This window comes from Thauera sedimentorum (assembly GCF_014489115.1).
In the GTDB taxonomy this organism is placed as follows: Bacteria; Pseudomonadota; Gammaproteobacteria; order Burkholderiales; family Rhodocyclaceae; genus Pseudothauera; species Pseudothauera sedimentorum.
Genome location: NZ_JACTAH010000002.1, coordinates 221,389 through 275,828, shown reverse-complemented (window position 1 = coordinate 275,828; position 54,440 = coordinate 221,389). Strand labels below are relative to the sequence as shown.

Genomic DNA, 54,440 nt, shown 5'->3' with positions numbered 1-54,440 from the left:
TTGGCCTTGAGCCGCCCGCCCTGCACCCGCGAGATGCGCGCATGGGTGCCGAGCGCGTTGCGCAGCTCCTGCAGCTTGCCGTCGTAGGCCACGCGGGAGAGCGGGGCGGCGTTGCGCAGGTAGTCGCTCTTCATCGCCTGCACGTAGTCGTACAGCGCCTTGTCGGTGCGCACCGTGTGCGCCTGCGGGTACTTCTTGCGCAGCAGCGCGCCCATCTTGCCGGCGGCGATCAGCGCGTCGACCTGGGCGGTGAGTTCGGCGGGATAGCCGGCGAGATAGGCGGTGCGGGGTTTCGGTTGCATGGTCGAAGGGCGGGTGGCTCGGCGCGATTGTGGTCGAGGGGAAGGAGCCAGGGCAAGCGCGCGCGGCGGGAAGCGACGGCGTGCCCCTTGTAGGAGCGGCCTTGGCCGCGATTCGGCCGTCGTTCTCCCGCACGTGGCATCGCGGCCAAGGCCGCTCCTACAAGGGCCGGTCGAGCCGATGTCGAAGCGGGCCGGGTCGAAACGACTATGTTGGAGAGGCGGACCGGCCCGCCTCGCCCGCAACCGCCAGGAGACTCCGCATGAAGATCACCCAACGCATCACCCCCTGCCTGTGGTTCGACGACCAGGCCGAAGTGGCCGCGGCCTTCTACACCGGCATCTTCCCCAACTCGCGCATTGTCGAGCTGTCGCGCTACGGCGAGGCCGGCTTCGAGCACCACGGCAAGCCCAAGGGCTCGGTGCTGACCGTGGCCTTCGAGCTCGACGGCCAGCGCTTCACCGCGCTCAACGGCGGACCGGCGTTCACCTTCAACGAGGCGGTCTCGCTGCAGGTGAACTGCGACACCCAGGACGAGGTGGATCATTACTGGGACTGCCTGTCGGCCCGCGGCGAGCCGCGCGCGCAGCAATGCGGCTGGCTCAAGGACCAGTTCGGCCTGTCCTGGCAGATCGTGCCGGCGGTGCTGATCGAGCTGCTCACCGACCCGGACTACGAGGCTTCGCAGCGCGCCATGAAGGCCATGCTGCAGATGAAAAAGCTCGACATCGCCGCGCTCCAGCGCGCCCACGCCGGCGGCTGAGCCCCGGCCCTCAGTCGCGGTAGCCGGGCGATACACGGTCCAGGCGGCGCAGCAGCGCAGGCCAGGCGATCAGCCCGCCCTGGCCGTGGGTGACCTTGCTCCATTGGTCCTGCGCGCCGGCCACGATGCCCGTGCCGATGCGGGTCAGCTCGCCGCCGCCGGCCTGCGCGCGCACCTGGATCATGCAGCTGGTTTCCAGGAAGTACATCGCCACGAAGGCGTCGGCCACCGTGACGCCCACGGTCAGCAGGCCGTGGTTGCGCAGCATCAGGTAGCGCTTGTCGCCCAGGTCGCGCACCAGGCGCGGCTTCTCGTCGGCATTGAGCGCCACGCCCTCGTAGTCGTGATAGGCGAGCGAGGACAGCACGAAGATCGAATGCTGGGACAGCGGCAGCAGCCCCTCGCGCTGGGCGGACACGGCGATGCCGTTAACGCTGTGTACATGGAGCACGCAGACCGCGTCCTCGCGCGCGGCGTGGATGGCGCTATGGATGGTGAAGCCGGCCGGGTTCACCGGGTGCGGGCTGTCGAGCACCTTGCGCCCGTCCAGGCCCACCTTCACCAGGCTGGAGGCGCTGATCTCCTCGAACAGCATGCCGTAGGGGTTGATCAGGAAGTGGTGTTCCGGTCCCGGCACGCGCGCCGAGATGTGGGTGAACACCAGGTCGTCCCAGCCGTACAGGGCGACCAGGCGGTAGCAGGCGGCCAGCGCGACGCGCTGCGCCCATTCGTCTTCGCCGACCTGCGCGCGTAGCGCGGGGCCATCGGTCGATTGCGGTGCGTTCATGGCAGCCTCCGCGGCGTGCATGCCGGTTCACCCTTCATAGACCCGCGCGGAGTGCCGGACAAGCACTGTCGTGATCGCTTGCCGACGAGGTCATGTGGGCCGCTTGGCGATCGGATATCGAAAATGTTCGATTTACATATCGATAACAAACGATCTATAGTTCGATCGAACTCGATATTAAATTCGTGCGCTGTCGATGTGTCTATCGGCTGTGCGCGATATTTCTGTGGCAGACCGACATGGATCTCGACGAAGTCATCAAGGCGCTCGCCCACCCGGTGCGGCGCGAAATCCTGCAGTGGCTCAAGGAGCCGGAGAAACACTTCGCCGACCAGGAGCATCCGCTGGAAGTCGGCGTGTGCGCCGGCAAGTTCGAGCGCTGCGGGCTGTCGCAATCCACCGTCTCCACCCACCTGGCGGTGCTTGCGCGCGCCGGCCTGGTCAGTACCCGGCGCATCGGCCAGTGGGTGTTCTACAAGCGCAACGAAGAGACCATCGCCGAGTTCCTGCGCCAGATCGGCCACGAACTCTGAAGCCTGTCCTCCCAACCTCCGGAGACCAACCCCATGACCACCCTGTTCGACCCCCTCGTCGCCGGCGAACTGAAGCTCGCCAACCGCATCGCCATGGCCCCGCTCACCCGCAACCGCGCGCCCGGCGCGGTGCCGGCGGCGATGACTGCCACCTACTACGCGCAGCGCGCCAGCGCCGGCCTGCTGATCACCGAAGCGACCGCGATCAGCGCGCAGGGCCAGGGCTATTCCGACGTGCCCGGCCTCTACGCGCCCGAGCAGGTCGCCGGCTGGCGGCGGGTCACCGACGCGGTGCATGCCGCCGGCGGCACCATCGTCACCCAGCTCTGGCATGTGGGCCGGGTGTCGCACACCGCGCTGCAACCCGGTGGCGCGGCGCCGGTGGCGCCCTCGGCGATCACCGCCAAGGCCAAGACCTATCTGGTCAATGCGGACGGCAGCGGCAGCTTCGTGCCCACTTCCGAACCGCGGGCGCTGGACATCGACGAGATTCCCGGCATCGTCGAGGACTACCGCCGTGCCGCGCGCGCGGCCATCGAGGCCGGTTTCGACGGCATCGAGGTGCATGCGGCCAACGGTTACCTGATCGACCAGTTCCTGCGTTCGGGCAGCAACCAGCGCACCGACGCCTACGGCGGCAGCATCGCCAATCGCGCCCGCCTGCTGGTGGAAGTGATGGAGGCGGTCACCTCCGAGATCGGCGCCGGCCGCGTGGGCATCCGCATCTCGCCGGTCACCCCGGCCAACGACGCGTCCGACCCCGACCCGCAGCCGCTGTTCACCCATGTGGTCGAGCAGCTGGCGCGCTGGACGCTGGCCTATGTGCACATCATCGAAGGCGCCACCGGCGGGCCGCGCGACTTCCAGCAGGGCGACGCACCCTTCGACTACGCCGCGCTGCGCGCCGCCTATGCCAAGGTCGGCGGCCGTGGCGCGTGGATGGTGAACAACGGCTACGACCGCGACCTTGCGATGGCCGCGGTGGCCGAAGGGCGAGCGGACATCGTCGCCTTCGGCAAGGCCTTCATCGCCAACCCGGACCTGGTGCTGCGCCTGCGCGAGAACGCACCGCTCAACGCCTGGGACAGCAAGACCTTCTACGGCGGCGGCGAACGCGGCTACCTGGACTATCCGGTGCTGGAAACCGCCTGACCCGCCTCAGCCGCGCTGCAGGAAGTCCTCCAGCGCGGCGGCCACCGCGTCCGGGCGGTCGTGCTGCAGGTTGTGGCCGGTGTCCGCCATGCGGATCACGCGCACGTCCGCAAAGCAGCTCAGGCGGCGCCGGTATTCGTCCGCATCCTCATCGAAGCGCTGGCTGACGAAGCCGTCGCCGGCCTCCAGCATCAGCACCGGGGCGGCGATGCGCTGCCAGGCGGCCATTGCGTCATCCACCCGGTAGAGGAAGGGCGAGGGCACCTTGTGCCAGGGGTCGCAGGCCATCTCCACCTGGCCGTCGGCGCGCACACGGCCGACATGGCGGGCGAGGAAGTCGGCGCGCTCCTCGGTGAGCCGCGGGTTGGCCGCGCTCAGCCGGCGGGCCAGCGTGGCATGGTCGGGGTAGGCGCGCAGGCGCGGGCTGTCGCTCTGCGCGTCCAGCCAGGCGAGCAGATGGTCGGCAGGGTTCTCGTCGGCCGGCGGCTTGAGGCCGAGGAAGTCGAGCATCGCCAGGCGCGCCACGCGCTGCGGACGCAGGCCGGCATACACCGCGGCGATGCTCGCCCCCATGCTGTGGCCCACCAGCTGCGCGGGCGCGTCCGGCGAATAGTGGGCGAGCAGCGCGTCGAGGTCGGCGTAGTAGTCGGGGAACCAGTAGGCCCGCCCCAGCCAGTCGGTGCCGCCGTAGCCGCGCCAGTCCGGCGCGATCACCTGCCAGTCCTGCGCCAGCGCCTCGACCACGAACTGGAAGGTGGCCGAGGCGTCCATCCAGCCGTGCAGCATGAACACCCGCGGCGCCTCCGCCGGCCCCCAGCGGCGCACGTTGTAGCGCAGGCCGCGGATGGTGAGTTGTTCGGTGGTGGAGTGGGCGGGGTGCATGGGTGGCGCCAGGGGGGTGGGGGACAGGCATTCTATCCCCTGCCCGCGATGCGGTCGCCTTGCTGCCGGCGCTGCAGTCGCGGCCAAGGCCGCTCCTGCGGGAGCCGGTCAGGCGGGTCGCGGCTACGTCGCCGTTGCGCCTTGGCACGAACACCCGCAGCGCATCCGCCGGTCGGCGTGTCGCGGCCGGTAGGAGCGGGCTTGCCCGCGATGCGGTCGCCTTGTTGCCCACGTCGCAATCGCGGCCGAGGCCGCTCCTACGGAAACCGGCTCAGCCGGCCAGCGGGTAGGTGCCCGGCACCAGGATCTCGCGCCCCACCTTGCGGATGTCGGTGTGGCCGCAGAAGGCCATGGTGATGTCCATCTCGCGGTGGATCAGTTCCAGGCACTTGCTCACGCCGGCCTCGCCCATCGCACCCAGGCCGTAGAGGAAGGGCCGCCCGATCAGGGTGCCGCGCGCGCCCAGGGCGACCGCCTTGAGCACGTCCTGGCCGCTGCGGATGCCGCCGTCCATCCACACCTCGATGCGCTCGCCCACCGCGTCCACGATGGCCGGCAGGGCGTTGATCGACGAGGGCGCGCCGTCGAGCTGGCGGCCGCCGTGGTTGGAAACGATCAGCGCGTCCGCGCCGCTGTCGGCGGCCAGGCGGGCGTCCTCGGCGTCCATCACGCCCTTGAGGATCAGCTTGCCGCCCCACAGCTTCTTCACCCACTCCACGTCCGCCCAGGACAGCGCGGGGTCGAACTGCTCGGCGGTCCAGCTCGCCAGCGAGGACATGTCGGCCACCCCCTTGGCGTGCCCGACGATGTTGCGGAAGGTGCGTCGCTGGGTGCCCAGCATGCCGAGGCACCAGCGCGGCTTGGTGGCCAGGTTGATCATGTTGGCCAGCGTGGGCTTGGGGGGCGCGGAGAGCCCGTTCTTGATGTCCTTGTGGCGCTGGCCGAGGATCTGCAGGTCCAGGGTGAGCATCAGCGCGGAACACTTCGCGGCCTGCGCGCGCTCGATCAGGCGGCGGATGAAGTCGCGGTCGCGCAGCATGTAGACCTGGAACCAGAACGGTGCGCTGGTGTGCTCGGCGATGTCCTCGATCGAGCAGATGCTCATCGTCGACAGCGTGAACGGCACGCCGAATTTCTCCGCCGCGCGCGCGGCGAGGATCTCGCCGTCGGCGTGCTGCATGCCGGTGAGCCCGGTCGGGGCGATCGCCACCGGCATCTTCACCTGCTGGCCCGCCATGGTGGTGGCGAGGCTGCGCCCCTCCATGTTCACCGCCACGCGCTGGCGCAGCTTGATGGCCTGGAAGTCGCTCTCGTTGGCGCGGTAGGTGGTCTCGGTCCACGAGCCCGAGTCGGCGTAGTCGTAGAACATGCGCGGCACGCGCTTCACGGCCAGGCGGCGCAGGTCCTCGATGCAGGTGATGGCGGTCATGCTTTGTCTCCGTATCCGTTTGGTCGTTTGCCCGCACTCGGCGGGCAGCACGACGGATCGTGGCGGATTACGGAGATGCCGGCCCGGAAGAAAATTCAGCCGCGGCGCGAAAGAAGTTCCGCCGCCTCGCGCTCGGCGGCGCGGCACACCCCGCGCAGCCAGTCGGCGAACACTGCGGCCGCGCCCTGCGGTGCAGCGTTGGCGATGTAGTACTGGGTGCGGGCCGGCACCTGCAGGCCGAAAAGCGGCACCAGCGCGCCGCTGCGCAGCCACTGACGGGCCAGCGTCGGGCGCCCCGGCGCCACCCCCTGGCCGCTGGCGGCGGCCTCCAGCAGCAGGCCGAGGTCGACCAGGCGCGGGCCGTTCGCGGGCTCGTCGCGCGGCGTGAGCCCGGCTGCGGCGAACAGCGGCGCCCAGGGTTCCAGCGGCGTGCGCAGCAACGGCAGTTCCGCCAGCGCCGCCGCGCCGGCGGAAAGGTCGCGGTCCGCGAGCAGCGCGGGCGAGGCCAGCGGCACCACCAGGTCGTCCATCAGCACCTCGCCGCCGTGCGCCGCCACGTCGCCGTGGCGTACCTCCAGCTGCGCGTCGCCGGCGGCCTGGTCGAGATAGGGCACCGAAAGCACGATCTCCAGCTCGATCTGCGGCTGCGCGCGGGTGAAGGAGGCCAGCGCCGGCACCAGCACCTGGCGTGCGAAGGTCGGCGGTGCGCACACCCGCAGGCGCTCCACGCGCTGCGCCGCCCGCCGGTGCAGCGGCACCGCGGCCAGGAGACCCAGCGCGGCGCGCACCTGCTCCAGGTATTCCTTGCCCAGGGCGGTCAGCGCCAGCGCCTTGCCGCCGCGGGCGAGCAGGCTGGCGCCGAGCAGCTCCTCCACCGTCGCCACGCGCTTGCTCACCGCGCTGGCGGTGATATGCAGTTCGTCAGCGGCGCGTTCGAAGCTGCCCAGGCGCGCGGCGGCCTCGAAGGCGCGCAGGCCGTCGATGGAAGGGAAGCGGATGTCGGTAGAGCCAGCCATAATACGAAAGTGGAAGTGTGCGCTTGTCCGGGGACCATCGGGACCGGACCAGCCCGGCGCGACGATCGGGCGAGGCGTACCGGAGATGGGGAGGCGAAACATGAACGATGAGCCTATTGTCGGCGCGGAGCTGACATGCGGACAAGCGCCGGAGAATGAGGCGTCGTCCGCGATGGCGGCCGGCGATGTGCCCGCGCGCGAGCAATTGCTGGCGGTGATCGGCATCCAGGCCGAGATCGCCAAGCTCGGGCTGGACCTCGGCGGGGTGATGACGCTGGTGGTGGAGCGCTGCGTGCCGCTGCTGGACGCGGATGGTGCCGCCATCGAACTGGCCGAGGACGGGGAGATGGTCTACCGCGCCGCGGCCGGCATCGCCGCCCCGCAACTGGGTCTGCGGCTCAAGCGCGCATCCAGCCTGTCGGGCGCCTGCGTGAGCGCCGGCCAGCCGCTGATCTGTGCCGATGTCGAAACGGACGAGCGCGTCGACCGCGAGGCCTGCCGCAGGGTCGGTCTGCGTTCCATGATCGTCATGCCGCTGCGCCATCGCGGACAGACCGTGGGCGTGCTGAAGCTCATGTCACGCCAGCCGGGGCGCTTCACCGAGGCGGACGCAAAGCTGCTGGCGCTGCTCTCGGAAGTCGTCGCCGCGGCGATGTTCTTTGCCACCAAGTACGACAGCGACGCGCTCTTTCATCTGGCCACGCACGACGGCCTGACCGGGCTGGCCAATCGCGCGCTGTTCATGGACCGCCTGCGCAACGCCATCGCCCGCCGCGGCAGCGATGGCCGTGAACTGATGGTGCTGATGATCGACATGGACGGCCTGAAGCCGATCAACGACCACTACGGCCACCGCATCGGCGACGAGGTGTTGAAGGAATTCGCGCGCCGCCTCAAGGCCGGCGCCCGACCCTCCGACACCGTGGCGCGCCTCGGCGGCGACGAGTTCGCCGTGGTGCTCGCTCCGGTGGATGCCAGGGGCGACCTCGACGGGCCGCTGCAAAGCTTCCGCAAGCGCCTGGATGCGCCCTTCTCCTTCGAGGGCCGGGTATACGACCTGCAAGCCAGCATCGGCGGCGCCATCTGTCCGGTGGACGGAACCGACCCCGACCGCCTCCTGGACGTCGCCGACCAGCGCATGTATGCGGTCAAGCGGCGCGGCCGTGAGCTGAGCGCCCGGGCACATTAGTGGCGTGCCGCGAGGCACGTTGATCGCCCCGAAGCACTTGTAGTGCCCGGCGCGCATCGGACGATGTCCCGTACCCTCCGACGCACCGCACCCCCTGTAGGAGCGGCCTTGGCCGCGATTGCGGTGCTCGGAAAAAATGAGGGCAGCATCGCGGCCAAGGCCGTTCCTACAATCGTCCTGCGCTCCGAGCCCCTGAAACGCGCCGACGGTGCCAGCCCACAGGTTCCATGCAATAGCGAGTGGGCAGAACGCTAGCTTGCAAAGGGACAGGATGCAGACCTCTGCTCGTATCTGTGGGCGGCCGACGCGTGGAATCGACTCTCCGGATTCAATTCCCGCCGTCGACCTGGCATCTCCAGCCAATGCTCAAGCTGGACGCTTGCGGAAGGCGATGGCGAAGCGGTTCCAGGCGTTGATGGCGTTGACCAGCAAGGTCAGGTCGACAATCTCCTCCGCCGTGAACCGGGGCGCGACGCGGGCCCACACCTCGTCGGGCACCCGCGCATCCGCCACCGTGGTGAGCGCCTCGGCCCACTCCAGCGCGGCACGCTCGCGCTCGTTGAAGAAAGGCGTTTCGCGCCAGACGCCGAGGGTGGCAAGACGGCGTTCGTCCTCGCCGCCCTTGCGCGCATCGGCGGTGTGCACGTCCAGGCAGTAGGCGCAGCCGTTGATCTGCGAGGTGCGCAGGCGAACGAGTTCCATCAGCGGCTTTTCCAGGCCGGAACGGGCGATGCGCTGCTCGATTCCAGTCATCGCCTGCATGGCTTCGGGATTGGCTTTGAAGAAGTTGAGACGGGGTTCCATGGTTCTGTACTCCTTTGACGGGTGAAAGATCGGGAGGTGGATCACTCGGCGCGCAGTTGCTCTGCACGCCGAGTTGCGACGACGGAGCGCACGGCAAGCAGCAGCGCTGCCAGCACGAAGCAACCGGCGACGGTGAAGGCAGCCATGAGGCCGGCAGTGGCAGCCTGCGGCGCGAGCGAAGTAAAGTCGGACTCGCCCGCGCCCGCGGCGAAGACGGCGCCCATGAAGGACGCGCCGGTGATCAGACCGAGGTTGCGCGACAGATTGAGCAGGCCGGAGACAAGTCCGCGCTGGTCGGCGCTGCTGCGGGTCATCACCGCGGTGTTGTTCGCCGCCTGGAACAGCGCATAGCCGGAGGTGATGACGGCCAGCGAGCCGACATAGCCCGGCAGCCCCACGCTGGCGGACAGCGCGGGCAGCGCGAAAGCACCCAGTGCCATCGCCCCCAGGCCGGCGACGGTCATCCGTTGTGCGCCCAGGCGATCCACCAGTCGTCCGGCGGGCATGCCCGAGAGCGCGGCCACCAGCGGGCCGGCCGACATCACCAGGCCCACCCGCGCCGCATCCAGGGCGAAGGCGCTGGCGAGGTAGAAGGGCCCCACGACCAGCGTCGCCATGACCACGGCGGTGACCAGGGCGCTCATCGCGAACCCGGCGCCAAGCGCACCCTGGCGAAACAGGCCCGGCCGCACGAGCGGCGCCTGCGCCCGCGCTTCGACCCGCAGGAACAGGGCGCCGCCGACGATGGCCGCAAGCAGCAGCGCGGCATTGAGGATGCCGAAACGTCCCTTGCCGAGCGTCATCGCCAGCGCATAGGCCGCGAGCGTCATCGCCAGGACGACTACCCCGGCCTTGTCGAATGGTGGGCGTGCGTCCCCGCCCGGGCGAGCATCGGGCGGCAGGGCGCGCAACGCCAGGACCAGCGTCGCCACGCCGAGCGGGAGCTTGATCAGGAAGATGGCCTGCCAGCCGCCCAGCTCGATGAGCAGGCCGCCCAGCGTCGGCCCCAGCGCCGTGCCCACCGCGGACAGGGTGCCCAGCAGGCCCATGGCGCGGCCGGTGCGCTCCTTGGGTATGGCCTCGCCCACCAGCGCCATGGTGAGCGCCATCATGATGGCCGCCCCCACGCCCTGGAGCGCGCGCGCCGCGATCAGCCACCCCAGGCCGGGCGCTGCGCTGCACAGTACGGAGGCCGCGGTAAACACGGCGAGGCCGACGAGCAGCAGTCGGCGCCGGCCGATGACATCGCCCAGGCGGCCGACGCCGACGATCGTGCTGGTGATGGCGAGCAGATAGGCCAGCACCACCCACTGGACCGCCTGGAAGGACGCATCGAAGGACTGCGCCAGCGTCGGCAGAGCCACGTTGGCGATGCTGGTGCCCAGCGAGGACAGCAACATGGACAGCGACAGGCTGGCCATCGCCCAGCGCGAGGCGGCATTCTGCGGCGCGTTTGCGCCGAGCCGATGATCGCGCGTGTTCATGGCAACCTCCTGCCGCGCACGAGGCAATCGATGGCCACCCGCGGGCCATCGTCGGTGTCGACGAGGCGCTCTACGGTGTGCGCCTTCTCGATGACCAGCTCGTGCTCGACGGCGGTCACCACCTCCTCCGCCGTGTAGAGCACCGCGGGGTCCTGTGGGCCGCCGAAGCCGTCGGCCCGGTTCGATGTATCGTGGGCGACGAGCAGGAAGGTGCCGCCCGGCGCCACGGCCTGCGCGGCCTTCAGCAGGATCGGTTGCAGCTCCGCTTGAGGAATCTGCAGATAAGTCAGCGTGACCAGATCGAAGCCGCCGGGCTCGGGCCGATAGCTGCGCAGGTCCGCGACCTCGAAGCTCACGCGCCCCGTCACGCCGCGCGCGTCCGCCAGTCGCCGGGCTTTCTGCAAGCCCAGCTCGGCAAAATCGACGGCCCACACATCCCAGCCCTGCTCGGCCAGCCAGACGGCGTTGCGTCCTTCGCCGGTGGCCAGGTCCAGCGCCCGCCCCGGCGGCAAACCTGCCGCCTCCGCGACTAGGAAGCGGTTGGCGTCGACGGTCCACAGAAACTCGCTCACCGCGTAGCGCCGATTCCATTCCTCGCGCCCCATGGAGCGCGCAGTGCCGTCGGGCGCGGCGCCCCCGTCGACATCCTCTTGATCTGCCCAAGCGGGCACAGCTTTCGACTCCATCTCTTGACTCCTTGAACACGATGTCTGGATGGTAGAAAGGTGGCTGGCAAGGCGGAAGGCGCACCGTTTGCAGTTAATTAGTGCATGCAGCGCCATGTATTCGAATGCCGTGCTATGGTGCGCGCATGTCAAGGCCCGATTTCAACCTGCTCCTCACGCTGGACGTGCTGCTGGCCGAAGGCAACGTGGCGCGCGCGGCAGAGCGCCTGCGGCTGAGCCCATCGGCGATGAGCCGCGCGCTGGCCCGCCTGCGCGAGACGACGGGTGATGCGCTGCTGGTCCGTGCCGGACGCGGGCTTGTACCCACACCGCGCGCGCTGGAACTGCGTGAGAAGGTGAGCGAGTTGGTGCAGGACGTGGAAGCCGCGTTGCGACCGGCGGAAGAACCAGATCTGGCGACGCTGGAACGCAGCTTTACCCTGCGCACCGGCGAAGGCTTCGTCGAGAACTTCGGACCGTCGCTGCTGGCCCGCGTAGCCCAGGCGGCGCCGGGCATCCGCCTGGGCTTCGTGCCCAAGCTCGACCGCGACAGCAGCGCGCTGCGCGACGGCACGGTGGATCTGGAAACCGGCGTGCTCGGCAGCGGCATGGGCCCCGAAATTCGTGTGCAGGCGCTGTTTCGCGACCGTTTCATCGGCGTGGTACGCGCCGGACACCTGCTTTGCGGCGAGGAGATCACGCCTTCCTCATTCGCCAGGGGCCGGCATATCGGCCTCTCGCGGCGCGGCGTGCCGCACGGCCCGGTCGACGATGCACTGGCTGCCCTGGGGCTGCAGCGCAATGTCGTCACCACCGTCGGTGGCTTCTCGACCGCCGTAGCGCTGGCGCGGGCTTCGGACTTGATCGCGAGCGTGCCCGAGCGCCACACAGGAAACCTGCGCGACGGCATGTATTCGTTTGTCCTGCCCTTTGCCGTTCCCGAAATTACCGTATCACTGTTCTGGCACCCGAGGCTTCACGGGGACGCAGTACATCGCTGGCTTCGCGGGGTGATATTGGATGTCTGTAGGCCCCCGCGGTGACTTTGACAGTAGGCACAAGCCTCGACCGCGAACGCCGCCGAATCGACCCCGGATCGTCGAGCTGGAGGGCGGAGGTGTCGCCAACGGATTGTTGCTGAACATCTGACGGGTGTTTGCTGTTCCGACTCGATCCAGACATTGGGCCGTCGTCCGATTCAAGCCGAGAAGCGACCCGCCAGACCTCGGCGATCCTGGCTGCCGTGCCCGGCATGCTTCGGCTGTCGAGGAGTCCGCATCCCACAATCGGCAATCGCGGGTTCAGTGCGTGGGTGCGTCTTCGATCTGGCGCAGGTGGCGGTTCCGGTGTTTACTACCGGCTCACTATCCGACCCTCCGATCCCGCATGGAGCTCTATCACCTGCGCACCTTCCTCGCCGTGGCCGAAGCCGGCCACCTCACGCGTGCCGCGGAAGCCCTGTGCATCAGCCAGCCCGCGGTCAGCGCGCATGTGAAGGCGCTGGAAGCCGAGCTGGGCCTGGACCTGTTCGAACGCACCCCGCGCGGCATGGCGCTGACGCCGGCCGGCGCGGCCTTGCTGGATGAGGCACGGCAGGTGTTCGGCGCGGTCGATGCCTTCAGGCGCAAGGCCGGCGGGCTGCGCGACGAACTCATCGGCGCGGTGCGCATCGGGCTCAACACCGACGCGGCCTTCCTGCGCGTGGCGGCGCTGCAGCAGTGCCTGCGGGCCCGCCATCCGCGCCTGGAGGTGGAGTTCCTCTCCGGCACCACCGGCGCCAACCTGCCCAAGCTGCGCCAGGGGCGGCTGGATGCCTGCTTCATGAGCGGCCCGGTGGATGCGGCCGAGTTCGACAGTCGCCTGCTATGCGAGGAGGAGATGGCCATCGCCGCGCCGCTGGCCTGGCGCGAGCGGCTTGGCGACACCAGCGTGGCCGCGCTGGCGCAGCTCCCGTGGATCCACAACTCGCCCGACCGCATCCAGCACCAGGTCATGGCCCAGCTGTTCGAGGCGCTGCCGGCGCTGCCGCGGCGCGCGGCAATGGCCAACCAGAAGGACGCCGTGCTCGCCTTGGTGGCGGCCGAAACCGGTCTGGCCGTCACCCGCCGCAAGGACATCGAGGAGGCGGCGCAGCGCCGGCCGCTGTTCGCCATCCCCCTGCCGCTCGATGCGCCCGCGCCAACGGTGAGCCTGCGCTTCGCCTGGCTGGCGCGCCGCGGCGAGGAAGCGCCGGTGCGAGCGGTGGTTGCGGCGATCGAGGAGGTCTGGGCGCTGGATGGGCACGAATCCGGCGCGACGGCGGACGAACGCTAGCTGCGAAAGGCGCACAATGTGCCGGGTGCGGGCGCCTGTGCGGCTGGCGCACCCGGGTGCGCCGCAGGTGTGAAGGTGCGCATCACCCGCCGGCGTACGGTCGGAAGATCGCCCGACCCGGTGGTGCGCACATAGCAGCCGGGGTAACGCCCGGCCGCCCGCACCCAATCTACGCCGAATCGGTCGGCCGGCGCATGAACACGTAGTGCTTGGTCACCGGCTCCAGCACCTCGAACAGGCCGGTGAAGCCGGACGGAATCACGCAGGCCTCGCCGGGGCCGAATTCGCGCGCCGTGCCGGCCTCGTCGGTGATGCGGATGCGCCCGCTGATCACATGGAAGAACTCGTCGGTGCCCTCGGCGAAGGCGATGCGCCAGGCGCCGGGTTCGCACGACCAGGTGCCGGCGGACATGCCGTCGCGCTCGAAATGCTCCCGGGTGGTGCGCAGCGGGTTGCCGGCCACCAGGCGGTCGGGGCGCGGGCGGTCGAACTCGGGCGCGGTGGTGGCGCCGCTGAATACGGTCAGGGTCTTGTGCATGGGGCTCGGGCAGCGTGATCTGCAAGTGCGCCGATTGTAGCTGCGTGGTGTGCCGCGTCGCCGGCCGCGCTTTGTCGTATGCTGCGCGCCGGACATCAACGACCACCAGGGAATCCGCCGATGATCGCGCGCGCCGCCGTCGAACTCAACAAGGCCTATCTGCTGCTCAACCACGGCCCGGTCACGCTGGTGAGCAGCGCCGCCAACGGCCGGCGCAACGTCATGGCGGCCTCGTGGGCGATGCCGCTGGACTTCGATCCACCCAAGGTGGCGGTGGTGATCGACCGCAGCACGCTGACCCGTGAGTTGGTCGAGGCGAGCGGCGAGTTCGTGCTCAACATCCCCTCGCGGCGCATCGCGCAGACGGTGCTGGCGGCGGGCTCCAGCAGCGGGCGCGAGGGCGACAAGCTCGCCGCCCTCGGTGTGGCCACCGAACCGGCGGCCCAGGTGGGCGCGCCGTTGGTGGACGGCTGCCTGGCCTGGCTGGAATGCCGGGTGATCCCGGAGCCGGACAATCAGCGCAAGTACGACCTGTTCATCGCCGAAGTGGTGGCGGCCTGGGCCGATCCGGCGGTGTTCGCCAACGGCCGCTGGCGCTTTGCCGACGAGGCGCAGCGCACCATCCACTACCGTGCCGGCGGGCATTTCTTTGCCACCGGAGAGGGCTTTCAGGCCTGAGGCGCACAGACGCGGCCCTCAGCGGTAACCGATCAGCCGTCCGAGGACCAGCGCCGCCAGCCAGGCGAGCAGCGAGAGCGCGGCGGCGATGCGTACCCGGCGCGGCAGCGGACGGTCCGCATCGCCGGCACGCAGCAGCTCGTCGAAGCCGGTGAAGCGCAGCGCCAGCGCGTTGGCGGTGGCCAGCGCCACGATCGCCATCTTGGCGAGGAACAGCCCGGAGGCGGCGTATTCGCTGGCGCGGGTGATGAACAGCAGCGCGCCGCAGACCACCGCAAGCGCCAGGCCGACCGCCGCGCTGCGCGCCAGCACCTGGCAGAAGGGCGCCAGCGGCACCGCGCGCCAGGCGCCCAGCAGGCGCAGGTCCACCGGCACGATGGCGCCGACCAGCAGGGCCATGCCGAGCAGGTGGCCGGCGTTGACCAGCGGATAGACCCACAGCGACTCGCCCAGCGCGCGGGCGAGCGCGCTGGCTTCGAGGCCGAACATCAGTGCTTCCATCGACACGCCTCCCTGATTCGGTGGCGCCGCGGTCCGCTCAGGATTCCCGGTCCGGGTAGAGCACGTAGTCCTTGCCGTCGATGACGAGGCGCTCGGCCTTGATCAACCGGCGCGCCGGATCGGTGGCGCGGTGGCCGTGGACGGTGACGCGGGTGCCCACCCGCAGCAGTTCGTCGTCGAGCCCGGCGCGGCGGTTGCGCCACGGCTGGCCGACTTCGACCACCCAGCTCTGGCCGTCGACATCCACGGTCAGTTCGCCGTGAGGATTGCCCAGGCGCACCGCGGTGATCGTGCCGCTGAGTTCGAACTCCTGATCGCTGGCCCAGCCCCAGCCGTGGTGGGCGGGTGCGGCCTGCGCCAGCAGCAGGCCGGCGAGCAGCGCGAATGCCGCGAGCCAGGCCCGTGGTGTGGTGATCGTGTGCATGGCGATCCTCCGTGTCGATGCGATGGACGCAGGGGGCGTGCCCGCCCCCTGCGTTTCGGCTTCGACAACGCGATGCGCAAAAAGCGCCCGGCCGGATGGTAGGAGCGGGCTTGCCCGCGATGCAGCGCTTGTTTTCCCATAGGCCGCATCGCGGCCAAGGCCGCTCCTACGGTTGCGCGGCTCAGTCGCGCCGCGCGATCTGCGCCGGCCCGCTGGCCTCGCCCGGCGCCAGCGCCTCGTCCCAACCGCCACCCAGCGCGCGGATCAGCGCCACTGCGGTGCGTGCGCGTTCGCCGTCGAGCTGCACTGCGGTGCGGCGCTGCTGCAGCACGCTGCGGTCGGCGTCGATGACCTCGAAGTAGCTGGTGGCGCCTTCGCGGTACTGAAATTGCGACAGGCGGGCGGCGCGTTCGGCGGCGGACAGGGCTTCGTCCTGCGCGCGGCTCTGGGCGGCCAGGGTGCGCAATGCCGAGAGGCCGTCCTCGACCTCGCGGAAGGCTTCGAGCACGGTCTGGCGATAGCGCGCGACGTCTTCCTCGTACGCCGCGCGGCTGCGTGCGAGCTCCGCATCGCGCCGGCCACCGTCGAAGATCGGCAGCGACAGCACGGTGCCGGCGAGCGGACCGAGCAGGAAGCTGCGGCTGGACCAGCGGAACAGGTCGCCGAGCTCGGCCGATTCGTAGCCGAGCGCGCCGGTCAGGGTCAGGCGCGGGAAGAAGGCCGCGCGGGCGATGCCGATGCGCGCGTTGGCCGCGGCCATGGCGCGTTCGGCGGCGGCGATGTCGGGGCGGCGTTCGAGCAGTTCCGAGGGCAGGCCGGGCGGCACTTCCACCGCCACGCGGGCGAGCGGCTGCGGAGCGAAGTCGAAGGCCGCCGGCGGCTTGCCGAGCAGGATGGCGAGCGCATGCTCGGCGGCGGCGCGGCGGCGTGCGATGCCGTGCGCCTCGGCCTGCGCCGCGGCCAGCTCGGTGCGCGCGCGGGCGACGTCCAGCTCGCCGATGTCGCCGGCCTCGAAGCGGCGCTGCAAGAGATGCAGGGCTTCCTCGCGCAGGCGCACGGTGGCGCCGAACAGGGCCTGCTCGGCGTCGAGCTCGCGCAGCAGGAAGTAGGCTTGCGCGACGTCGGCCTGCAGCGCGAGCTGCACCGAGCGCAGCAGCGCTTCACGCTGTTCGCGGTCGGCGCCGGCGGCATCCACCGCCGAGGCCACGCGGCCAAACAGATCGACTTCGTAGCCGATCGTCGCCTGCGCGCGCCACAGCGTGGACGGCGAGGTGTCGGCGTCGGCCGCCAGCCCCTGCGAGGCCGGCGACGGGCGCTGGCGGCTGGGGCCGAATCCGGCGTCGATCTGCGGCAGGCGCTCGGCGCGTGCCGTGCCTTCCAGCGCGCGCGCCTGGGCGAGGCGCGCGGCGGCGGCGGCGAGGTCCTGGTTGGCGGCCAGGGCCTCGACCTCGAGCGCGTTCAGGGTGTCGTCGGCGAAGATCGTCCACCATTCGCCGCGATGCTGGTCCTCGGCCGGAGCCGCGGTCTTCCAGAGCGCCGCGGCTTCGGGGTCGGCCTCCTTGAAGGCTGCCGGGGTGGCCACCGCGGGGCGCTGGTAGGCCGGAGCCAGCGAGCAGCCAGCCAGCACCAGCAGGGATGCGAGCAACAGCGGGAGGCGGGTGAGGGTTCGTTTGGTCATGTCATCAGGCTCCGTGCGGCGCGTCGTGCGGCGCCACGATGGGCGCGGCGTGCGGGCTGGCGGTGTGCAGCTTGCGCGCACCGCCCAGGGTGCGCAGCAGCACGTAGAACACCGGGGTCAGGAAAAGGCCGAACAGGGTCACGCCGAGCATGCCGAAGAACACCGCGATGCCCATCGCCTGGCGCATCTCGGACCCGGCGCCGGTGGACAGCACCAGCGGCACCACGCCCATGATGAAGGCGATCGAGGTCATCAGGATGGGGCGCAGGCGCAGGCGGCTGGCCTCGATTGCGGCATCCAGCGCGCGCATGCCCTGCAGCTCCAGCTCGCGGGCGAACTCGACGATCAGGATGGCGTTCTTGGCCGACAGCCCGACCAGCACCATCAGGCCGATCTGGGTGAACAGGTTGTTGTCGCCGCCGGTCAGCCATACCCCGGTGAGCGCGGCGAAGATGCTGGTCGGCACGATCATGATCACCGCCAGCGGCAGGGTCAGGCTCTCGTACTGCGCGGCGAGCACCAGGAAGACCAGCAGCACCGAGAGCGGGAAGATCCACACGCCCGCGTTGCCGGCGAGGATCTTCTGGTAGGTCAGGTCGGTCCATTCGAACCTGATGCCCGGCGGCAGCACCTCGGCGGCGATGCGCTCGGCGGCGGCCTCGGCCTGGTCGGACGAGTAGCCGGGCGCCGGCCCGCCGTTGATGTCGGCGGCGGTGTAGCCGTTGTAGCGCACCACCATCTCCGGGCCGAAGCTGTTCCTCACCTGCACCAGCGAGGACAGCGGCACCATGTCGCCGGCGGCGTTGCGCGTCTTGAGCTGGCCGATGTCCTCGGGGCGCGCGCGGTACGGCGCGTCGGCCTGGGCGCGCACCTGGTAGACGCGGCCGAAGCGGTTGAAGTCGTTCACGTACAGCGAACCGAGGTAGATCTGCATGGTGTCGAACACCTCGGTGACCGGCACGCCGAGCTGCTTGGCCTTCACGCGGTCGAGATCGACGTTGAGCTGCGGCACGTTGATCTGGTAGCTGGTGAAGCTCGGCCCCAGCTCGGGCGCCTGCTGCGCGGCGGCGATGAAAGCCTTGGCGGCGGCGTCCAGCTCCGCGTAGCCGAGCGCGCCGCGGTCCTGGATCTGCAGCTTGAAGCCGCCCAGCGTGCCCAGGCCCATCACCGGCGGCGGCGGGAACACCGCGATGAAGGAATCCTTGATCGCGGCGTACTGGCCGTTGAGCGCGCCGGCGATTGCCCCGGCGGAGAGTTCGGCCGAACGGCGTTCGGCGAAGGGCTTCAGCGTCACGAAGACGATGCCCGCCGACGAGCTGTTGGTGAAGCCGTTGATCGACAGGCCGGGGAAGGCGATCGCGCTCTCCACGCCGGGCTGCTCCAGGGCGATCGCGCTCATGCGGCGGATCACGTCCTCGGTGCGGTCGAGCGAGGCGCCGTTGGGCAGTTGGGCGAAGCTGATCAGGTACTGCTTGTCCTGCGCCGGCACGAAGCCGCCGGGCAGCACCCAGGCCACGCCGGCGGCGAGCGCCAGCAGCAGCGCGTAGACGCCCATGACCTTGCTCTTGCGGTTGATCGCGCCGGTCACGCCGCGCCCGTAGCTTTCCGAGGCGCGCCCGAAGAAGCGGTTGAAGCGCGCGAAGAAGCCGCCGAAGGCGCGGTTCATCACGCGGGTCAGCCAGTCCGGGCGCTCGTTGCCGTGGTGGCCCTTGAGCAGCAGCGCGGCGAGCGCGGGCGACAGGGTCAGCGAGTTGAACGCCGAGATCACCGTGGAGATGGCGATGGTCATCGCGAACTGCTTGTAGAACTGCCCGGTCAGCCCGGTCATGAAGGCGAGCGGCACGAACACCGCGACCAGGGTCAGCGCGATGGCGATGATCGGCCCGCTGACTTCCTGCATCGCGCGGTAGGTGGCGTCGCGTGGACTAAGCCCGGCGGCGATGTTGCGCTCGACGTTCTCCACCACGACGATCGCGTCATCGACCACGATGCCGATCGCCAGCACCATGCCGAACAGCGACAGCGCGTTGACCGAGTAGCCGAAGGCCAGCATCAGCGCGAAGGTGCCGATGATGGACACCGGCACCGCCAGCAGCGGGATGATGGAGGCACGCCAGGTCTGCAGGAAGAGGATCACCACCAGCACCACCAGGGCGACCGCTTCCAGCAGGGTGAACACCACCGCCTTGATGCTGGCGCGCACGAACTGGGTGGGGTCGTACTCGATGCGGTAATCGACCGAATCCGGGAAGTCCTGCTTGAGCTCGGCCATCGCCGCGCGCACCGCAGAGGAAACCGCCAGCGCGTTGGCGCCGGGCGACTGCATGATGCCCATGCCGATCGCCGGCTTGTTGTCGAGCAGCGAGCGCAGGCCGTATTCCGCCGCATCCAGCTCGACGCGGGCGACGTCGGCCAGGCGGGTGACGCCGCCGTCGGGCGCGGTCTTGAGCACGATGTCGCGGAACTCCGCTTCGGTGGAGAGGCGCCCGCGCGCATTCACCGAGAACTGCAGCGGCACCTCGGGCAGCGTGGGCGAGGCGCCGATCACGCCGGCGGCGACCTGCACGTTCTGCTCGCGGATCGCACGCACCACGTCGCTCGCGGTCAGTCCGCGCTGGGCGACCTTGTGCGGGTCCAGCCACACCCGCATGGCGTAGTTGCCGGCGCCCCAGATCGCCACTTCGCCGACGCCGGCGATGCGCGACAGGCGGTCCTTGACGTTGAGCACCGCGTAGTTGCGCAGGTAGGTGGCGTCGTAGCGGTCGTCCGGGGAGACCAGGTGCACCACCAGGGTCAGCGTGGGCGAGCTTTTCACCGTGGTCACGCCGAGGCGCTGCACGTCCTCGGGCAGGCGCGGCAGGGCCTGCGAGACGCGGTTCTGCACCAGCTGCTGGGCCTTGTCCGGGTCCATGCCGAGGCGGAAATGCACGGTCAGCGCGAGGTTGCCGTCGCTGTTCGCCTGCGACTGCATGTAGAGCATGTCCTCGACGCCGTTGATCGCCTCTTCCAGGGGCGAAGCCACGGTCTCGGCGATCACCTTGGGGTTGGCGCCGGGGTACTGGGCGCGCACCACCACCGAGGGCGGCACCACCTCCGGGTACTCGGAGATCGGCAGCTGGAACATCGCCAGCAGGCCGCCGAGCAGGATCAGGACGGAGAGCACGCCGGCGAAGATCGGCCGGTCTATGAAGAACTTGGAGATGTTCATGGCGGCGCGCTCAGCTGTTGTCGGCGATCGACGCGCGCGCGGCCGGGGCGGCCGGGTCCGGGGCGCCGGACATCAGCACCGGGTTGGGCGCCACGGTCTGCCCCGGGCGGGTGCGCTGCAGGCCATTGACCACGATGCGCTCGCCCGCCTGCAGGCCGGCCTCGACCACGCGCAGCGGGCCGTGCGCCGCACCCAGCGCCACTTCGCGGTAGGCGGTGCGGTCGGCCTCGTCGACCACCAGCACGAAGCGCTTGTCCTGGTCGGTGCCGATCGCGCGTTCGTCGATCAAGAGCGCCTCGCGCGGCGCGCTGCTGCCCAGCCGCACGCGGGCGTAGAGCCCGGGCAGCAGGCGGCCGTCGGGGTTGTCGAACACCGCGCGCACGCGGATCGTGCCCGAGGAGGTGTCGAGGTGGTTGTCCACCGAGCTCACCGTGCCGCGGCGCGGGTAGCCGTCCTCGTTGGCGAGGCCGAGCAGCACCGGCACGTCGGCGCCGTTGTCGCGGCCGTTGATCAGCGCGAGGAAGCTCTGCTCGTCCACGTCGAAGGCGGCGTACAGGCGCGCCACCGACACCAGGGTGGTGAGTGGCGGCGAGGCCGGGCCGGCGGCGACCACGTTGCCCACGGTCACTTCGGCGCGCGACACCCGTCCGGCCACCGGCGCACCGATGCGGGTGTATTCCAGGTTGAGGCGCGCGGACTCCACCGCGGCGCGTGCGGCCAGGCGGTTGGCCTCGGCCTCGCGCGCGGCGTTGCGCTTTTCCTCGTAGTCGCGCTGGGCGATGGCGTGGTCGGCGATCAGGCGCTCGGCGCGCGCCAGGTCGGAAGCGGTGTAGGCCAGCCGCGCCTCGGCCGCGGCCAGCCCGGCGCGCGCGTGTTCCAGGGCGGCGGCATAGGGGCGCGGATCGATGGTGAACAGCGGGTCGCCCTTCCTCACCACGGCACCGTCGGCGAAATGCACCGCGACGATGGTGCCGGCGACCTGCGGGCGGATCTCCACCCGGTCCACCGCTTCCAGGCGGCCGGAGTAGGCGTGCCAGTCGGTGATCTGCTGGCGGGCGACGGTGGCGACATCCACCGGGCTGGCGGGCGGCGCGGCGGATGCGGCGGCGGGCTGGGCGCCGGCCTGCACCGCCAGGGTGGCGAGGCCGCCGCCCAGGGCGACGACGACGGCGACCGCGGTCGCCAGGGCATAGGGTTTGCGCAAGAGGGACATCGGGTGCTCCTGTCGGGGGCGACACGCCGGGTTGCGGGCGTCGCGATCTCGTTTTCGTTGTCACGCGCCCGCCGGGTTGACCGGCCTGCGCGCGCGGATGCGGGAAGAGTGCATTTGCCGCAGTGCGGCAATCTTGGGTGTTGTTGCCGTCTGGATAAATGCCCTGAATGTGGAAACACTATTCGAGCAAAGACAGCAATCTCTGGGCGAAACCGCGGATAATCCGCTCCAGCGCCGGTGCGCGGGGAGAAGACGGATGGATCGCTTTCAGGCCATGCAGGTGTTCACGCGCGTGGTGGACGCCAACAGTTTTTCGCGTGCGGCCGACAGCCTGGGCCTGCCGCGCGCCACGGTGACCAACATCATCCAGAACCTGGAACGCCTGCTGCAGGTGCGCCTGCTCAACCGCAGCACCCGCCGGCTGAGCCTGACCGACGACGGCGCGGCCTACTACGAGCGCTGCGTGGCCATCCTCGCCGAGGTCGAGGATGCCGAAGCCTCCTTCCGCGAGAACGCGCGCAGCCCGCGCGGGCGGCTGCGTATCGACGTGCCGGCCTCGCTTGCGCGGCTGGTGCTGATCCCGCGGCTGTGCGAGTTCCATGAGCGCTACCCGGAGGTGGAACTGGCGATCGGCATGACCGACCGCCCGGTGGACCTGGTGCGCGAGGCGGTCGACTGCGCGATCCGCGTCGGTGCGCTGCCCGACTCCTCCCTGGTGGCGCGGCGCATCGGCACCTTCTTCATGGTGACCTGCGGCGCGCCGTCCTACCTGGAGCGCCACGGAGTGCCGCAGCGCATCGAGGACCTCGCCGCGCATCGCGCGGTGAGCTACTTCTCCAGTCTCACCGGGCGTGCATTCGACTGGGATTTCGTGGTGGACGGCGAGGTGCGCGAAGTGAAGATGGACGGCGTGGTGTCGGTAAACGACGGCGACGCCTACCTGGCCTGTGCACTGCAGGGCTTCGGCCTGGTGCAGATGCCGCGCTTCATGGCGCTGCCCCACCTGGAGTCCGGGGCCTTGCGCGAGGTGCTGCCGCAATGGAGCCCGGCGCCGATGCCGATGTCGGCGGTGTATCCCGCCAACCGCCACCTGTCGCCCAAGGTGCGCGCCTTTGTCGATTGGGTGACCGAACTGTTCGCCGCATGCCCGTTGCTGGGCGGCTGCAGCGCGGTGGACGTGTGCTGCAGCTACGAAGGCAAGCCCGGCGGCCACACCCTGCGCGCGGTGGCCGAGCAGCACAACCTGGCAGAAAGCGCCTTCTAGTCCCCGAGCGGAGCGTGTAGGAGCGGCCTTGGCCGCGATGCGGCGGTTCGGGGTGGTAACCAGTGCCGCATCGCGGCCAAGGCCGCTCCTACAGGGGGCGGATCAGTTTGCCGGCAGGATGCGGAAGACCGCGGGGTCGTCCCAGTGCTCCAGCAGGATGCGTTCGACGCGCTGCTGCCAGAGCTGGCCGAACAGGCGCTGCTCGGCGGCAGCGGCTTCGCCGCGAATGCAGCGCCCCATCAGCGCGGGCATTTCGGCGGCTGGCGGCACCAGGGAGAGATCGGCCTGGGCGTCCACCGTGGCGCCGTTGTCCAGCCGGGTGAAGCGCAGCGCGAGGGGCTGTTCCTGCGCGAAATGCTGCAGGTCGCGGCGCACGAAGCGGCCGGCCAGGCCCTTGAAGCCGCCGGCCTGGGCGGCGCCGCTGAGCAGGCCGAGCACGGCGGCGGTGACGCCGGTGACGCCTTCTTCCAGCGGCTGGGCGAAGTCGATGCGTACGCCGCCGCGTTCGGGCAGTTCGCCCGGGTAGAGCGCGGTGAGGGCCTGGCAGCCCAGGGCGTAAGCCGAGGCCACGGTGGGGCAGGAGTGGCCGGCGAGCTTCACCGCGTCCTCATAGCCGTAGTCGAGGATGCCGTGCTCGGCGGCGCCGAGGAATTCGGCCAGGGGGTCGTACAGGCGCAGGCGGGGGACGCGCGCGAAGAAGGCGGGCAGGGTCATGGGGTTCCTCTCGGGGGAAAGTCAGGACGGCTCTTCGTCCGTCTTCGGCTTCTCGTCTTCCACTTCCAGCCCCCAGTCGCCGTAGGTGTACCAGTCCTCGCCCAGCAGTTCGGCCGGGTGTTGGGTGCGCCCGGAGCCGTTGCCGCAGCCGAGCGAGTCGGCCGGGCAATACTTGTCGCAGCCCCAGCAGATGCGCTCGGGGTGGCGGGGATGGAGGGGGAATTTCTTGGCCATGGGCGAGCCGGCGGGTGGCGGATCGATCCCGGCAGGGTATACCGCTCGTCCGGCGGGGCATTGATGGCGGTCAAGCGGGGCCGGCCGGCGGAGTGTCGGATTCGTTCAAGACGGCGCGCCGTGCGGGGGGGTAGGCTGTCGCTCGTCATTGCATCGATACGGAGTCCCGCCATGAAACTCGGCTACACCATCCTCTACGTCGCGGACGTCCCGCGCACGCTCGCCTTCTACGAAGCGGCCTTCGGCCTGGAACGCCGCTTCCTGCACGAGAGCGGCGACTTCGGCGAACTGGAGACCGGCGCCACCGCGCTGGCCTTTTCCTCGCGCCGGCTGATGAGCGAACTCGGCAAGAACCCATCGACGCCCGATCCGCACGCGCCGTGCTGCGAGATCGCCTTCGTCACCGAGGAGGTGGGCGTAGCGGTCGAGCGCGCGGTGGCCGCCGGGGCGGCGCTGGTGCAGGCACCCGCGCAGATGCCCTGGGGGCAGACGGTGGCCTATGTGTCCGACCCGGACGGCTTCCTGGTGGAGTTGTGCACCCCGGTGGCTCAGGCGTAGCCCGGTTCGGCGGCCATCGTCAGCAGCGCCGGGTCGGCCCGGAAGCGCGCTGGCGGGCAGCCGAACCAGCGGCGGAAGTCGCGGCTCAGGTGGGCCTGGTCGGCGTAGCCGTGCTCGGCGGCGATTTCGGCCAGCGGTAAGTTGCCGGCCAACGCGGCCGCGGCGCGGCGTGCGCGGGCGAGGTTCTTCCAGTAGCGCGGGGTGCGCGCGGTGGCCTGCAGCAGCAGGCGCTCCAGGCTGCGTTCGCTCACGCCCAGCGCGCGGCTGGCGGGGGCGACGCCGGCGCTCGACGCCAGGACCTGCAGCGCCTCGGCCAGGCGGTGGTCCACCTGCACGTGTTCCTCGATGCGCGCGCCGAGTTCCAGCGGATCGTCGGCGTCCAGCCGGCGGGCGGCATCGAGCAGCGCCGCCTCGTCGATGCTCACCGCGGGATGGAAGCGCAGGCCGGCAAAGCGTTGCCCGGCGCGCCCCGGCACCTGCAGCGTGCCGTCGGCCAGCGGCGAGACGAACCAGTGTGGCGGGCTGCCGGGCGCATGCACCACGATGAGGTCGCGGCAGCCGTCGGGCAGGACCGCGGAGCGGGTGTCGCAATCAAGGCTGAAGCGCCAGTGGCGCAGGGCGATGGCCGGCAGGGAAGCGAACGTGTCCATGCTGCATTGTATGCAGGGGGCGCCGACGCTGGATGGCCCGCATCGCGCGAACCTGCCGTAGGAGCGGCCTTGGCCGCGATTCGGCGGTGGTCCCATCCCAGGCCGCATCGCGGCCAAGGCCGCTCCTACAGGCTCTCCGGCGCCAGGGCTGCCCAGCGGCAGCGGTGCGTGGCGTCGCCTGGTTCCACCGTGCCGCACAGCACCAGCGCGTGCTGGCCGCGGCCTAGCTGCAGCGCGGCCAGTTGCAGCATGCGCGGCCAGCGCAGGGCTTCGTCGCCGGTCCACGGCAGGTAGAGCGCGGCGTCCAGCGTGGGCAGCAGTTGCTGCAGGGGAATGGCGGCGAGCGCCGCCTGGGTGGCGAGGAAGTCGAAGGGCAGCGGCGGTTCGTTTCGCAGGCAGAGCTCGTCCAGCACGGTGGCGGTGGCGGCGCGCACGCCGGCGCGCGAAGTCCACAGCACGCCGGTGCTGCCGCGGGCCGCGTCCGCCGGCAGGGCCGCGAGGCAGGCGTGCACGCCGGCGACGGTGAGCTCCACCTGTGCGCCGGCACGGCGCAGCGGTGCGCCCACGGCTTCGCGCACGCGTTGGCGCAGCGCCGGCGGATCGAGGTCCAGCGTGAGGTCGGCCAGCAGGACGGTGCCGGCGGGCGCCTGCAAGGCGGTGGTCATCGCGGCGCCTCTGCGTGGGTGAGGGCGAGGGCGGCGATGCTGCCGCCGAAGCCGATGAGGTTGAGCAGCAGCCGGCGGGCATCGCCCGTGCCGGCGGCGAGCAGCGCGGTGGTCTCCGCCAGTGCGCTGGCGCCCAGGGTGTGGCCGAGCTGGGGCTTGAGTGCCACCAGGGGCGGCAGATGCTCGCCGAAGACCGCGGCCAGCGCGCGCGCTTCCGGCTCGTCGGTGGCGGCCAGCCCGCCGCGGTGAGGCTTGAGCAGGTCGATGTCGCGGGGTTCGAGGCCGGCGGTCTGCAGCGTGCGGGCGAGCAGTTCGGCGATGCGCGCGCCGTCGGGCGCGGGGCCGGTGGGCGAATGGCCGTCCACTCCCAGCGCGCAGCCGGCGATGCGCCAGCCGCTGTCGGCGGCGATGGTGGCGTCGTCCGCGGCGCACAGCAGCACGCCGGCCACCGCTTCGCCCAGCACCAGCCCGCTGCCGGCCGGGGCGCCGGCTTCGGCAAGCAGGCCGAGGCCGGAGAAGCCGGCGATGCTGATGTCGTTGGTCAGTTCCACGCCGAGCACGACGGCGCGCTCGATCCCGCCGCTGGCGATCAGCCCTGCGGCCGCATCCAGCGCGGCGAAGCCGGAGGTGCAGGTGGTGGAGAACACCCAGGGCGTGCCGTGCAGGCCGAGCCAGCCGGCCACGTCCTGCGCGAAGGCGGCGGCATCCACCGGCAGCTCGATGCGTCCGCTGGCGCGTGCGGCCTCTTCCAGCGCGCCGGCCTGCAGCGAGGACGAGGCGAGGAAGAGCGGGGTGTCGGCCCACAGCGCGGCCGGCAGGGCGCGGCGCAGCTCGCGACCCACGCCGCGCAGCGCGGCCTCGGCACGTGCGCGCCATCCCGTTTCGGCCAGCGGCAGGGCGAACCACGGCCAGTCGTGGTCCAGCACCCGACGGCATGCGGGCGGTGGGGCCGGCGGCGCGTCGAGGCGCGAGGCCAGCGCGGCGCCGGCGGCGGTCGCGTCGAGCCCGAGCGCCGAGCAGTGGCCGAGCGCGGCGATCTTCACCGGCCTCATTGCATTGCCTTCACGCGCGCGCAGCCAGGAAGGCTTCCAGATGCTCGGCCAGCGCGCCGACGCTGGCGAGGATGCGGCGGGTGTCCTTGCTGTCGGTCAGGCGCAGGCCGTACTTCTTCTGGATGGCCATGGAGAGCTGCAGGGCGTCGAGCGAGTCGAGGGCGAGCGGCGCCTCGGGGCCGAAGAGGATTTCGTCGTCGGTGATCGTTGCGGGGTCGCAGTCGCGGTCGCAGGCGTCGACGATGAGCTGCTTGAGTTCGTCTTTGAGGGTCATCGGGAGCGGGAGCGCAGATTCATCAGGACGGCCACGCCGAGCGCGGCCAGCGCAAAGCCGAGCAGGGCGGCGGCGGGGCCGAGCACGTCGCCGAGGCCGCCGTGTTGCAGCAGCACGCGGTGGAAGCCCTCCAGCGCCCAGGCCATGGGCGAGAGCTGGGCCAGTTGCTGCATGAAGTCGGGCATGAAGAAGGCGGGCACCATGATGCCGCCAATCGCGCCCATCAGGATGTTGCCGACGCCGCCGATCACCGTGGCCTGCTCGGTGGTGCGCGCCAGGCTGGCGATCAGCAGCGCCCAGCCCACCGCGGCCAGGCTGGCGGCGGCGGAGATCAGCCACAGCGCCGCCCATGCCGCGGCGCCCGCGGGCAGGACGAGGGCCTCGCCGCCGGCCAGCGGCACCAGGTGGCGGCCGACCAGCACCATCAGCACCGCCTGGATCTGGTTCACCACGAAGAAGGGCAGCAGCTTGCCGGCGAGGATCAGGCCGAAGGGCACCTGCTGGCTCGCGAGGCGCTGCAGGGTGCCGTGCTGGCGTTCGGCGATGAATACCGCAGAGAGTGGGATGACGACGAAGAACATCGAGAAGATCAGCCAGGCCGGCACGCTCTGCTGCACCGAGCTGGGCATGGCCCTGTCCTCGCCACCGCGCCCCGCCGCGGCGATCACCGCGACCGGCAGCGCGTGGGCCGCCGGATCGAGGCTCTGCAGTTCGGGGATCATCAGCGCGCGGCCCAGGCGGTGCATCAGCAGCTCGGCCTGGAAGCGGCCGAGTTCGGCCTCGGCGTGCAGGCGGAAGGCGGTCTGCAGCGCCTGCGGCACCACCGGGTCGACCAGCAGGCGCAGCGCAGGGCGCTCGGTGCCGCGCGCCTGGGCGCCGTCAGGCTGGGCGGCGGCGAAGCCGGCGGGCAGCACCAGCGCGAAGCCGATCTCGCCGCTGCGCAGGGCTTGCCGGGCGGCGGCCTCGTCGGCCAGCGTGCCGCTGTCGCGGAAGGTGAGCAGGCGGCGCAGGCGTTCGGCGTACTGGCGCGATGTGGGGCTGTCGTCGAGGTCGACGATGGCGTAGCCCAGATCGGTGGCCGCGCCGGCGTCGAAGGCGTCGCGCAGGGCCAGCGACATCACCAGGATGAAGATCATCGGCATCAGGAACAGCGCCGCCAGACCGTGGCGGTCGCGCAGCAGGGCCAGGGTTTCCTTCTGCCACAGGGCGGCGAGGCGGACGAGCAGTCGATGTGCCATGGCCATCCTCAGTCGCGCAGCGAGCGGTGGGTGAGGCGCATGAACAGCGCTTCCAGGTCCTGCTGGCCGTAGCTCACCGCCTGGGCAGGGTGGCCGGCGGCGGCCAGCTCGGCGAGCAGTTGGGGCAGCGCCTCGGGCGCCAGGCCGGCGACCAGCAGGCTGCCGTCGCGGGCCCGCAGTCCGGGGTGGCGGGCGGCGAGCGTCGCGGCAAGCTCCGCAGGCAGCGGGGCCGCCAGGCGCAGGCTGAGCAGGGCATCGGCCTCGTGCAGCAGTTCGTCCAGGGTGCCGGCGGCCAGCACGCGGCCGCGGTCAACGATGGCGATGCGCTCGCACAGCGCCTCGACCTCGTCCATGTAGTGGCTGGTGTAGATCACCGTGCGGCCGTCGGCGGCCAGCGCGCGGATGGTGTCGAGCAGGAAGGCGCGCGACTGCGGGTCCACCCCCACGGTGGGCTCGTCGAGCAGCAGCAGGCGCGGGTCGCCGAGCAGGCCGATGGCCAGGTTCAGGCGCCGGCGCAGGCCGCCGGAGAGCTCTTCGGCCAGTTGTCCGGCCACCCCTTCCAGCTGCGCGGCGGCCAGCGCGTGCGCCACCCGTTCGCGCCCGGCGGCGCCGGACAGGCCCTGTACGCCGGCGAAGAAGCGCAGGTTCTCGGTCACCGTGAGCATCGGGTAGAAGGCGTAGTCCTGCGGTACCAGGGCGATGGCGTTGGGGTGGGTGCGGCGGTAGTCGGCCAGCGGCTGGCCGTCAATCTCCAGCGTGCCGGACTGCTGGGCGAGCAGGCCGGCGACGAGCGAGATCAGCGTGGTCTTGCCGGCGCCGTTGGGGCCGAGCAGGCCGAACAGGCAGCCGGCGGGGATGTCGAGGTCGAGGCCGGCGAGCGCGGCCTGGGCGTGCTGCGGGTAGTGGTGGACCAGGTCGCGGATGCGCAGCATCACGCGAGCGCTTTTTCCAGCGCGCCGAAGAAGGCGCGCTCGTCGGCGGCCTGGCGGCGCAGCAGGGCGGCGAGCGCGGCGGGCTCGAAGGCGTCGCGCCCGCGGATCATGCGCGCGGCGGCCAGCGCGAACTCGCGCCAGCCGTCGCCGATCTCCACCAGGCGGGCGGCCTGCTCGGCCAGCGCGGGGCGCGAGGCGAGGGTGGCGGCTTCTTCCAGGAAGGAGGCGTACATGAAGCGGAAACCGCCGCCGCCGGTGCCGATCTCTTCCTGCATGCGCACCAGGTGGCCGACGAAGAGCAGGCTCTGGCGGGTGTCGCCGGCCGCCGGCAGGCGCTCGACTGCGCGCGCCACGCGCTCGATGGCGCGGGTGCCGACGATGGGCACCGGGGTGCGCAGCATCACGCGCACCGTCTTGCGGATGGCCGCGGGGATTACCTTGTTCCAGTCGGGCTCGGCGGGCTGGCCGTCCGGGTAGTAGAGCAGGCCCTTGGGCGCCAGCACGCCGCGGGCGAAGCGGGCGCGGGCGAGGTCGGCCGGGGCGCAGCGCATCGGCTCCTCGAACACCGGGTCGGAGAGCAGGTAGTCGCCGCTGTCCGCATCCCGCCCGTAGGCCAGCACGTTGTGGGCGTTGAAGTGGAAGCGCATGTCCTGCGGGAAGTAGGGCAGCCAGAACACCGAGGTCTGCAGGCCGACCACGCGGCCGGCGTCCAGCAGCTCCTGCAGGCGCGCCTCGCCGCGTGCCGGGTCGCGGAAGGTCTCGGTGCGCATGCGCAGGCCGAGCGGCTTCTGCAGGCCGCGGATGATGGCGCGCGGCGGCATGCGGTAGGCCACCAGCGGCAGTCCGCCGAGCTTGACGAAAGGCAGCCAGGCGAAGGACAGCGCGGAGGCCAGCCCGAAGGCCATCGGCTCGGACAGCGGCAGGCCGTAGTGGCGCACGATGGCCGACATCACCCCGCTTTCGCAGTGGGAGGCGTGCTGATGCTGGAAGTCGCTCATGCTTGCGGCGGGACGGTGGTGAGCTGGTCGACGCCGAGCCCCAGCGCGGCGGCGTAGCGCGCCAGCAGGGTGGGCGAGAGGCGGCGGAAGACCTCGGGGCGCAGGTGGCGGCGTACCCGCCAGCGCCACAGGCCGGTGGTCTGCGCGAGCAGGGTGTCGTCCATGCGTGCGCGGTACATGTGGTATTCCAGCGGCGAGGCCGAGCCGGCGCGCACCCGGGTCAAGGCGTCGGCGGCCAGGCGGTCGAGTTCCTCCACCGCCTGACGGGTGACGATCTCCTCCACCTCCCAGCCGGCGTAGGCCACCGGCGCCAGACGGCCGTCCGCGCCGCGCGCGTACATCGCCTTGCGGTGGCCGCCGAGGGTGGCGTTGCCTTCCTGCGGGACGTTCTCAATATCCATGGCTAGGCTCGTGCTGCCCGGTTGATGAAACATGCCCCGGCGCCCCCTGTAGGAGCGGCCTTGGCCGCGATGCGGCGCTTCCGGGTACAAAGGACGCCGCATCGCGGGCAAGCCCGCTCCTACGGTTCTGTGCCGTGTGCCGCACGGTGCTAGACCACCGTCAGATGCATGAAGGCGCTGGAGAAGCGCCCGCTCTCGGGGACGAAGCACAGCAGGCGCTGGCCGGCGGCGAGCCGGCCGCTGCGGGCGAGTTCGTCGAGCATGATGAAGATGGACGCCGAGCCGGTGTTGCCCTTGTCGGCGAGGTTGGTGAACCAGCGCTCGAAGGGAATCGCCAGGCCGAGCCCCGCCAGCGCGTCGTGGATGGGCTGGCGGAAGTAGTGCGAGGACATGTGCGGCAGGAACCAGTCGATGTCCGCCGCGTGCAGGCCGCGTTTGGCGATCACCCGGGCGAGCGGGATCTCCAGGGTGTGGCGCACCACGTTCTCGTTGAGCAGGCGGACGTCCTGCTTGATGGCAAAGATCGACTGCGCCGCCCACTCGGACGGGGTGTGACGCGCCCAGCCGCTGAGCTGGCCGTCTTCATTGCGTTCGGCGCCCGCATACATGCAGGTGGGTAGCACATGGGCCTGCGAGGACAGCTCGATCCAGTCGATGCGCAGGCTGCGGCCCTGCCTGCGCGGCGCGTCCTGCAGCAGCACCGCGCCGGCGCCGTCGGACAGCATCCAGCGCAGGAAGTCCTTCTCGAAGGCGATCTCCGGGTGGCTTTCCAGCTCTGCCACGCGGGCTTCGTTCTCGGCGGCGAAATGCGCGCCGCGCAGCACCGGCGAGCACCCTTCGGAGCCGGTGGCCACCGCGTTGCGCGTGGCGCCGGCGGCCACCGACAGCCAGGCGTGCTTGAGCGCGGTCATGCCGGCCAGGCAGATGCCGGCGGTGCTCACCACCTCACAGGCGGGGTTGCCGAGTTCGCCATGCACCATGACGCCGTGGCCGGGCATCAGCTGGTCGGGCAGCGAGGTGCCGCACACCAGCGCTTCGATGTCGTCCAGCGCAAAGCCGTCGCCGGCCAGCGCGCGCACCGCTTCGGCGGTGAGCTGGGCGTTGCTGTGGGTGGGCGCACCGGTGGCCGGGTCGATGGCGTAGTGGCGGCGCTGGATGCCGTTGTTGCGCAGCACGATGCGGCGCGCGCGCGAGGGGCGGTTGCCGACGAGGCCGAGGACCGCTTCGATGTCCTCGTTGCCCACAGGGGCATTGGGCAGGGCGGCGGCGGTGGCGGTGATGTAGACGTTGCGGACGGTCATGAGGGCAGGCGTTCCGTCCCCGAGCCGGAGGGCTGTTCGTACTGCGCGCGCAGGGCGTCCAGCCGGGGGCGAAGCAGCGGCGCGAATGCGCGCTGGAGCAAAAGGCTCAAGGGTACCACCGTGACGATCAGCAGCAGCAGGTAGGTGACGAACAGCGCCAGCACCGGGCGGCGGCGCCACTGGCCGCGCTTGCCGAACAGGCGGATGAAGCCGGACCACACCCGGAAGGCGCGCTGCCCGGCGCGTTCGGAGACGATCAGGCGCGGGTTCACGCGCACCGCGCGCAAGCCGGTGAGCAGCGGACGGCCGCTGCGCTCCTCGTCGCGCGCCAGCGCCTCGGCCAGCGCACGGCCGAAGCGCTCGGCGCCGGCGATCTCCGCGGGCGCCACGCCCGCCGGCGGCAGGCCGAGGAAACGGTCGCGCCGGCCGGTGAGCACCCAGCGCGGCGTGGTGATGAAGGTGGCCAGCGGGTGGGCGTCGTCGGTGAAGGCGATGTGGTCGATCAGCCGCCCGCCGGCATCCGCCACCAGCTTTGCCATCTTTTCCTGCGCGCCCAGCCACATGTTGCGGCAGGCCACCACGGTGACCACCGGGCGGCCAGCGACCAGGCGGCGGCCTTCGGCGCTTTGCAGGAAGGCGGTCATCGGCATGGCCGGCGACAGGAACCACACCTGGTAGGCGAGGATGACCAGGTCGAAGGGCGTGTCCGGGTCGGCCGCCGGCGGATGGTTGGGCGGCGGGTCGAGGCGGAAGGTCTCGGGGAAGGCGTCGAGGAAGTCGAAGAACGGCCAGGGGAAGGGGTAGGGCTCGCGCGGGCGCAGGATCTCCTCCACCACCTCCACGCCGGCCGCGCGCAGCGGCGCGGCGATGTTGCCGGCGATCTGGCCGAGCTGGCCGGACTGCGAGTAATGAACGACGAGGACGCGCTTCATGGCCGGCGCTCAGTCGCCCTTGCGGCGCAGTTCGAGGCCCGAATAGAGCAGGCGGCGCTCGCCTTCGCCGCCGACGACGCGCAGCGTCTCGCCCTTGCCGGTGCCCAGCCCGGAGATGATCGCCTCCGTCTCGGAGATCGGCTGCAGCGCGGCGCGCAGCACGAAGCCGGGCATCTGCGAGAAGCTGCATTCGCCCACCAGCAGGCCGCCTTCCAGGCGCAGCGCCAGGCGGTCCGGCACCATGCCGCCGGGCGGGGTGCCGACGATCTCGTATTCACCCACGTAGTCGAGCAGCTTGCGCGGGATGGGCGAGGGTTCCAGGCGCTGGCCGACCAGCATGCGATGGCCGGCGATATGGCCGACCAGCACTTCGTGCTCGCCGATGTTGGTCATCGACACGCGCAGGTCGTCGAACAGCGCCACGCTCACCGGGATCAGGCCGAACAGCTTGTAGCGCAGGCCGAAGCGGCCGCCCGCGAGCGGGTCGAGCTGGAAGGTGTGGCCGAGGGCTTCGGCCTCCAGGCTGGTGTCGCCGGCATTGACCCGCACCAGGCCGACCATGGAGTCGTACCAGGCTTCGTAATCGCTCAGGTCGGCCGCGGCAGCGGCGTCGGTGGCGCGGCTGGCCACCGGGGCGGGCTCCGGCGGCGGGCGCAGGCCGGTCTTGGCTTCCAGCGCCAGGGTGAGCAGCTCGGTGACGATCTTCTTCACGCTGGCCTGCGCGCTGCCGCTGTTGGCCATCACCACCACGCCCAGGTCGTGCTCGGGTAGCAGGGCCATCAGGCTGTGCGAGTCGAGCAGGGTGCCGCCGTGGTTGGGCACCGGGCCGCCGTGATGCACGCCCAGTCCGTTGAACATCCAGCCCAGGCCGATGCGCATGTCGAGGTCCAGCGCCACGTGCTCGTTCTGCGGGCGCAGCATCTCGGCGAGCGTCTCGGGGCGGATGATCTGCCGGTCCCCGGCGCGGCCTTCGGCCAGCACCATGCGCATGAAGCGGCTGATGTCCTCCACCGAGGACACCAGCCCGCCGGAGGGCAGGTCGCGCAGCGCGATCGGCTCCACCGCCTGGCCCTTGCGGTATTCCTTGAGTGCCGGGCGCGACTCGAAGGACGAATCGCGCATGCCCAGCGGCTCGAACAGGCTGCGCTGCATGTGGCGCGCGAAGGGCATGCCGGCCATGTGCTCGATGCTGGCGCCGAGCAGGGTGTAGGCCAGGTTGGAGTAGGAGAAGATGAAGTCCGGCGGGTAGGCGAGGTAGTCCTCGCGCACCGCGCCGACCAGCGACGCGATCGGCGCCGGCTCGCCGCCCAGCATGCCGTTGAGGTGGTTGGAGGGCAGGCCGGAGTGGTGGTGCATGATGTTGCGCGGGGTCACCGGGCCGGCGCCGGGGAAGCGGCTGCGGATGGCGAAACCGGGCAGGTAGTCGGCCAGCGGACGGTCGATGTCCATGCGCCCCTGCTCGGCCAGCTGCATCGCCGCGGTGGCGGTGAGCACTTTGGCAATCGAACCCAGGCGGTAGCGAGTGTGCGCGCTGGCCGCGACGGCCTTCTCCACGTCCTCGAAGCCGAAGCCCTCGGCCCACACCAGCTGCTGGCCGTCCACCAGGCCGACCGACAGGCCGGTGATGTCGTTGGCGCGCATCTCGCGCTCGATCAGCCAGGAGATGTAGTCCCGCGCGTAGCGGTAGTCGCCGCGGGCGAGCTCCGCGGGCTTGGGCGGCGCGCTGGCACAGCCGGCGAGCACCGCGACGGCGAGGGCGAGCAGCAGGCGGCTGGCCTGCCGGTGAAGGACGGATTTGAGACTCATGCGCGCGACGGACAAAAGCCGTCACCGGGCGCCGCGTGTCCTGGCGCATCCGGGGACGACTTTGTAAAAATTGGAAACTGCGCGGATTATAAGCGTTCGCTGTCGCGCACGGCCGCCTTTGTGTCCTGCCGCGTGGCCGGGCGCACGGTTGCGGCTTTCACGCCGACGGCATATGCACCGCCAGCCATACCGTGGCCGGCCCGGTGGCGGCCACCCGGTGCCGGCAGCGCGCCGGAATCATCACCCAGTCGCCCGCCGCCAGCGCCACCGTGCGCCCGTCGTCGAAGGCCAGCGCCGCGCTGCCCTGCACCAGCATCACCCACTCGTCGCCCGGCTGCTCGTACCAGAAGTCCGGCGGGCTGGCGTGCCCGTGCGAGACGATGCGCTCGATGCGGCAGTGCGGGGTGTCGAGCAGGGTTTCGAAGGCTTCCTCGTCGCCGGGCGGGGGGAGCTTGGCGAGGAGATTGCCGAAGAGCGGCGGCGCCGGCATCTCAGTCCGCCTGGCGGACATCCACGACGCGGATGCCCGGGATGCGGTGCAGGTCGTCGGCTGCCAGGCGGAACACCGCGTTGGGCGTGCCGGCCGCGGCCCAGATCGGGTCCAGCGCCCACAGCGCGCGGTCGACCAGCAAGATCACCTCGCCGGCGTGACCCACCGGCGACACCCCGCCAATGGCAAAGCCGGTGCGCTGCCGCACGAAATCGGCGTCCGCGCGGCCGACCTTCTCGCCCAGTTCGGCGGCCAGCTTCTTTTCGTCGATGCGGTCGGCGCCGCTGGCGATGACCACGATGCAGGCATCGGACTCCCTGCCGCGGAACACCACCGATTTGGCAATCTGCGCTACCTCGCAGCCGATGGCCGCGGCCGCCTCCGCGCTGCTGCGGGTGGGTGTTGCGAACTCGACGATCTCGCTCGGCATGTCGAGCGCGCGCAGGGCGGCTTCGACGCGGGCGCGGGAGCCGAGGGCGGCGACGGCGGTATCGGTACTCATGCGGTCACGGTGGCGAATGAACGAAAGCCGGAAGTCTATAACGACCCGGCCTACCGTTCGACCGCGTCCGGCGGGTCACGCAGGGACTCGCGGGCGAGCGCCGGCTCCCCCGCTCAAAGCAAGCGTTCGATCGCCGCACGCACCTCCGCCGCATCCGGCTTCACCTTGCTCGGGAAGGTCGCCACCACCCGGCCGTCGCGGTCCACCAGATACTTGTGGAAGTTCCACGCCGGGGCCTCCGAACGGCGCGCCAGTTCGCGGAACAGCGGATGCGCCTGCGCGCCGCGCACGTGGATCGGCGCGAACATGTCGAAAGTCACCCCGTAGTTCAGGTAGCACACCTCCGCCGCCTTCTCCTCGTTGTCGGCCTCCTGGTCGAAGTCGTCCGACGCGAAACCGGCCACCCGCAGGCCCTTGTCCTTGTACTGCTGGTGGATCGCCTCCAGCTCGCGGAACTGGCTGGTAAAGCCGCAGTGGCTGGCGGTATTGACGATGAGCACCGGCTGCCCCGCCAGGCGGTCGGCCAGGCGTACCACCTCGCCCGAATGCAGGCGGCGCAACTCGTGCGCGAACAAACCGCTCGCGGCGGAGGTGTCGTCGGCGGAGGTAGTGGTCGGGAGCAGGGTGGCAGAAAGAGCGAACAGGGCGGGGAGCAGGGCGCGGCGCAACATGATCGGTGTCTCCGGTCGGGGGTGTCCGATAGACACTTGGGGCAGGCGCCGGGTTCGCCTGACGGGGAGAGTGTCGGTGGTGAAGGTCCACTCCGCAGCCCACAAGGAACATAAATGGTCCATCCCGTTAGCCCGTCGAACTTAGAGGGTAGAGTTGGAAGAGAGTTTTCGGGGAACGTGCATGCCACGGCAACTCACAATCAGTTCCCGCTGGGTAGTTGAACGGCAAGCTTGGGCTCAACCTCGGGCCCCGCAACTACCTAACGTCCCCACATACTTGACAAGTCGGCCTCGCTGCCGCGGCATCACCGGGTGAGCCACACCGCATCTGCCCTGTGTACTATGCAGGCTGCGGCAGACCTTCTTTAAGGCGCTGTCATGGCATAATTCATCAAAAAGGCAGCATAAGGCGCAAGTCCGCCCGGCCCGCCGGATGGGCTGCGCCATTATTTCTATGGCAGCGTTCAGATTCATAGACTTGTTCGCGGGACTAGGGGGCTTCCATGTCGCACTCGAGAAGCTCGGGGGCGAGTGCGTCTTCGCCGCCGAGATACAGTCGCACCTGCAGAAAGTCTACGAGGACAATTTCGGCCTCAAGCCGGAAGGCGACATCCGCAAGGTCATCCCCTCCGAGGTGCCGGACCATGACCTCCTGTGCGCCGGTTTTCCGTGCCAAGCCTTCTCCAAGGCCGGCGACCAAGCGGGTTTTAAGTGCTCTCGCCAAGGGACGTTGTTCTTCGACGTAGTCGCCATCCTGCAGGAGAAGCGCCCGCGCCAATTCATCCTCGAGAACGTGCCCAACCTGCTCAAGCACGACGAGGGCAAGACCTACGCGCGTATCAAGCAGGACCTCGAGGCCCTAGGGTACTGCGTGACCGAGCGGAAGTTTTCCCCGCACCACTTCGGCATCCCGCAGGTGCGGGAGCGCGCATACATCGTCGGCCGCCTCGAATCATTGGACGGCTTCGTTTGGCCGGAGCGCGAAAGCCACGCCACAGACATCACCGACGTGCTGGAGGATTCGCCGGCCGATGCGAAGGTGCTGGCCGAGCAGACCCGAGTATGCCTGACAGCGTGGAACCGCTTCCTTGAACTGTCCCCGGCGGAGGTGGCCCTGCCGTCGTTCCCCATCTGGTCCATGGAGTTCGGCGCCACCTACCCGTTTGAGGACACCACCCCATTCGCCGAGAGGGCGCGCGGAGGTGCGGAGGCCTTGGGAGCGTATCGGGGAACCCACGGCAGACCACTGGCGGGCCTGCCGCTCGACGATCAGTGGAAGGCCCTGCCGAGCCACGCCCGTACGGCGCAGGAACAGTTCCCTAAGTGGAAGAAGGACTTTATCCGCGCCAACCGCAAGTTCTACGCGGATAACCGCCATTGGATTGACCCATGGCTGCCTTCGGTCAAGTCCTTCATCTCGTCCCATCAAAAGTTCGAGTGGAACGTCCAAGGCGGGGAGAGAGACCTGTGGAAGTACGTTATCCAGTTCCGCGCCTCAGGTGTCCGTGTCAAGCGCCGCACCACCTCGCCCAGCCTGGTGGCAATGACAGACACTCAGGTGCCCATCATTGGCTGGCAGAAGCGCTACATGACGCCACGCGAGTGCGCAAAACTCCAGAGTCTAGGCGACCTAAAGCACCTACCAGAGCCACAGGGGCGGGCCTTCTCCGCCCTTGGTAATGCGGTCAATGCAAAGGTTGTTGAGAAGGTCGCACGCGCCCTGCTGGCCTGCGCGCGAACATTTGCAGAGCCCTCCCCCGAACCCCAAACACTCCTTGAACAAACTCTGTCATGAGAGTAGCCGAGCATGTGATTCCCGCCATCAATATCCGACCGGAAGTCACCATGCTCTCGGTCCTAAAGCATCTCAACTATAAGGCGTGGTTCGCGCTAGCCGAGTTCGTCGACAACAGCGTCCAGAGCTACCTCGCGAGCGCGGATGCCCTTCGGGCAGTGGAGGGGCCGGACTTCAAGTTAAGGGTGCGCATCGGACTGGACCCAGAGCACTCCCGACTGGAAATCAGTGACAACGCGGCGGGCATAGCGCTTGCCGACTTCGCCCGCGCCTTCCGGCCGGCCGAGATTCCGCCCGACCGCACGGGCCTGTCCGAATTCGGAATGGGCATGAAGGCGGCGGCATGCTGGTTTTCTGACCTGTGGAGCGTGCGCACCAAGGCGCTGGGCGACCCCGTGGAGCGCACGGTCCGCTTCGACATTGAAGCCATCGTCAGCAACCGAACCGAAATGCTGGAAGTCGAAGAGCGGCCAGCACCTCCCAGTGAGCATTACACCATCATCACGCTGGAGCGGCTCGGCGCAAAGTTCCCTCAGGCGCGGACGCAGAAGAAGTTGCGGGACCACCTCGCCAGTATCTACCGCGTCTTCCAGCGCCGCGGCGACCTCGAAATTCTGTGGGGCGACGAGGCCGAGCCGCTCGCCCATCCAGAGCCGGCTGTGTTGAGCGCGCCGCCCGCATCCGCCCTCGACGCCGAATCAGTCGAATGGCGCAAGGACATCGACGTGAATTTCGGCGAGGGCCGGCGCATTCACGGTTTCGCCGCCCTTCGCGCTGAGGGTTCGACGACGCACGCCGGCTTCGCGCTGTTCCGCCGGAACCGCCTGATTGTCGGGAGCGACGACGAGACTTTCCGCCCGCTGGAGATCTTCGGCAAGCTAAACAGCTTCCGCATGCAGCGCCTGTTCGGCGAACTACATGTCGAGGGCTTCGAGGTCTCACACACTAAGGACGGCTTCAAGTGGCACGAGTTGGAGCACTCCATGCTCGAGCGTCTGCACGACGCGTTAGAGGAGGAGCCTCTTAACCTGCTGCGCCAAGCGGAGCAGCACCGGGCTCGGCTCACCCGGGCCGCCGTGCAGCCGGCGGCGAAGCAGGCGACCGCCACCGTGTCCGCTGCTTTGGAGAGCACTGCCGGGCCCGTGTTAAGCGCCGAGCCAGACTCGTCGGCACTGGAGCAGATAGTGCCCAGTACGCCAAATCGGCTCGCTGCCGACCCGGTCGCTCAGCGCGCGGTGAACATCCTCGTGGACGACCACCGTTGGACCATCAATCTGCGCATGACCATGGACTCGGACGTGGACGAGTGGCTTCGCTTCGCGGACGAGACTGTCCCCCAGTTGTTCAGCGAACATGACGAGCACCGTCTGACGGTGGACGTCTCCCTTGCTCACCCGTTTGTTGAACGTTTCATCGGCCCGCACAACGAGAACATTGAACTCATCTTGCGCTTCGCCGCCGCCATCGCGGTGGCGCTGGCGCGCCTGCAGCGCGGCGGAGTCTCCTCCGCCACGCCGCTGCACTACATCAACCAACTGCTGCGGGAGTCCCTCGCAGGCAATCTGCCATGACCATCACCATCGAAGAGTTGCGCAGTATCGAGCCGGGCCTGCGCTGGGAGCCGTGCCAGCGCGAAGTGACCGAGGAGTTCCTGCGGCGCAAGGCGCTGGCGGGGGAGGCTGACGAGGAGGCGTTGCACACAGTGGCCTACGAGGCCCACCGCATCCTCGGCCGCTGCGTGCCGCCGATGGAGCCGGCTGGCAGCGGTACCGGTCTCGTGGTCGGCTACGTGCAGAGCGGCAAGACCCTGTCCTTTACGACACTGACCGCCTTGGCGCGCGACAACGGCTACGGCCTGGTCATCCTCATCGCCGGTACAATCGACAACCTGAAGTCGCAATCGCAAGAGCGTCTGAAGCAGGACCTAGGCGTATCGCCGGACAACCCCGGACAGCCGTGGGTGCTCATTGATAACCCTGCCCGAGACAACAGCGAGTTCGAGGCGCTGCGCGGACTGCTCCAGCGCTGGCGCTCACCGGCGCTCAGCCCGCGCAAGAAGAAGACCATTCTCGTCACCGTACTTAAGCAGCACCAGCGGTTGGCCAATCTCGTGGAGTGCTTGTCTGCCCTGTCCGCCATCCTGCAGGGCATTCCATGCCTCGTTATCGACGACGAGGCCGACCAGGCCAGCCTCAACAACTTCGCCGCCAAAAACCAGAAGACGCGCCAGAACGCCCTCAGCGCGAACTACCGCGAGGTGCTGAACCTCAAGGCGGTGCTGCCACATCACACCTACCTGCAATACACCGCCACGCCGCAGGCGCCCTTGCTCATCGGCCTCACCGACATCTTGTCGCCCGACTTCGCTGAGACGCTAACGCCCGGACGGGGCTACACTGGCGGACAGACGCTATTCCAGCCAGGCGCACCCTACGCGAAAGTCATCCCTGATGCCGAGGCGGTGGCGACCGCCGCCTCCCACCCAGCCGCCCCACCCTCGCTCGTGTCCGCCCTGAAGGTATACCTGCTCGGCGCCTGCGCCCATGCGCTGGCTGAGCAAAACTCTAATCGCTCGATGATGGTGCATCCGTCGCAGCAGACCGCACCGCACACACAGTACATCGCTTGGCTGACTCAACTCATCGGCGAGTGGCGGTCTCGGCTGCCAGTGCGGGCGCTGCGCGACGCCCTCATGGCCGAGTTCACCGACGCCCACGTGGACCTGCAGAGGACCGTGGGTGAGGCGCTGCCGAGCCTATCCGACCTGTTCACAAAGATGGACGAGGTGCTCCACATTGTCAGGGTTCGGGAGGTCAACTCGACGGGCAAGGGGGCTGCTGCCATCCGCTGGGGCGATAACGAGTACTGGATTCTGGTGGGCGGGCAGAAGCTGGACCGAGGCTATACAGTAAAGGGCCTCACCGTGACCTACATGCCGCGACCACTTGGCGTCGGGAACGCCGACAACATTCAGCAGCGCGCCCGCTTCTACGGCTACAAGGCCAGCTACCTTGGCTACTGCCGCGTGTATGTGCGGCAGGACGTGAAGACCGCCTTCGAGGGCTATGTCGAACACGAGAGCTTCATCCGAAGCGAACTCGAGAGTTCGCGGGGCCAGCCGCTGAAGGAGTGGCGCCGCCGCTTCATCCTGGCTGACCGGCTCCAGCCGACGCGGCGCAGCGTGATGGGCATCAAGCTGGATGAGGTCACCACGGCAGAATGGCTGTTCCCTGGCGCCGCGCATGTCGGAAAACCTGCCGTAGCACACAACCGCATTGTGTTCGACCGCTTCCTGCAGCATCTGCGTACCCGCTACGTGGAGCTTGCCGCACACGAGGTGGACCCGGAGCGCTATCTCGACAAACGTGCCAATTCGTCCCGCAACAAACTCTTCGAGGCGGTATCCGTGGCTGATGTGTGCGCCCATCTCATTGACGAAATGCAATTCGGCACAGTGGAGGATGCGACGGAGCGCATGGCTATCAGCGTGGCCCTTGGGCGGCTGCTGGCTGGCGCCCCGGATGCCACGTGTGACGTTTTCCTCGTCGGCGACATGGTTGAGCAGGGTCGCTCCCTGACGAAGAGGGGCACCATCAACCAAGTGTTCTCAGGCAAGTCGCCGAACACATCCGACCGGGCAAACCTGAAGTATTGCGGCGACCGAGAACTCCGTAGCGACAACCGCGTGACGGTGCATCTGCGCAAGTTCCACTTCCTCATCTCAAAGGTGCCGCCGCAGTCAGGGGACGCCAGTTCCGACGTGCCATGGTTCGCCATCCACCTTCCGGATGAGTTGAAGCGGCGCATCCTCCTGCAGGCGGCGGCGTGAGATGAACATCTGGGAGCGCTTCGGGACGCTAGCTCCAGCGGAGGATGCGGCTTGGCCGGCACTGCGGCTGTACAGCGCGGAGTCACACTATTTGGCGAAGGGAACCGCAGGCGAGCCAGTGTTCCTACTGAAGGTGCAACGCCGACGGGTGCCACGTGTCCCCCTCAGTCTGCGCCATGTACAGGTCGAGTTCGAGGTCGACTGCGCCGTGCGCGACCCGGACGACGCGGACGGCGGCACGGTCTCCGCCACCTTCTGCAGGGTCGTCTGTGACCTAGCCGCCCCCGGTCTTCATCCGCTTTTCGTGAATGCGCTGGCCGGCGCCGTGGAGGGGCTGCCGCCGGCGCTGTCTCCCGCGGAGACCGACCGCTTCTTCGACGACGCCGTTGAGTTGTTCCGCCTCTTTGCTGCTCCCGCGAGGAACTCGGTGCTCGGCCTCTGGGGTGAGTTGTTCGTCATCGCCGCATCGCCCTTTCCGGATGCGCTCGTGACTGGCTGGCACGTTTCGCCTGAGCAGACCTTCGATTTCGTATTCCCCACCGTGCGCCTTGAGGTCAAGACGACGGCCCGCGGTAGCCGGCAGCACGAATTCGCGCTCGCGCAGTTGCGCGCGCCCCAACTGCCCGTGTACGTCGCCAGCTTGATGGTGGAACAAGGCGACGCCGGTGACAGCGTATTCGACCTCGCAAACGCTATCCAGGATGGACTCTCATCGCCCAACCGCGCAAAGCTGTGGCGGCTGCTGGCCCAGTCCTTGGGCGGTGAGGCGGACGGTGCAGCCCAGGTGCGCTTTATCCAAACCTCGGCTCGGAATTCACTGCGTTTCTACGATGCGGCCGAACTGCCAGCGCCTGAGATTCCCGCTGTCGCTGGGGGCTGTATTTCGGCCGTACGCTTCTCTCTCGACATCGACCGTGCGCTGCCGCTCCAGGATGTGCCCCCGGCAACAGTCTGGCTCGCCACTGCTTCAAGCATCGTGCGCTAACCCGTGCGACCAGGGTACAAAGTGCGGGCTCGACGGGGGGCAGAGTAGCCGGCCCCCGCCATCCTGAACTCCCCTAAATTCTTGTTTTCCAGTAGGACGAGGGCATGGGCGAATGCTAGCTAACGACCGCAGGCCACCAAATTGCCGACCTTCACCCCGTTGAAGGTCAAATGTCTCCTTTGGTTCGATAGCTGTCGGAGTGCCACTTCTGGTTGGCCCTGCGCTGTGCTCGGAGTTTTAGCCAGCCCGCCTTCCAGAGGGCCAGAGGCCAAGCTCAGGGGCTGAAACCGTGTAGTCCTGTCTTTATCTTGCATGGCGTAGTCGATAAAGCTACAGTCGTAGCAAATGGAGCTACGAGCATGCTGATGGAGCTACTCTTCGGAACCTATCGCCAGCGGGTATTGAGCCTGCTGCTGCTGCATCCCGATTCAAGCTATTACGTGCGGGAGCTGGCGCGCCTGACCGGTACCAACGCCGGAACCCTGCACAAGGAGTTGACGCGCCTGGCGCAGGCCGGCCTGCTGCTGCGCCAGGAGCAGGGCAATCAGGTGCGCTACCAGGCCAACCGTGCCTGCCCTGTGTTCCCGGAGTTGGCAGGTCTGTTCCGCAAGACCTGCGGCCTGGTGGATGTGCTGGCCGATGCCTTGCGGCCGCTGGCTGATGAGATCTTGCTGGCCTTTGTTTTTGGCTCGATGGCGCGCGGTGAGGAGCAGGCGGGCAGTGATGTCGATATCATGGTGATCGGCACGCCGGCCTTTGCTGAGGTGGTGAAGGCGCTGTACCCGACTCAGGACATCCTGCAGCGCGAGATCAACCCGGTGATCTACACCGCGGATGAGGTCCGCCGGCGTATCGAGGCGGGTGATGCCTTCACTCGCGAACTGCTGGCCAAGCCCAAACTCTGGGTGATCGGAACCGAGCATGACCTTGGAAAACTTGCTGGCGATTCACAAGCTGCAGAACTTTGAGCCGAGTGCTGCCGGTGTGCAACGCCTGCTGGCAGCCGCCGAACGCAATCTGGTCGATGCCGGGATTGCCGCTCTGAGCGCAGAAAACCGCTTTGATGCGGCCTACAAGGCCATCATGCAGTGCGCGATGATCGGCCTGTGGGCCAATGGCTACCGCACCTCCACAAGTCAGCCGGGCCATCACCAGACGGCCTTGCAGGTTCTACCGAAGACGCTCGATCTGTCGCAGGACCGGGTGATCGTTCTGGATGCCTTGCGCAAGCAACGCAATCTCAGTGATTACGAAGGTGACCCGGTCAGCGATGGCGCGGTAGATGAGTGCTGCAAACAGGCGGCCCTGCTGCTGGCCGATACCCGGGCATGGTTGGAGAAACATCGCCCCGACTTGCTGACAGGCCGGGCCTGACTTGACCGCAGGCCTGCCCGGACGCAGGCGTCTGCCGAGGCGGAGCGATGCGGCCCCGCCTGGTCACCCCTTCTTCACATCGACCAACGGCACTACCCCCGGAAACTCGAAGCGCTTGCGCCCCGGCTCCATCTCGGTGAGCGGGGCGCAGGCGGTCAGCGTGGACAGGCTGCGCACGGTGAGGTCCTGGTAGCAGCGCGTGCCGTCCACCTTCCAGGCCATTTCCTCTTCCGAGAGCGCGCGCATCACCTTGGCCGGCATGCCCGCGGCGAGCATGCGAGGGGGGATTTCCATGCCGGCCTTGACGAAGGCGCAGGCGCCGACGATGGCCGATTCGCCGACGATGGCGTTGTCCATGATCACCGCGTTCATGCCGATCAGCGCGTTCTTGCCGACGCGGCAGCCGTGCAGCACGGCGCCGTGGCCGACGTGGCCGTCCTGTTCGATGACGGTGTCGGTGCCGGGGAAGCCGTGCATCACGCAGGTGTCCTGGATGTTGCTGCCTTCTTCCAGCACGATGCGGCCGAAGTCGCCGCGCAGGGAGGCGAGCGGGGCGACGTAGCAGCGCGGGCCGACGATGACGTCGCCGATCAGTACGGCGTCGGGGTGGACGAAGGCGTCCGGGTGGATGACCGGGCGCAGGCCGTCGATTTCGTAGCAGGGCATGGGGTGGATTCCTTCGTAGCCCGGATGTAGGCCGCAGGCCGGAATCCGGGGGCATGGGTGACAGAGGCGGTTGAGTCCCGGATTGCGCTGCGCTTCATCCGGGCTACGGCTGTCAGGGTGGGGATGGGTTTTGACGAGGCGTCGGGGAATGTCCGTTTCGCCGGCTGGAAACCCATCCCCCTCCTGTCCTCCCCCTTGAAGGGGGAGGAACGCAAGTAATGGGCTGCGGGAGCAAACCTACCTGCGCCCTCCCTTGAAGGGAAGGGACCTGCTAACGAGCTTACTCGACGTGATAGCGGCGTTGCACCACGCGGAAGCGGTTGGCGACGAAGGCGGCGTCCGAGTAGGCGGCGTTGGCGGCCGGGTTCATGCCTACGCCGTGGTAGTCGGAGAAGGCCGCGGACTGGTTCACGAACACCCCGCCGGTGAGGTTGATCGACAGCGCGACGCCGGCGTTGAGGGTGGCTTCGGTCATGGCGTCGAGGATCTCGGGGCGGGTCGAGTACACGCCTACGGTGAGCGCGCCGTGTTCGCGCACCATGCGCTCGGAGAGCGCCACCGCGGCGGCGCCGTCGGCGACCTTGACCACGAAGGCGATGGGGCCGAAGCGTTCTTCCATGTAGTTCGCCTCGTCGGCGGCGTCGCAGGCGAGCAGCACCGGGGTGCGTACCTGGGCGCCGGGGAACTCGGGGTGCTCGATCCTGGAGGAGGCGAGCACCACCTTGCCGTACTGGCCGGACTGGCATTCCTCGATGCGCGCCAGCGTGGCTTCGGACTGGATGGCGCCGAGCACCGCGGTGGCCACGGCCGGGTCGGACAGGAACTTGCTGATCGCCGCGCCCAGGTCGGCCGCGACTTCGTCATAGCTCTTGTGGCCCTGGTCGGTATCGATGCCGCCGGCCGGTACCAGGATGGCCTGGGTGGTGGTGCACATCTGGCCGGAGTACAGGCTGAGCGTGAAGGCCAGGTTGCGCAGCATGGCCTTGTAGCTGTCGGTGGATTCGATGACCACGTTGTTCACGCCGGCCAGTTCGGCATACACCTGGGCCTGGCGGGCGTTGTCCAGCAGCCACTGGCCGAAGACGTTGCCGCCGGTGAAGTCGATGGATTTCACCGCCGGGTGGGTGGCCAGCGCCTGGGTGGCGGCGCGCTTCTCCACCACCGCCAGGGTGACCAGGTTGGGGTCCAGGCCCTGCTCGGCGAGCACTTCGCGGATGATGCGCACGGTGATGGCGGCGGGCAGGATGGCGTTGCTGTGCGGCTTGACGATGACCGGGTTGCCGGTGGCCAGCGCGGCGAACAGGCCGGGGTAGGTGTTCCAGGTGGGGAAGGTGCCGCAGCCCACCACCAGCGCCACGCCGCGGCCGACGATTTCGTAGTGCTTCTGCATCTTCAGCGCGGGGTTCTTGCCCTGCGGCTTCTCCCAGATGGTGGTGGCCGGGATGCGGCTCATCTCGTCCCAGGCGTAGGCCACGGCTTCCAGCCCGCGGTCCTGCGCGTGCGGGCCGCCGGCCTGGAAGGCCATCATCCAGCCCTGGCCGGTGGTGTACATCACCGCGTGGGCGATTTCAAAGCTCTTCTTGTTCAGGCGGTCGAGGATCTCCAGGCACACCCCGACGCGGCCTTCGGCGCCGATCTTGCGCCAGCCCGGCATGGCGGCCTGGGCGGCGGCGATCAGTGCGTCCACGTCGCACACCGGGTAGCGCACGTCCAGCTTCACGCCGTAGGGGCTTTTCTCCGGCGCGGCCCAGCCGCTGGCGCCGGGCTGGTCGAGCACGAAGTCCTGGCCGGCCAGCGCTTCCACTGCGGACTTGCCGTCGGCCATGGCGGTTTCGCCATAAACCTTGGGGCTGGGCATCTCGGGGTAGGGCGTCCAGTAGCCGCGGGTGTGGATGGCGTTGATGGCCGCATCCAGGGTGGCGCGGTGCTTGTCGAACAAGGGGTGAACCATGGTGTCTCCTCCAGTGGCGGCGTCTGCTGCGCCGCGTGCATTCAGGCGATGGGTCGAAGCTGCAATGCAGCAAAAAATTGTGCTTGTTTTTTGATCTGGATCAAGATTACTATTGATTGACCGGTCGGTCAAACAACGAAAACAGATGGCCGGCGAGAGGGCGAAAAGCCCCGCGAACAAGTGAGACAGCGTGCGCCAGCGCACGCAAAAGCACAAGGATGGAGGAGACACCATGAGCACTGCCGGCGCCGCCCCGACCCGGTCGTTCGAAACCATAGCCTTCAGCGTGGACGCGGGTGTAGCCACCCTCACGCTGAACCGCCCGGACCGCCTCAACAGCTTCAACGACCAGATGCACGCCGAAGTGCGCGAGGCGCTCGCCGCGGTGCGCGCCGGGCGTGCCGACGGCAGCGTGCGCGTGCTGGTGCTGACCGGCGCCGGGCGCGGCTTCTGCGCCGGGCAGGATCTCTCCGACCGCGCGGTGGCCGCCGGCGACGAGGCCCCGGACTTGGGCGCTTCGGTCGAACGCAACTACAAGCCGCTGGTGCTCGCGCTGCGTGCGCTCGACCTGCCGGTGATCGCCGCGGTCAATGGCGTGGCCGCCGGCGCCGGCGCCAACATCGCGCTGGCCTGCGATCTGGTGTTCGCCGCGCGTTCGGCGAGCTTCATCCAGTCCTTCGCCAAGCTCGGGCTGATCCCCGACACCGGCGGCACCTGGATACTGCCGCGCCTGCTCGGGCCGGCGCGTGCCATGGGCCTCGCGCTGCTGGGCGACAAGCTGCCGGCCGAACAGGCCGAACAATGGGGGCTGATCTGGAAGTGCGTGGACGACGAGGCGCTGATGCCCACCGTGCAGCAGGTCGCTGCCGCACTCGCGCAGGGGCCGACCTTCGGCTATGCGCAGACCAAGCGCCTGATCTGGGGCAGTTCCACCGAGGATTTCGAGGCGCAGCTCAACCAGGAGCGCGCGGCGATGACCGTGTGCGGCCAATCCGACGACTACCGTGAAGGCGTGGCCGCCTTCATGGAAAAGCGCGCGCCGCGTTTCACCGGAAAGTAGGAGCGGCCTTGGCCGCGATCCTGCGGCGATTGGCCTCCGAACCCGTTGCATCGCGGCCAAGGCCGCTCCTACGGGGGGCTCGAACGATGACACAAGGGAATTCTGCATGACCGCGCTGGGTTCGAACGTGAAGGTGCTGGTGGTCGGCGCCGGTGCCATGGGTAGCGGCATCGCCCAGGTGGCGGCCGTGGCCGGCCATACCGTTTACCTGTATGACACCCGTGCCGAGGCGGCCGACAAGGGGCGCGCCGGCATCGTGGCGGCGCTCGACAAGCTGGCCGCCAAGGGCCGCATCAGCGCCGAAGCCGCGCAGGCCGCCGCCGGGCGCGTCCTGCCGGTGAGCGAACTGGCCGCCGCGCGCGACGCCGGGCTGGCGGTGGAAGCCATCGTCGAGGATCTGGCGGTCAAGCGCGCGCTGTTCGCCGAACTGGAAGGCCTGCTGGCCGACGATGCCATCCTCGCCAGCAACACCTCCTCGCTGTCGATCACCGCGCTCGCCGCCCCGCTGGCCCGCCCGGAGCGCGTGGCCGGCCTGCACTTCTTCAACCCGGCGCCGGTGATGAAGCTGGTCGAGGTGGTGTCGGGGCTCGCCACCGATCAGAAGGTGGCCGCCACCCTGCATGCAACCGCGCGCGCCTGGGGCAAGGTCGCGGTACATGCCAGATCCACCCCCGGCTTCATCGTCAATCGCGTCGCCCGCCCCTATTACGCCGAGGCGCTGCGGGTGCTGGGCGAAGGCGCGGCCGATGTGGCTACGCTGGACGCGGTGCTGCGCGAAGGCTGCGGCTTCCCGATGGGCCCCTTCGAGCTGATGGACCTGATCGGCCACGACGTGAACTTCGCCGTGACCTCCTCGGTGTTCGATGCCTACTTCCAGGACAAGCGCTTCACCCCCAGCCTGATCCAGCAGGAGCTGGTGCTCGCCGGTCGCCTCGGGCGCAAGAGCGGGCGTGGTTTCTACGATTACGCGGAAGGCGCCGAGCGCGCCCAGCCGGCGGCGGAGCCCGCACAGCAGGGCGAAGCCGCGGTGGCCGTGGTCGGCGACCTGGGCGTGGCCGCCGGCCTGATCGCCCGCCTGGAAAGCGCCGGCATCAAGGTGCAGCGCAAGCCGGGCAGGTCCGAGCACGGCGCCGGCTGGCTGGAGATCGGCGGCGCGCGGCTGATGCTGTCCGACGGCCGTACTGCCACCCGCCGCGCGGCGGAAGAGGGCGTGCCCAACCTGGTGCTGTTCGACCTCTGCCTGGACTACGCCGCCACGCCGCGCCTGGCGCTGGCGGTGGCCGACCAGTGCGGCACCGGCGCTTGGCGTGCGGTGGTCGGCACCCTGCAGGCCGCCGGCCTGGCGGTGAGCCGGCTGGACGACGTCGCCGGCCTGCTCGGCCTGCGCACCGTCGCCATGCTGGCCAACGAGGCCGCCGACGCGGTGCTGGCCGGCATCGGCTCCGCCGCCGACATCGACACCGCGATGCGCTACGGCACCAACTACCCCAAGGGGCCGCTGGCCTGGGCGGACGAGCTGGGCGCGGCCCATCTGGTGCGCGTGCTCGCCAACCTTGCCACGCACTACTTCGACACCCGTTACCGCACGTCGCCCTTGCTGCAGCGCAAGGCCATTACCGGAGCCGCCTTCCATGAGTGAAGCGAATTACAGAGACATCACCGAAGGGCTGGACCCGCAGACCGTGGCCGAGCGCGTGCGCGACGGCATGTTTGCCAACGACCGCGCCTCGCAGGGCCTGGGCATGGAGATCACCGGCATCGGCCCCGGCTACGCGAAGATCACCATGCCGGTGCGCGAGGACATGCTCAACGGCTTCCGCATCTGCCACGGCGGCTTCATCACCACGCTGGCCGATTCCGCCTTTGCCTTCTCGTGCAACAGCTACAACGAACAGACGGTTGCCTCGGGCATCAGCGTGGACTTCATGGCCCCGGGACGTCCGGGCGATCTGCTGACCGCGGAGGCCAGGGAAGTTTTCGTTGCCGGGCGCACCGGCGTGTATGACATTACCGTCACCAACCAGAAGGGCGAGCTGATCGCGGTGATGCGCGGCAAGTCCTACCGGCTCAAGGGCCGGGCGGTGGTCGACCTGTAGGGACAATCAACCGGCCGAGCGGCGGACGCCAGAATCCGCCTCGGTTGCTGACAAGGTAGAGGAGACGAGAACGATGCCGATCAACAGCTTTGCCCCGCCGCAACTCGACCCGATCGAGAAGGCCAGCCAGGACGAACTGCGTGCCCTGCAGCTCGAACGCCTGAAGTGGAGCGTGCGCCACGCCTACGAGAACGTGCCGCATTACCGGAAAAGTTTCGACGAGAAGGGTGTTCACCCGGACGACCTGAAAACGCTCGCCGACCTGGCCAAGTTCCCCTTCACCACCAAGCACGACCTGCGCGACAACTACCCCTTCGGCATGTTCGCGGTGCCGATGGAGAAGATCGCCCGGGTGCATGCCTCGTCCGGCACCACCGGCAAGCCCACCGTGGTCGGCTACACGCTCAAGGACATCGACACCTGGGCCAGCGTGGTGGCGCGCTCGATCCGCGCTTCCGGCGGCCGGCCGGGCGACATGGTGCATGTGTCCTACGGTTATGGTCTGTTCACCGGCGGTCTGGGCGCGCACTACGGCGCCGAGAAGCTGGGCTGTACCGTGGTGCCGATGTCCGGCGGGCAGACCGAGAAGCAGATCCAGGTGATCCAGGACTTCAAGCCCAAGATCATCATGGTCACCCCGTCCTACATGCTGACCATCCTCGACGAGATGGAGCGCATGGGCATCGACCCCAAGAGCACTTCGCTGAAGATCGGCATCTTCGGCGCCGAACCCTGGACCCCGGCGATGCGCCTGGCGATGGAAGAACGCTCCGGCATGGACGCGGTGGACATCTACGGGCTGTCGGAAGTGATCGGCCCGGGGGTGGCCAACGAATGCGTCGAGACCAAGGACGGCCCGACCATCTGGGAAGACCACTTCTACCCCGAGATCATCAACCCCGAGACCGGCGAAGTGGTGGCCGACGGCGAGGAGGGCGAGCTGGTGTTCACCTCGCTCACCAAGGAAGCCATGCCGGTGATCCGCTACCGCACCCGCGACCTCACCCGCCTGCTGCCGCCCACCGCGCGCAGCATGCGGCGCATGGCCAAGATCACCGGGCGTTCGGACGACATGCTGATCATCCGCGGGGTGAACGTGTTTCCGACGCAGATCGAGGAACTGATCTGCAAGATCCCCAAGCTGGCCCCGCACTATCTGCTGGAGGTCGACAAGCAGGGCCACATGGACACCCTCACCGTGAAGGTGGAGATCAACCCGGAGGCCGGCGTAGGCCGCCACCCCGAGCAGAAGGAAGCGCTCGCCAAGGAGCTCACCCACCACATCAAGAGCCTGATCGGCGTGTCCGCCAAGGTCCAGGTCGGCGAGCCCTTCAGCATCGAGCGGGTCACCATCGGCAAGGCCAAGCGGGTCATCGACCGCCGGCCGAAGGCTTGAACCTGTGTAGGAGCGGCCTTGGCCGCGATGCGGCGGCGGTTCTGCAAAGGCCGCATCGCGGGCAAGCCCGCTCCTACAGAGAAGGCCGGCACCACACAGAGAGATAAGGAGCACACATATGTATACACAAGCTCTGGACATTCCCCAGCCCAAGGGCGAGCCGAAAGGCCCGCGCGTGGTCGAGAACGCCGAGTACCAGGCAGAGTTCGACGCCAGGATCGACGCCGGCGGCTTCATCGAGGCCAAGGACTGGATGCCCGAGGCCTACCGCAAGACCCTGGTGCGCCAGATCAGCCAGCACGCGCATTCGGAGATCGTCGGCATGCTGCCCGAGGGCAACTGGATCACCCGCGCGCCCAGCCTCAAGCGCAAGGCCATCCTGCTCGCCAAGGTGCAGGACGAAGGCGGTCACGGCCTCTACCTGTATGCCGCGGCCGAGACCCTGGGCGTGTCGCGCGACGAGCTCTACGAAGCCCTGCTCGACGGCCGCGCCAAGTACAGCTCGATCTTCAACTACCCCACGCTCACCTGGGCGGACATCGGCGTGATCGGCTGGCTGGTCGACGGCGCGGCGATCATGAACCAGATCCCGCTGTGCAAGTGCAGCTACGGCCCCTACTCGCGCGCCATGGTGCGCATCTGCAAGGAAGAGTCCTTCCACCAGCGCCAGGGCTACGACCTGCTGCTGCAGATGATGCAGGGCACGCCCGAGCAGCGCGAGATGGTGCAGGACGCGGTCAATCGCTGGTGGTGGCCGTCGATCATGATGTTCGGCCCGCACGACAAGGACAGCCAGCACTCCGAGACCTCGATGCGCTGGGGCATCAAGCGCATCTCCAACGACGACCTGCGGCAGAAGTTCGTCGATGCCACGGTCAAGCAGGCCGAGGTGCTGGGCATCACCCTGCCCGACCCGGACCTGAAGTGGAACGAGGCACGTGGTCACTACGACTTCGGTGCCATCGACTGGGACGAGTTCTGGTCCACGGTGAATGGCCACGGGCAGTGCAACGTGGACCGCATCGCCGCGCGGCGCAAGGCCTGGGAAGAAGGGGCATGGGTGCGCGAGGCGGCGCTGGAGCATGCGCGGAAGCAGGCGGTGAGGGAGAAGGCCGCCGCTTGAGGTAGCGGCAGAGCGAATGAAAACGGTCCCCTCCCCTTCAAGGGGAGGGACAGGGTGGGGATGGGTTTCTTGAGGTCCGGCACAGCCTGAACCGAAACCCATCCCCCCTCCCGACCTCCCCCCTTGAAGGGGGGAGGAGCTTACAGCGCCGCCTTCGGCGGCAAGGAGATTGGAATGGAACGCAAGGAATGGCCGCTGTGGGAAGTCTTCGTCCGCAGCAAGAACGGCCTGGATCACAAGCATTGCGGCAGCGTGCACGCGCCCGATGCCAAGCTCGCGCTGCAGGTGGCGCGCGATGTGTACACCCGCCGCCAGGAAGGCGTGTCGATCTGGGTGGTGAAGGCGAGCGACATCGTCGCTTCCGACCCGGACGCCAAGCCCGAGCTGTTCGACCCGGCGGAAGACAAGATTTACCGCCACCCGACCTTCTACACCCTGCCCGACGAAGTCAATCACATGTGAAGCGGGGGGATAAACCGATGACCCAACAGAACATCGCAACGCCGGAGCACATTGAATACGTGCTGCGCATGGGCGACAACGCGCTCATCCTCGGCCAGCGCCTCTCCGAGTGGTGCGGCCACGCGCCGGTGCTGGAAGAGGACATGGCGCTGGCCAATACCGCGCTCGACCTCATCGGCCAGGCCCGCCTGCTGCTCACCCACGCCGCCAAGCTGGAAGGCAAGGGGCGCGACGAGGATCAGCTCGCCTTCCTGCGTGTGGAGCGCGACTACCGCAACGTCACTCTGGCCGAACTGCCCAACGAGGACTTCGGTCGCACCGTGGTGCGCAACTTTCTCTTCGCCGCCTTCCAGGTGCTGCTCTACCAGCGTCTGGGGACCAGCAGCGACCAGGAACTGGCCGCCATCGCCGCCAAGAGCCTGAAGGAGGCGCGTTACCACCTGAGCCACGCAGGCGAATGGGTGATCCGCCTGGGCGACGGCACCGAGGTCTCGCACGCCAAGGCGCAGGCCGCGCTCGATTACCTGTGGCCCTACACCGCCGAGTTCTTCGCCGCCAACCCGGCGGACGATGCGGCCGCCGCCGCCGGCATCGGCCCGGCATGGGCCAGCCTGGAAGCCGAGTGGGAGGCGCTCGTGGTGCCGGTGCTCAATGAGGCCACGCTTACCGTGCCGGCGCGCACGCCGTTCAAGAGCTACGGCAAGTTCGGCCGCCACTCCGAGCACATGGGCCACTTGCTGGCGACCATGCAGTACATGCAGCGCACCTATCCGGGTGCTACCTGGTGACAACGATGCTCAGCGAACCCCAGGCCTGGCAGGTGCTCGAAGGCGTGCCCGATCCCGAGATCCCGGTGGTCTCGGTGGTCGAGCTCGGCATCGTGCGCGAGATCGCCTGTGGTGACGACGGCCTGCGGGTGGTGGTTACGCCCACCTACTCGGGCTGCCCGGCCACCGAGGTGATCGCCGAGAGCATCCGCGCCGCGCTCGCCGCGGCCGGCGCCGGGCAGGTCGACATCGAGACCCGTCTGGACCCCGCGTGGACCTCGGACTGGATCGGCGAGGCGGCGCGCGAGAAGCTGCGCGCCTACGGCATCGCCCCGCCCTCGGGCACGGCGGCGGTGGGCGGCGCGCAGCCGATCCGCTTCGTGGCCAAGTCACAGACCTGCCCGCATTGCGGCTCCACCGATACCGAACGCCTGTCCGAATTCGGCTCAACCGCCTGCAAGGCCTTGTACCGCTGTCGGGCCTGCCGCGAGCCCTTCGAGTACTTCAAACCGATTTGAGCGATGCCGCGCAAGACGGCACACGGAGACGACCATCCATGACCCCGAAATTCCATCCCCTGAAAGTGGCCGAAGTGCGGCGCGAGACCGCCGACTCGGTGAGCCTGCGTTTCGACGTGCCGGCCGAGCTGGCCGACGAGTACCGCTTCGTGCAGGGCCAGCACCTCAACATCAAGGCG

Annotated in this window: 56 protein-coding genes (2 of these 56 only partly in view); 24 read left to right on the top strand and 32 right to left on the bottom strand. The window is 69.2% G+C overall.

Annotation, left to right across the window (positions count from 1 at the left end; translation table 11 throughout):
- A protein-coding gene (locus IAI53_RS11085; protein ID WP_187718265.1) for a M48 family metallopeptidase crosses the window boundary here: on the bottom strand, positions 1-302 show its 5' portion. 223 nt of this gene lie to the left of the window's left edge; the window shows 302 of its 525 coding nt (coding positions 1-302); its start codon is at positions 300-302; the stop codon falls past the left edge of the window.
- Positions 303-562: 260 nt separating this feature from the next.
- Here IAI53_RS11085 and IAI53_RS11080 point away from each other — a divergent pair, with 260 nt between their 5' ends.
- On the top strand, positions 563-1,063 hold the full coding sequence (locus IAI53_RS11080; protein WP_187718264.1) for a VOC family protein: 501 nt from the start codon (positions 563-565) through the stop codon (positions 1,061-1,063).
- 10 nt (positions 1,064-1,073) lie between these two features.
- On the opposite strand, the gene IAI53_RS11075 is transcribed toward IAI53_RS11080, so the two are convergent.
- A complete protein-coding gene (locus IAI53_RS11075) occupies positions 1,074-1,850 on the bottom strand; it encodes a class II aldolase/adducin family protein (RefSeq protein ID WP_187718263.1) in 777 nt (258 codons plus the stop codon).
- 239 nt (positions 1,851-2,089) lie between these two features.
- On the opposite strand from IAI53_RS11075, the gene IAI53_RS11070 reads away from it, so the two are divergent.
- Both IAI53_RS11070 and IAI53_RS11065 read left to right on the top strand, forming a co-directional pair.
- On the top strand, positions 2,090-2,383 hold the full coding sequence (locus tag IAI53_RS11070) for an ArsR/SmtB family transcription factor (RefSeq protein WP_187718262.1): 294 nt from the start codon (positions 2,090-2,092) through the stop codon (positions 2,381-2,383).
- Between the two features lie 33 nt (positions 2,384-2,416).
- Positions 2,417-3,535: an alkene reductase gene (locus IAI53_RS11065; protein WP_187718261.1), complete on the top strand. Its 1,119-nt coding sequence runs from the start codon at positions 2,417-2,419 to the stop codon at positions 3,533-3,535.
- 6 nt (positions 3,536-3,541) lie between these two features.
- On the opposite strand, the gene IAI53_RS11060 is transcribed toward IAI53_RS11065, so the two are convergent.
- The 3 genes from IAI53_RS11060 to IAI53_RS11050 form a co-directional block, all read right to left on the bottom strand.
- The gene (locus IAI53_RS11060; protein WP_187718260.1) at positions 3,542-4,417 is read right to left on the bottom strand and encodes an alpha/beta fold hydrolase; all 876 of its coding nucleotides are present in this window, start codon (positions 4,415-4,417) and stop codon (positions 3,542-3,544) included.
- 271 nt (positions 4,418-4,688) lie between these two features.
- Positions 4,689-5,846: an alpha-hydroxy acid oxidase gene (locus IAI53_RS11055; protein ID WP_187718259.1), complete on the bottom strand. Its 1,158-nt coding sequence runs from the start codon at positions 5,844-5,846 to the stop codon at positions 4,689-4,691.
- A gap of 95 nt (positions 5,847-5,941) precedes the next feature.
- Positions 5,942-6,862, bottom strand: a complete 921-nt coding sequence (locus IAI53_RS11050; RefSeq protein ID WP_187718258.1) for a LysR substrate-binding domain-containing protein — start codon at positions 6,860-6,862, stop codon at positions 5,942-5,944.
- 172 nt (positions 6,863-7,034) lie between these two features.
- Here IAI53_RS11050 and IAI53_RS11045 point away from each other — a divergent pair, with 172 nt between their 5' ends.
- Positions 7,035-8,051 (top strand): sensor domain-containing diguanylate cyclase, encoded by a 1,017-nt coding sequence (locus IAI53_RS11045; RefSeq protein WP_222948281.1) that lies wholly within the window; start codon positions 7,035-7,037, stop codon positions 8,049-8,051.
- Between the two features lie 366 nt (positions 8,052-8,417).
- On the opposite strand, the gene IAI53_RS11040 is transcribed toward IAI53_RS11045, so the two are convergent.
- Genes IAI53_RS11040 through IAI53_RS11030 form a run of 3 tightly spaced genes read right to left on the bottom strand, consistent with a single transcriptional unit; the run spans position 8,418 to position 11,025 of the window.
- A complete protein-coding gene (locus IAI53_RS11040; protein WP_187718257.1) occupies positions 8,418-8,855 on the bottom strand; it encodes a carboxymuconolactone decarboxylase family protein in 438 nt (145 codons plus the stop codon).
- A gap of 41 nt (positions 8,856-8,896) precedes the next feature.
- On the bottom strand, positions 8,897-10,339 hold the full coding sequence (locus IAI53_RS11035) for an MFS transporter (protein WP_187718256.1): 1,443 nt from the start codon (positions 10,337-10,339) through the stop codon (positions 8,897-8,899).
- Positions 10,336-11,025, bottom strand: coding sequence for a class I SAM-dependent methyltransferase (locus IAI53_RS11030; protein WP_222948280.1), 690 nt, complete (start codon positions 11,023-11,025; stop codon positions 10,336-10,338). The genes IAI53_RS11035 and IAI53_RS11030 overlap by 4 nt, the downstream gene beginning before the upstream one ends.
- 125 nt (positions 11,026-11,150) lie before the next feature.
- Here IAI53_RS11030 and IAI53_RS11025 point away from each other — a divergent pair, with 125 nt between their 5' ends.
- Positions 11,151-12,047 carry a LysR family transcriptional regulator gene (locus IAI53_RS11025; RefSeq protein WP_187718255.1) on the top strand — a complete coding sequence of 299 codons (897 nt, stop codon included), beginning with the start codon at positions 11,151-11,153 and terminating at the stop codon, positions 12,045-12,047.
- A gap of 343 nt (positions 12,048-12,390) precedes the next feature.
- A complete protein-coding gene (locus IAI53_RS11020) occupies positions 12,391-13,317 on the top strand; it encodes a LysR family transcriptional regulator (RefSeq protein ID WP_187718254.1) in 927 nt (308 codons plus the stop codon).
- A gap of 169 nt (positions 13,318-13,486) precedes the next feature.
- Here the strand turns inward: IAI53_RS11020 and IAI53_RS11015 are convergent, their stop codons facing one another.
- Entirely contained in the window at positions 13,487-13,855 is a 369-nt protein-coding gene (locus IAI53_RS11015) for a cupin domain-containing protein (protein ID WP_187718253.1), read from the bottom strand.
- Positions 13,856-13,975: 120 nt separating this feature from the next.
- On the opposite strand from IAI53_RS11015, the gene IAI53_RS11010 reads away from it, so the two are divergent.
- Positions 13,976-14,533: a flavin reductase family protein gene (locus IAI53_RS11010; RefSeq protein ID WP_187718252.1), complete on the top strand. Its 558-nt coding sequence runs from the start codon at positions 13,976-13,978 to the stop codon at positions 14,531-14,533.
- Positions 14,534-14,551: 18 nt separating this feature from the next.
- On the opposite strand, the gene IAI53_RS11005 is transcribed toward IAI53_RS11010, so the two are convergent.
- From IAI53_RS11005 to IAI53_RS10985, 5 genes are all read right to left on the bottom strand, one after another.
- Positions 14,552-15,034, bottom strand: coding sequence for a hypothetical protein (locus tag IAI53_RS11005; protein WP_187718251.1), 483 nt, complete (start codon positions 15,032-15,034; stop codon positions 14,552-14,554).
- Between the two features lie 37 nt (positions 15,035-15,071).
- The gene (locus IAI53_RS11000) at positions 15,072-15,458 is read right to left on the bottom strand and encodes a DUF6152 family protein (RefSeq protein WP_187718250.1); all 387 of its coding nucleotides are present in this window, start codon (positions 15,456-15,458) and stop codon (positions 15,072-15,074) included.
- A gap of 181 nt (positions 15,459-15,639) precedes the next feature.
- Entirely contained in the window at positions 15,640-17,136 is a 1,497-nt protein-coding gene (locus tag IAI53_RS10995) for an efflux transporter outer membrane subunit (protein WP_187718249.1), read from the bottom strand.
- 4 nt (positions 17,137-17,140) lie between these two features.
- A complete protein-coding gene (locus IAI53_RS10990) occupies positions 17,141-20,344 on the bottom strand; it encodes an efflux RND transporter permease subunit (RefSeq protein WP_187718248.1) in 3,204 nt (1,067 codons plus the stop codon).
- Between the two features lie 10 nt (positions 20,345-20,354).
- Entirely contained in the window at positions 20,355-21,557 is a 1,203-nt protein-coding gene (locus IAI53_RS10985) for an efflux RND transporter periplasmic adaptor subunit (protein WP_187718247.1), read from the bottom strand.
- Between the two features lie 256 nt (positions 21,558-21,813).
- Here IAI53_RS10985 and IAI53_RS10980 point away from each other — a divergent pair, with 256 nt between their 5' ends.
- Positions 21,814-22,821, top strand: a complete 1,008-nt coding sequence (locus IAI53_RS10980; RefSeq protein WP_187718246.1) for a LysR family transcriptional regulator — start codon at positions 21,814-21,816, stop codon at positions 22,819-22,821.
- A gap of 102 nt (positions 22,822-22,923) precedes the next feature.
- On the opposite strand, the gene IAI53_RS10975 is transcribed toward IAI53_RS10980, so the two are convergent.
- On the bottom strand, positions 22,924-23,535 hold the full coding sequence (locus IAI53_RS10975; RefSeq protein ID WP_187718245.1) for a hypothetical protein: 612 nt from the start codon (positions 23,533-23,535) through the stop codon (positions 22,924-22,926).
- Between the two features lie 21 nt (positions 23,536-23,556).
- The gene (locus IAI53_RS10970; RefSeq protein WP_187718244.1) at positions 23,557-23,769 is read right to left on the bottom strand and encodes a DUF3079 domain-containing protein; all 213 of its coding nucleotides are present in this window, start codon (positions 23,767-23,769) and stop codon (positions 23,557-23,559) included.
- A gap of 171 nt (positions 23,770-23,940) precedes the next feature.
- Between IAI53_RS10970 and IAI53_RS10965 the strand changes: the two genes are divergently transcribed.
- Entirely contained in the window at positions 23,941-24,327 is a 387-nt protein-coding gene (locus IAI53_RS10965; protein WP_187718243.1) for a VOC family protein, read from the top strand.
- Here IAI53_RS10965 and IAI53_RS10960 read toward each other — a convergent pair.
- The 14 genes from IAI53_RS10960 to IAI53_RS10895 all read right to left on the bottom strand — a co-directional run bounded on the left by IAI53_RS10960 (position 24,318) and on the right by IAI53_RS10895 (position 36,239).
- Positions 24,318-24,977, bottom strand: a complete 660-nt coding sequence (locus IAI53_RS10960; protein WP_187718242.1) for an AraC family transcriptional regulator — start codon at positions 24,975-24,977, stop codon at positions 24,318-24,320. The genes IAI53_RS10965 and IAI53_RS10960 overlap by 10 nt on opposite strands.
- Before the next feature lie 125 nt (positions 24,978-25,102).
- The gene (locus tag IAI53_RS10955; protein ID WP_187718241.1) at positions 25,103-25,642 is read right to left on the bottom strand and encodes a hypothetical protein; all 540 of its coding nucleotides are present in this window, start codon (positions 25,640-25,642) and stop codon (positions 25,103-25,105) included.
- Complete coding sequence (locus IAI53_RS10950) at positions 25,639-26,694, bottom strand: beta-ketoacyl synthase N-terminal-like domain-containing protein (RefSeq protein WP_187718240.1); 1,056 nt, start codon at positions 26,692-26,694, stop codon at positions 25,639-25,641. Before IAI53_RS10950 ends, IAI53_RS10955 begins: the two co-directional genes overlap by 4 nt.
- A 10-nt stretch (positions 26,695-26,704) precedes the next feature.
- On the bottom strand, positions 26,705-26,968 hold the full coding sequence (locus tag IAI53_RS10945; RefSeq protein ID WP_187718239.1) for a phosphopantetheine-binding protein: 264 nt from the start codon (positions 26,966-26,968) through the stop codon (positions 26,705-26,707).
- Positions 26,965-28,206: an ABC transporter permease gene (locus IAI53_RS10940; RefSeq protein ID WP_225433299.1), complete on the bottom strand. Its 1,242-nt coding sequence runs from the start codon at positions 28,204-28,206 to the stop codon at positions 26,965-26,967. Before IAI53_RS10940 ends, IAI53_RS10945 begins: the two co-directional genes overlap by 4 nt.
- An 8-nt stretch (positions 28,207-28,214) precedes the next feature.
- Positions 28,215-29,138 carry an ABC transporter ATP-binding protein gene (locus IAI53_RS10935; RefSeq protein ID WP_187719401.1) on the bottom strand — a complete coding sequence of 308 codons (924 nt, stop codon included), beginning with the start codon at positions 29,136-29,138 and terminating at the stop codon, positions 28,215-28,217.
- Positions 29,138-30,136 carry a BtrH-related acyltransferase DarH gene (gene darH, locus IAI53_RS10930; RefSeq protein ID WP_187718237.1) on the bottom strand — a complete coding sequence of 333 codons (999 nt, stop codon included), beginning with the start codon at positions 30,134-30,136 and terminating at the stop codon, positions 29,138-29,140. Before darH ends, IAI53_RS10935 begins: the two co-directional genes overlap by 1 nt.
- Complete coding sequence (locus IAI53_RS10925) at positions 30,133-30,537, bottom strand: DarG family dialkylresorcinol biosynthesis protein (protein ID WP_187718236.1); 405 nt, start codon at positions 30,535-30,537, stop codon at positions 30,133-30,135. The genes darH and IAI53_RS10925 overlap by 4 nt, the downstream gene beginning before the upstream one ends.
- Before the next feature lie 149 nt (positions 30,538-30,686).
- Positions 30,687-31,838 (bottom strand): beta-ketoacyl-ACP synthase III, encoded by a 1,152-nt coding sequence (locus IAI53_RS10920; RefSeq protein ID WP_187718235.1) that lies wholly within the window; start codon positions 31,836-31,838, stop codon positions 30,687-30,689.
- Entirely contained in the window at positions 31,835-32,770 is a 936-nt protein-coding gene (locus IAI53_RS10915) for a dialkylrecorsinol condensing enzyme (RefSeq protein ID WP_187718234.1), read from the bottom strand. Before IAI53_RS10915 ends, IAI53_RS10920 begins: the two co-directional genes overlap by 4 nt.
- Positions 32,771-32,779: 9 nt before the next feature.
- Complete coding sequence (locus tag IAI53_RS10910) at positions 32,780-34,576, bottom strand: serine hydrolase domain-containing protein (RefSeq protein ID WP_187718233.1); 1,797 nt, start codon at positions 34,574-34,576, stop codon at positions 32,780-32,782.
- A gap of 157 nt (positions 34,577-34,733) precedes the next feature.
- Positions 34,734-35,066: a cupin domain-containing protein gene (locus IAI53_RS10905; RefSeq protein WP_187718232.1), complete on the bottom strand. Its 333-nt coding sequence runs from the start codon at positions 35,064-35,066 to the stop codon at positions 34,734-34,736.
- Position 35,067: 1 nt separating this feature from the next.
- A complete protein-coding gene (locus IAI53_RS10900) occupies positions 35,068-35,568 on the bottom strand; it encodes a YbaK/EbsC family protein (RefSeq protein WP_187718231.1) in 501 nt (166 codons plus the stop codon).
- Positions 35,569-35,681: 113 nt separating this feature from the next.
- Positions 35,682-36,239, bottom strand: coding sequence for a glutathione peroxidase (locus IAI53_RS10895; RefSeq protein WP_187718230.1), 558 nt, complete (start codon positions 36,237-36,239; stop codon positions 35,682-35,684).
- Positions 36,240-36,672: 433 nt separating this feature from the next.
- Here IAI53_RS10895 and IAI53_RS10890 point away from each other — a divergent pair, with 433 nt between their 5' ends.
- The 6 genes from IAI53_RS10890 to IAI53_RS10865 all read left to right on the top strand — a co-directional run bounded on the left by IAI53_RS10890 (position 36,673) and on the right by IAI53_RS10865 (position 44,222).
- On the top strand, positions 36,673-38,034 hold the full coding sequence (locus IAI53_RS10890) for a DNA cytosine methyltransferase (RefSeq protein ID WP_225433298.1): 1,362 nt from the start codon (positions 36,673-36,675) through the stop codon (positions 38,032-38,034).
- Positions 38,031-39,605, top strand: a complete 1,575-nt coding sequence (locus IAI53_RS10885; RefSeq protein WP_222948279.1) for an ATP-binding protein — start codon at positions 38,031-38,033, stop codon at positions 39,603-39,605. Before IAI53_RS10890 ends, IAI53_RS10885 begins: the two co-directional genes overlap by 4 nt.
- Positions 39,602-41,863, top strand: coding sequence for a Z1 domain-containing protein (locus IAI53_RS10880; protein WP_187718229.1), 2,262 nt, complete (start codon positions 39,602-39,604; stop codon positions 41,861-41,863). Before IAI53_RS10885 ends, IAI53_RS10880 begins: the two co-directional genes overlap by 4 nt.
- 1 nt (position 41,864) lies before the next feature.
- Complete coding sequence (locus IAI53_RS10875; protein WP_187718228.1) at positions 41,865-42,848, top strand: PD-(D/E)XK motif protein; 984 nt, start codon at positions 41,865-41,867, stop codon at positions 42,846-42,848.
- Between the two features lie 359 nt (positions 42,849-43,207).
- The gene (locus tag IAI53_RS10870; protein ID WP_187718227.1) at positions 43,208-43,816 is read left to right on the top strand and encodes a nucleotidyltransferase domain-containing protein; all 609 of its coding nucleotides are present in this window, start codon (positions 43,208-43,210) and stop codon (positions 43,814-43,816) included.
- Complete coding sequence (locus IAI53_RS10865) at positions 43,770-44,222, top strand: DNA-binding protein (protein ID WP_187718226.1); 453 nt, start codon at positions 43,770-43,772, stop codon at positions 44,220-44,222. The genes IAI53_RS10870 and IAI53_RS10865 overlap by 47 nt, the downstream gene beginning before the upstream one ends.
- Positions 44,223-44,285: 63 nt before the next feature.
- Here the strand turns inward: IAI53_RS10865 and paaY are convergent, their stop codons facing one another.
- Both paaY and paaN read right to left on the bottom strand, forming a co-directional pair.
- Positions 44,286-44,888, bottom strand: coding sequence for a phenylacetic acid degradation protein PaaY (paaY, locus tag IAI53_RS10860; RefSeq protein ID WP_187718225.1), 603 nt, complete (start codon positions 44,886-44,888; stop codon positions 44,286-44,288).
- 280 nt (positions 44,889-45,168) lie between these two features.
- Positions 45,169-46,839, bottom strand: coding sequence for a phenylacetic acid degradation protein PaaN (gene paaN / locus IAI53_RS10855; RefSeq protein ID WP_187718224.1), 1,671 nt, complete (start codon positions 46,837-46,839; stop codon positions 45,169-45,171).
- Between the two features lie 232 nt (positions 46,840-47,071).
- Here paaN and paaG point away from each other — a divergent pair, with 232 nt between their 5' ends.
- From paaG to paaE, 9 genes are all read left to right on the top strand, one after another.
- Entirely contained in the window at positions 47,072-47,899 is an 828-nt protein-coding gene (gene paaG, locus IAI53_RS10850) for a 2-(1,2-epoxy-1,2-dihydrophenyl)acetyl-CoA isomerase PaaG (RefSeq protein ID WP_187718223.1), read from the top strand.
- 106 nt (positions 47,900-48,005) lie between these two features.
- Positions 48,006-49,538 (top strand): 3-hydroxyacyl-CoA dehydrogenase PaaH, encoded by a 1,533-nt coding sequence (gene paaH, locus IAI53_RS10845; protein ID WP_187718222.1) that lies wholly within the window; start codon positions 48,006-48,008, stop codon positions 49,536-49,538.
- The gene (gene paaI, locus IAI53_RS10840) at positions 49,531-49,995 is read left to right on the top strand and encodes a hydroxyphenylacetyl-CoA thioesterase PaaI (protein ID WP_187718221.1); all 465 of its coding nucleotides are present in this window, start codon (positions 49,531-49,533) and stop codon (positions 49,993-49,995) included. The genes paaH and paaI overlap by 8 nt, the downstream gene beginning before the upstream one ends.
- A gap of 73 nt (positions 49,996-50,068) precedes the next feature.
- Positions 50,069-51,391, top strand: coding sequence for a phenylacetate--CoA ligase PaaK (paaK, locus tag IAI53_RS10835; protein WP_187718220.1), 1,323 nt, complete (start codon positions 50,069-50,071; stop codon positions 51,389-51,391).
- A 118-nt stretch (positions 51,392-51,509) separates the two neighbouring features.
- A complete protein-coding gene (gene paaA / locus IAI53_RS10830; protein WP_187718219.1) occupies positions 51,510-52,514 on the top strand; it encodes a 1,2-phenylacetyl-CoA epoxidase subunit PaaA in 1,005 nt (334 codons plus the stop codon).
- A gap of 174 nt (positions 52,515-52,688) precedes the next feature.
- The gene (gene paaB / locus IAI53_RS10825; RefSeq protein WP_187718218.1) at positions 52,689-52,976 is read left to right on the top strand and encodes a 1,2-phenylacetyl-CoA epoxidase subunit PaaB; all 288 of its coding nucleotides are present in this window, start codon (positions 52,689-52,691) and stop codon (positions 52,974-52,976) included.
- Between the two features lie 17 nt (positions 52,977-52,993).
- Positions 52,994-53,764: a 1,2-phenylacetyl-CoA epoxidase subunit PaaC gene (gene paaC, locus IAI53_RS10820; protein ID WP_187718217.1), complete on the top strand. Its 771-nt coding sequence runs from the start codon at positions 52,994-52,996 to the stop codon at positions 53,762-53,764.
- A 5-nt stretch (positions 53,765-53,769) separates the two neighbouring features.
- Entirely contained in the window at positions 53,770-54,261 is a 492-nt protein-coding gene (paaD, locus tag IAI53_RS10815) for a 1,2-phenylacetyl-CoA epoxidase subunit PaaD (RefSeq protein WP_187718216.1), read from the top strand.
- A 38-nt stretch (positions 54,262-54,299) separates the two neighbouring features.
- Positions 54,300-54,440, top strand: partial view of a 1,2-phenylacetyl-CoA epoxidase subunit PaaE gene (paaE, locus tag IAI53_RS10810; protein ID WP_187718215.1) — the 5' portion only. 927 nt of this gene lie beyond the right edge of the window; 141 of the gene's 1,068 nt are visible here — the first part of the coding sequence; its start codon is at positions 54,300-54,302; its stop codon lies beyond the right edge, outside the window.

Bases quoted from the DNA above. Each gene is read 5' to 3' on its own strand.
- IAI53_RS11020 (WP_187718254.1), top strand. From the start codon at position 12,391: ATGGAGCTCTATCACCTGCGCACCTTCCTCGCCGTGGCCGAAGCCGGC.
- IAI53_RS10870 (WP_187718227.1), top strand. From the start codon at position 43,208: ATGCTGATGGAGCTACTCTTCGGAACCTATCGCCAGCGGGTATTGAGC.
- paaB (WP_187718218.1), top strand. From the start codon at position 52,689: ATGGAACGCAAGGAATGGCCGCTGTGGGAAGTCTTCGTCCGCAGCAAG.
- IAI53_RS10955 (WP_187718241.1), bottom strand. From the start codon at position 25,642: ATGACCACCGCCTTGCAGGCGCCCGCCGGCACCGTCCTGCTGGCCGAC.
- IAI53_RS10905 (WP_187718232.1), bottom strand. From the start codon at position 35,066: ATGCCGGCGCCGCCGCTCTTCGGCAATCTCCTCGCCAAGCTCCCCCCG.
- IAI53_RS10990 (WP_187718248.1), bottom strand. From the start codon at position 20,344: ATGAACATCTCCAAGTTCTTCATAGACCGGCCGATCTTCGCCGGCGTG.
- IAI53_RS11065 (WP_187718261.1), top strand. From the start codon at position 2,417: ATGACCACCCTGTTCGACCCCCTCGTCGCCGGCGAACTGAAGCTCGCC.
- IAI53_RS11055 (WP_187718259.1), bottom strand. From the start codon at position 5,846: ATGACCGCCATCACCTGCATCGAGGACCTGCGCCGCCTGGCCGTGAAG.
- paaN (WP_187718224.1), bottom strand. From the start codon at position 46,839: ATGGTTCACCCCTTGTTCGACAAGCACCGCGCCACCCTGGATGCGGCC.
- IAI53_RS11070 (WP_187718262.1), top strand. From the start codon at position 2,090: ATGGATCTCGACGAAGTCATCAAGGCGCTCGCCCACCCGGTGCGGCGC.
- darH (WP_187718237.1), bottom strand. From the start codon at position 30,136: ATGAGCGACTTCCAGCATCAGCACGCCTCCCACTGCGAAAGCGGGGTG.
- IAI53_RS11000 (WP_187718250.1), bottom strand. From the start codon at position 15,458: ATGCACACGATCACCACACCACGGGCCTGGCTCGCGGCATTCGCGCTG.
- IAI53_RS10900 (WP_187718231.1), bottom strand. From the start codon at position 35,568: ATGAGTACCGATACCGCCGTCGCCGCCCTCGGCTCCCGCGCCCGCGTC.
- IAI53_RS11010 (WP_187718252.1), top strand. From the start codon at position 13,976: ATGATCGCGCGCGCCGCCGTCGAACTCAACAAGGCCTATCTGCTGCTC.
- IAI53_RS10895 (WP_187718230.1), bottom strand. From the start codon at position 36,239: ATGTTGCGCCGCGCCCTGCTCCCCGCCCTGTTCGCTCTTTCTGCCACC.
- paaY (WP_187718225.1), bottom strand. From the start codon at position 44,888: ATGCCCTGCTACGAAATCGACGGCCTGCGCCCGGTCATCCACCCGGAC.
- IAI53_RS11080 (WP_187718264.1), top strand. From the start codon at position 563: ATGAAGATCACCCAACGCATCACCCCCTGCCTGTGGTTCGACGACCAG.
- paaH (WP_187718222.1), top strand. From the start codon at position 48,006: ATGACCGCGCTGGGTTCGAACGTGAAGGTGCTGGTGGTCGGCGCCGGT.
- IAI53_RS11040 (WP_187718257.1), bottom strand. From the start codon at position 8,855: ATGGAACCCCGTCTCAACTTCTTCAAAGCCAATCCCGAAGCCATGCAG.
- IAI53_RS10985 (WP_187718247.1), bottom strand. From the start codon at position 21,557: ATGTCCCTCTTGCGCAAACCCTATGCCCTGGCGACCGCGGTCGCCGTC.
- IAI53_RS10880 (WP_187718229.1), top strand. From the start codon at position 39,602: ATGACCATCACCATCGAAGAGTTGCGCAGTATCGAGCCGGGCCTGCGC.
- IAI53_RS10920 (WP_187718235.1), bottom strand. From the start codon at position 31,838: ATGACCGTCCGCAACGTCTACATCACCGCCACCGCCGCCGCCCTGCCC.
- IAI53_RS10875 (WP_187718228.1), top strand. From the start codon at position 41,865: ATGAACATCTGGGAGCGCTTCGGGACGCTAGCTCCAGCGGAGGATGCG.
- IAI53_RS10890 (WP_225433298.1), top strand. From the start codon at position 36,673: ATGGGCTGCGCCATTATTTCTATGGCAGCGTTCAGATTCATAGACTTG.
- IAI53_RS10995 (WP_187718249.1), bottom strand. From the start codon at position 17,136: ATGACCAAACGAACCCTCACCCGCCTCCCGCTGTTGCTCGCATCCCTG.
- IAI53_RS11050 (WP_187718258.1), bottom strand. From the start codon at position 6,862: ATGGCTGGCTCTACCGACATCCGCTTCCCTTCCATCGACGGCCTGCGC.
- IAI53_RS11005 (WP_187718251.1), bottom strand. From the start codon at position 15,034: ATGGAAGCACTGATGTTCGGCCTCGAAGCCAGCGCGCTCGCCCGCGCG.
- IAI53_RS11045 (WP_222948281.1), top strand. From the start codon at position 7,035: ATGGCGGCCGGCGATGTGCCCGCGCGCGAGCAATTGCTGGCGGTGATC.
- paaK (WP_187718220.1), top strand. From the start codon at position 50,069: ATGCCGATCAACAGCTTTGCCCCGCCGCAACTCGACCCGATCGAGAAG.
- IAI53_RS10970 (WP_187718244.1), bottom strand. From the start codon at position 23,769: ATGGCCAAGAAATTCCCCCTCCATCCCCGCCACCCCGAGCGCATCTGC.
- paaC (WP_187718217.1), top strand. From the start codon at position 52,994: ATGACCCAACAGAACATCGCAACGCCGGAGCACATTGAATACGTGCTG.
- IAI53_RS10885 (WP_222948279.1), top strand. From the start codon at position 38,031: ATGAGAGTAGCCGAGCATGTGATTCCCGCCATCAATATCCGACCGGAA.
- IAI53_RS11035 (WP_187718256.1), bottom strand. From the start codon at position 10,339: ATGAACACGCGCGATCATCGGCTCGGCGCAAACGCGCCGCAGAATGCC.
- paaD (WP_187718216.1), top strand. From the start codon at position 53,770: ATGCTCAGCGAACCCCAGGCCTGGCAGGTGCTCGAAGGCGTGCCCGAT.
- IAI53_RS10950 (WP_187718240.1), bottom strand. From the start codon at position 26,694: ATGAGGCCGGTGAAGATCGCCGCGCTCGGCCACTGCTCGGCGCTCGGG.
- IAI53_RS10965 (WP_187718243.1), top strand. From the start codon at position 23,941: ATGAAACTCGGCTACACCATCCTCTACGTCGCGGACGTCCCGCGCACG.
- paaG (WP_187718223.1), top strand. From the start codon at position 47,072: ATGAGCACTGCCGGCGCCGCCCCGACCCGGTCGTTCGAAACCATAGCC.
- IAI53_RS11025 (WP_187718255.1), top strand. From the start codon at position 11,151: ATGTCAAGGCCCGATTTCAACCTGCTCCTCACGCTGGACGTGCTGCTG.
- IAI53_RS10960 (WP_187718242.1), bottom strand. From the start codon at position 24,977: ATGGACACGTTCGCTTCCCTGCCGGCCATCGCCCTGCGCCACTGGCGC.
- IAI53_RS11075 (WP_187718263.1), bottom strand. From the start codon at position 1,850: ATGAACGCACCGCAATCGACCGATGGCCCCGCGCTACGCGCGCAGGTC.
- paaA (WP_187718219.1), top strand. From the start codon at position 51,510: ATGTATACACAAGCTCTGGACATTCCCCAGCCCAAGGGCGAGCCGAAA.
- IAI53_RS10915 (WP_187718234.1), bottom strand. From the start codon at position 32,770: ATGAAGCGCGTCCTCGTCGTTCATTACTCGCAGTCCGGCCAGCTCGGC.
- IAI53_RS11030 (WP_222948280.1), bottom strand. From the start codon at position 11,025: ATGGAGTCGAAAGCTGTGCCCGCTTGGGCAGATCAAGAGGATGTCGAC.
- IAI53_RS10945 (WP_187718239.1), bottom strand. From the start codon at position 26,968: ATGACCCTCAAAGACGAACTCAAGCAGCTCATCGTCGACGCCTGCGAC.
- paaI (WP_187718221.1), top strand. From the start codon at position 49,531: ATGAGTGAAGCGAATTACAGAGACATCACCGAAGGGCTGGACCCGCAG.
- IAI53_RS10975 (WP_187718245.1), bottom strand. From the start codon at position 23,535: ATGACCCTGCCCGCCTTCTTCGCGCGCGTCCCCCGCCTGCGCCTGTAC.
- IAI53_RS10865 (WP_187718226.1), top strand. From the start codon at position 43,770: ATGACCTTGGAAAACTTGCTGGCGATTCACAAGCTGCAGAACTTTGAG.
- IAI53_RS10935 (WP_187719401.1), bottom strand. From the start codon at position 29,138: ATGCTGCGCATCCGCGACCTGGTCCACCACTACCCGCAGCACGCCCAG.
- IAI53_RS10925 (WP_187718236.1), bottom strand. From the start codon at position 30,537: ATGGATATTGAGAACGTCCCGCAGGAAGGCAACGCCACCCTCGGCGGC.
- IAI53_RS11060 (WP_187718260.1), bottom strand. From the start codon at position 4,417: ATGCACCCCGCCCACTCCACCACCGAACAACTCACCATCCGCGGCCTG.
- IAI53_RS10910 (WP_187718233.1), bottom strand. From the start codon at position 34,576: ATGAGTCTCAAATCCGTCCTTCACCGGCAGGCCAGCCGCCTGCTGCTC.
- IAI53_RS10980 (WP_187718246.1), top strand. From the start codon at position 21,814: ATGGATCGCTTTCAGGCCATGCAGGTGTTCACGCGCGTGGTGGACGCC.
- IAI53_RS11015 (WP_187718253.1), bottom strand. From the start codon at position 13,855: ATGCACAAGACCCTGACCGTATTCAGCGGCGCCACCACCGCGCCCGAG.
- IAI53_RS10940 (WP_225433299.1), bottom strand. From the start codon at position 28,206: ATGGCACATCGACTGCTCGTCCGCCTCGCCGCCCTGTGGCAGAAGGAA.